The 57671-nt window shown below is 60.7% G+C and carries 50 protein-coding genes and 1 tRNA gene (1 of these 51 running past the window's edge); 37 read left to right on the forward strand and 14 right to left on the reverse strand.

Annotated elements, in window-relative coordinates; translation table 11 throughout:
• Positions 1 to 286 precede the first annotated feature (286 nt).
• The 3 genes from GMST_RS18395 to GMST_RS18405 form a co-directional block, all read right to left on the reverse strand.
• A tRNA-Cys gene (locus tag GMST_RS18395) sits at positions 287 to 361 on the reverse strand.
• Between the two features lie 94 nt (positions 362 to 455).
• Positions 456 to 1022 (reverse strand): CDP-diacylglycerol--glycerol-3-phosphate 3-phosphatidyltransferase, encoded by a 567-nt coding sequence (gene pgsA, locus GMST_RS18400; protein ID WP_371873141.1) that lies wholly within the window; start codon positions 1020 to 1022, stop codon positions 456 to 458.
• A gap of 41 nt (positions 1023 to 1063) precedes the next feature.
• Positions 1064 to 1636, reverse strand: coding sequence for a lytic transglycosylase domain-containing protein (locus GMST_RS18405; protein ID WP_183356279.1), 573 nt, complete (start codon positions 1634 to 1636; stop codon positions 1064 to 1066).
• Positions 1637 to 1857: 221 nt separating this feature from the next.
• Here GMST_RS18405 and nadB point away from each other — a divergent pair, with 221 nt between their 5' ends.
• The 7 genes from nadB to GMST_RS18440 all read left to right on the forward strand — a co-directional run bounded on the left by nadB (position 1858) and on the right by GMST_RS18440 (position 10452).
• Positions 1858 to 3453 (forward strand): L-aspartate oxidase, encoded by a 1596-nt coding sequence (nadB, locus tag GMST_RS18410; RefSeq protein ID WP_183356171.1) that lies wholly within the window; start codon positions 1858 to 1860, stop codon positions 3451 to 3453.
• An 8-nt stretch (positions 3454 to 3461) separates the two neighbouring features.
• Complete coding sequence (locus GMST_RS18415; RefSeq protein WP_183356172.1) at positions 3462 to 3737, forward strand: chorismate mutase; 276 nt, start codon at positions 3462 to 3464, stop codon at positions 3735 to 3737.
• A 14-nt stretch (positions 3738 to 3751) separates the two neighbouring features.
• A complete protein-coding gene (locus GMST_RS18420) occupies positions 3752 to 3961 on the forward strand; it encodes a hypothetical protein (RefSeq protein WP_183356173.1) in 210 nt (69 codons plus the stop codon).
• Complete coding sequence (gene glnD / locus GMST_RS18425) at positions 3962 to 6652, forward strand: [protein-PII] uridylyltransferase (protein ID WP_183356174.1); 2691 nt, start codon at positions 3962 to 3964, stop codon at positions 6650 to 6652.
• Positions 6652 to 7530 (forward strand): site-specific tyrosine recombinase XerD, encoded by an 879-nt coding sequence (gene xerD, locus GMST_RS18430; protein WP_183356175.1) that lies wholly within the window; start codon positions 6652 to 6654, stop codon positions 7528 to 7530. Before glnD ends, xerD begins: the two co-directional genes overlap by 1 nt.
• Before the next feature lie 178 nt (positions 7531 to 7708).
• Positions 7709 to 8908, forward strand: a complete 1200-nt coding sequence (locus GMST_RS18435; RefSeq protein WP_183356176.1) for a cofactor-independent phosphoglycerate mutase — start codon at positions 7709 to 7711, stop codon at positions 8906 to 8908.
• A gap of 239 nt (positions 8909 to 9147) precedes the next feature.
• Positions 9148 to 10452 carry an aminotransferase class I/II-fold pyridoxal phosphate-dependent enzyme gene (locus GMST_RS18440; RefSeq protein WP_183356177.1) on the forward strand — a complete coding sequence of 435 codons (1305 nt, stop codon included), beginning with the start codon at positions 9148 to 9150 and terminating at the stop codon, positions 10450 to 10452.
• Positions 10453 to 10678: 226 nt separating this feature from the next.
• Here the strand turns inward: GMST_RS18440 and lepB are convergent, their stop codons facing one another.
• From lepB to GMST_RS18460, 4 genes are all read right to left on the reverse strand, one after another.
• Positions 10679 to 11344: a signal peptidase I gene (lepB, locus tag GMST_RS18445; RefSeq protein WP_183356178.1), complete on the reverse strand. Its 666-nt coding sequence runs from the start codon at positions 11342 to 11344 to the stop codon at positions 10679 to 10681.
• Between the two features lie 52 nt (positions 11345 to 11396).
• Entirely contained in the window at positions 11397 to 13196 is a 1800-nt protein-coding gene (lepA, locus tag GMST_RS18450) for a translation elongation factor 4 (protein ID WP_183356179.1), read from the reverse strand.
• A gap of 70 nt (positions 13197 to 13266) precedes the next feature.
• A complete protein-coding gene (locus GMST_RS18455; protein WP_183356180.1) occupies positions 13267 to 13470 on the reverse strand; it encodes a hypothetical protein in 204 nt (67 codons plus the stop codon).
• Between the two features lie 279 nt (positions 13471 to 13749).
• A complete protein-coding gene (locus GMST_RS18460; protein ID WP_183356181.1) occupies positions 13750 to 15393 on the reverse strand; it encodes a methyl-accepting chemotaxis protein in 1644 nt (547 codons plus the stop codon).
• A gap of 411 nt (positions 15394 to 15804) precedes the next feature.
• On the opposite strand from GMST_RS18460, the gene GMST_RS18465 reads away from it, so the two are divergent.
• Positions 15805 to 16908, forward strand: coding sequence for a putative NPN-dependent ornithine cyclodeaminase (locus GMST_RS18465; RefSeq protein ID WP_183356182.1), 1104 nt, complete (start codon positions 15805 to 15807; stop codon positions 16906 to 16908).
• 6 nt (positions 16909 to 16914) lie between these two features.
• Complete coding sequence (gene rocF, locus GMST_RS18470; RefSeq protein ID WP_246399844.1) at positions 16915 to 17823, forward strand: arginase; 909 nt, start codon at positions 16915 to 16917, stop codon at positions 17821 to 17823.
• Positions 17824 to 17918: 95 nt separating this feature from the next.
• Here rocF and GMST_RS18475 read toward each other — a convergent pair whose 3' ends face one another.
• The 4 genes from GMST_RS18475 to rsmD form a co-directional block, all read right to left on the reverse strand.
• Positions 17919 to 18416, reverse strand: coding sequence for a chemotaxis protein CheW (locus tag GMST_RS18475; RefSeq protein WP_183356183.1), 498 nt, complete (start codon positions 18414 to 18416; stop codon positions 17919 to 17921).
• Positions 18417 to 18675: 259 nt separating this feature from the next.
• On the reverse strand, positions 18676 to 18870 hold the full coding sequence (locus GMST_RS18480) for a DUF1858 domain-containing protein (protein ID WP_183356184.1): 195 nt from the start codon (positions 18868 to 18870) through the stop codon (positions 18676 to 18678).
• Between the two features lie 102 nt (positions 18871 to 18972).
• Positions 18973 to 19461, reverse strand: coding sequence for a pantetheine-phosphate adenylyltransferase (gene coaD, locus GMST_RS18485; protein WP_183356185.1), 489 nt, complete (start codon positions 19459 to 19461; stop codon positions 18973 to 18975).
• Positions 19452 to 20033 carry a 16S rRNA (guanine(966)-N(2))-methyltransferase RsmD gene (gene rsmD / locus GMST_RS18490; protein WP_183356186.1) on the reverse strand — a complete coding sequence of 194 codons (582 nt, stop codon included), beginning with the start codon at positions 20031 to 20033 and terminating at the stop codon, positions 19452 to 19454. Before rsmD ends, coaD begins: the two co-directional genes overlap by 10 nt.
• Before the next feature lie 291 nt (positions 20034 to 20324).
• Between rsmD and GMST_RS18495 the strand changes: the two genes are divergently transcribed.
• Positions 20325 to 21473 carry a deoxyguanosinetriphosphate triphosphohydrolase gene (locus GMST_RS18495; protein ID WP_183356187.1) on the forward strand — a complete coding sequence of 383 codons (1149 nt, stop codon included), beginning with the start codon at positions 20325 to 20327 and terminating at the stop codon, positions 21471 to 21473.
• A 161-nt stretch (positions 21474 to 21634) separates the two neighbouring features.
• Here the strand turns inward: GMST_RS18495 and yhbY are convergent, their stop codons facing one another.
• Positions 21635 to 21928, reverse strand: coding sequence for a ribosome assembly RNA-binding protein YhbY (gene yhbY / locus GMST_RS18500; protein ID WP_183356188.1), 294 nt, complete (start codon positions 21926 to 21928; stop codon positions 21635 to 21637).
• Positions 21929 to 22508: 580 nt separating this feature from the next.
• On the opposite strand from yhbY, the gene pyrR reads away from it, so the two are divergent.
• From pyrR to GMST_RS18555, 12 genes are all read left to right on the forward strand, one after another.
• The gene (gene pyrR, locus GMST_RS18505) at positions 22509 to 23042 is read left to right on the forward strand and encodes a bifunctional pyr operon transcriptional regulator/uracil phosphoribosyltransferase PyrR (RefSeq protein WP_183356189.1); all 534 of its coding nucleotides are present in this window, start codon (positions 22509 to 22511) and stop codon (positions 23040 to 23042) included.
• 180 nt (positions 23043 to 23222) lie between these two features.
• The gene (locus GMST_RS18510; RefSeq protein ID WP_183356190.1) at positions 23223 to 24158 is read left to right on the forward strand and encodes an aspartate carbamoyltransferase catalytic subunit; all 936 of its coding nucleotides are present in this window, start codon (positions 23223 to 23225) and stop codon (positions 24156 to 24158) included.
• Between the two features lie 139 nt (positions 24159 to 24297).
• Positions 24298 to 25575, forward strand: a complete 1278-nt coding sequence (locus GMST_RS18515; protein WP_183356191.1) for a dihydroorotase — start codon at positions 24298 to 24300, stop codon at positions 25573 to 25575.
• Between the two features lie 61 nt (positions 25576 to 25636).
• Positions 25637 to 26761 carry a glutamine-hydrolyzing carbamoyl-phosphate synthase small subunit gene (gene carA / locus GMST_RS18520; protein ID WP_183356192.1) on the forward strand — a complete coding sequence of 375 codons (1125 nt, stop codon included), beginning with the start codon at positions 25637 to 25639 and terminating at the stop codon, positions 26759 to 26761.
• Positions 26762 to 26983: 222 nt separating this feature from the next.
• A complete protein-coding gene (locus tag GMST_RS18525) occupies positions 26984 to 27901 on the forward strand; it encodes a radical SAM protein (RefSeq protein WP_183356193.1) in 918 nt (305 codons plus the stop codon).
• Positions 27902 to 28086: 185 nt separating this feature from the next.
• Positions 28087 to 31335 (forward strand): carbamoyl-phosphate synthase large subunit, encoded by a 3249-nt coding sequence (gene carB / locus GMST_RS18530; protein WP_183356194.1) that lies wholly within the window; start codon positions 28087 to 28089, stop codon positions 31333 to 31335.
• A 111-nt stretch (positions 31336 to 31446) separates the two neighbouring features.
• Complete coding sequence (gene greA / locus GMST_RS18535; RefSeq protein ID WP_183356195.1) at positions 31447 to 31923, forward strand: transcription elongation factor GreA; 477 nt, start codon at positions 31447 to 31449, stop codon at positions 31921 to 31923.
• A gap of 135 nt (positions 31924 to 32058) precedes the next feature.
• The gene (locus GMST_RS18540; RefSeq protein WP_183356196.1) at positions 32059 to 32256 is read left to right on the forward strand and encodes a DUF1858 domain-containing protein; all 198 of its coding nucleotides are present in this window, start codon (positions 32059 to 32061) and stop codon (positions 32254 to 32256) included.
• Positions 32257 to 32310: 54 nt separating this feature from the next.
• Complete coding sequence (gene recG / locus GMST_RS18545) at positions 32311 to 34707, forward strand: ATP-dependent DNA helicase RecG (protein ID WP_183356197.1); 2397 nt, start codon at positions 32311 to 32313, stop codon at positions 34705 to 34707.
• A gap of 389 nt (positions 34708 to 35096) precedes the next feature.
• Positions 35097 to 35264 carry a hypothetical protein gene (locus GMST_RS22315; protein ID WP_246399847.1) on the forward strand — a complete coding sequence of 56 codons (168 nt, stop codon included), beginning with the start codon at positions 35097 to 35099 and terminating at the stop codon, positions 35262 to 35264.
• The gene (locus GMST_RS18550; RefSeq protein WP_246399848.1) at positions 35234 to 36289 is read left to right on the forward strand and encodes a PQQ-dependent sugar dehydrogenase; all 1056 of its coding nucleotides are present in this window, start codon (positions 35234 to 35236) and stop codon (positions 36287 to 36289) included. The genes GMST_RS22315 and GMST_RS18550 overlap by 31 nt, the downstream gene beginning before the upstream one ends.
• Positions 36290 to 36509: 220 nt before the next feature.
• Positions 36510 to 37676, forward strand: a complete 1167-nt coding sequence (locus GMST_RS18555) for a PQQ-dependent sugar dehydrogenase (RefSeq protein ID WP_183356199.1) — start codon at positions 36510 to 36512, stop codon at positions 37674 to 37676.
• A gap of 83 nt (positions 37677 to 37759) precedes the next feature.
• On the opposite strand, the gene GMST_RS18560 is transcribed toward GMST_RS18555, so the two are convergent.
• Complete coding sequence (locus GMST_RS18560; RefSeq protein ID WP_183356200.1) at positions 37760 to 38824, reverse strand: threonine aldolase family protein; 1065 nt, start codon at positions 38822 to 38824, stop codon at positions 37760 to 37762.
• A 202-nt stretch (positions 38825 to 39026) separates the two neighbouring features.
• Positions 39027 to 39923, reverse strand: coding sequence for a DMT family transporter (locus GMST_RS18565; RefSeq protein WP_183356201.1), 897 nt, complete (start codon positions 39921 to 39923; stop codon positions 39027 to 39029).
• A gap of 195 nt (positions 39924 to 40118) precedes the next feature.
• Between GMST_RS18565 and GMST_RS18570 the strand changes: the two genes are divergently transcribed.
• The 15 genes from GMST_RS18570 to pruA form a co-directional block, all read left to right on the forward strand.
• A complete protein-coding gene (locus GMST_RS18570) occupies positions 40119 to 40859 on the forward strand; it encodes a basic amino acid ABC transporter substrate-binding protein (protein WP_183356202.1) in 741 nt (246 codons plus the stop codon).
• 150 nt (positions 40860 to 41009) lie between these two features.
• On the forward strand, positions 41010 to 41795 hold the full coding sequence (locus GMST_RS18575) for an amino acid ABC transporter permease (protein WP_183356203.1): 786 nt from the start codon (positions 41010 to 41012) through the stop codon (positions 41793 to 41795).
• Positions 41782 to 42525 (forward strand): amino acid ABC transporter ATP-binding protein, encoded by a 744-nt coding sequence (locus tag GMST_RS18580; protein WP_308936503.1) that lies wholly within the window; start codon positions 41782 to 41784, stop codon positions 42523 to 42525. Before GMST_RS18575 ends, GMST_RS18580 begins: the two co-directional genes overlap by 14 nt.
• Positions 42526 to 42667: 142 nt before the next feature.
• Positions 42668 to 44149, forward strand: coding sequence for a porin (locus GMST_RS18585; RefSeq protein WP_183356204.1), 1482 nt, complete (start codon positions 42668 to 42670; stop codon positions 44147 to 44149).
• A 152-nt stretch (positions 44150 to 44301) separates the two neighbouring features.
• Complete coding sequence (locus GMST_RS18590) at positions 44302 to 45495, forward strand: ABC transporter substrate-binding protein (protein WP_183356205.1); 1194 nt, start codon at positions 44302 to 44304, stop codon at positions 45493 to 45495.
• 591 nt (positions 45496 to 46086) lie between these two features.
• Positions 46087 to 46962, forward strand: coding sequence for a branched-chain amino acid ABC transporter permease (locus tag GMST_RS18595; RefSeq protein WP_183356206.1), 876 nt, complete (start codon positions 46087 to 46089; stop codon positions 46960 to 46962).
• Between the two features lie 5 nt (positions 46963 to 46967).
• On the forward strand, positions 46968 to 47891 hold the full coding sequence (locus GMST_RS18600; RefSeq protein WP_183356207.1) for a branched-chain amino acid ABC transporter permease: 924 nt from the start codon (positions 46968 to 46970) through the stop codon (positions 47889 to 47891).
• A 24-nt stretch (positions 47892 to 47915) separates the two neighbouring features.
• Positions 47916 to 48692 carry an ABC transporter ATP-binding protein gene (locus tag GMST_RS18605; RefSeq protein WP_183356208.1) on the forward strand — a complete coding sequence of 259 codons (777 nt, stop codon included), beginning with the start codon at positions 47916 to 47918 and terminating at the stop codon, positions 48690 to 48692.
• Positions 48685 to 49389 (forward strand): ABC transporter ATP-binding protein, encoded by a 705-nt coding sequence (locus GMST_RS18610; RefSeq protein WP_183356209.1) that lies wholly within the window; start codon positions 48685 to 48687, stop codon positions 49387 to 49389. The genes GMST_RS18605 and GMST_RS18610 overlap by 8 nt, the downstream gene beginning before the upstream one ends.
• Position 49390: 1 nt before the next feature.
• Positions 49391 to 50287 (forward strand): DMT family transporter, encoded by an 897-nt coding sequence (locus GMST_RS18615; protein ID WP_183356210.1) that lies wholly within the window; start codon positions 49391 to 49393, stop codon positions 50285 to 50287.
• A 97-nt stretch (positions 50288 to 50384) separates the two neighbouring features.
• Entirely contained in the window at positions 50385 to 50870 is a 486-nt protein-coding gene (locus tag GMST_RS18620) for a YbaK/EbsC family protein (RefSeq protein WP_183356211.1), read from the forward strand.
• Positions 50871 to 51079: 209 nt separating this feature from the next.
• Positions 51080 to 52441, forward strand: coding sequence for a sodium-dependent transporter (locus GMST_RS18625; RefSeq protein ID WP_183356212.1), 1362 nt, complete (start codon positions 51080 to 51082; stop codon positions 52439 to 52441).
• A gap of 8 nt (positions 52442 to 52449) precedes the next feature.
• The gene (gene rarD / locus GMST_RS18630; RefSeq protein WP_183356213.1) at positions 52450 to 53376 is read left to right on the forward strand and encodes an EamA family transporter RarD; all 927 of its coding nucleotides are present in this window, start codon (positions 52450 to 52452) and stop codon (positions 53374 to 53376) included.
• A 177-nt stretch (positions 53377 to 53553) separates the two neighbouring features.
• Positions 53554 to 55005 (forward strand): sigma-54 interaction domain-containing protein, encoded by a 1452-nt coding sequence (locus GMST_RS18635; RefSeq protein WP_183356214.1) that lies wholly within the window; start codon positions 53554 to 53556, stop codon positions 55003 to 55005.
• Positions 55006 to 55261: 256 nt separating this feature from the next.
• Positions 55262 to 57671 carry the 5' portion of an L-glutamate gamma-semialdehyde dehydrogenase gene (gene pruA, locus GMST_RS18640; RefSeq protein WP_183356215.1) on the forward strand. Its footprint extends 599 nt past the window's final position, so the window shows 2410 of its 3009 coding nt (coding positions 1-2410); it begins with the start codon at positions 55262 to 55264; its stop codon lies beyond the right edge, outside the window.

The raw sequence follows: 57671 nt of genomic DNA on the forward strand, positions 1-57671 counted from the left end.
AGTCAGGGGGTGAGTCAGGGGGTGAGTCAGGGGGTGAGTCAGGGGGTGAGTCAGGGGGTGAGTCAGGGGCGAGTCAGGGGGTGAGTCAGGGGCGAGTCAGGGGCGAGTCAGGGGCGAGTCAGGGGCGGGGAAAGGCGCGGGGGAAGGCGCGGGGGAAGGCGCGGGGGAAGGCGCGGGGGAAGGCGCGGGGGAAGGCGCGGGGGAAGCCGGTTCCCGTCACTAAGGGCCAAGGGGGGCGCGATACGAAAAAAGGCTTACAGATCGCTCTGTAAGCCTTAGGTTTCTTTGGAGGCGGCACCCGGATTCGAACCGGGGAATAAAGGATTTGCAGTCCTTTGCCTTACCACTTGGCCATGCCGCCGTTTCCTTCAATGGAGACGCGTTTATAACCTGATTCGCTTTGGCTGTCAACCTCAAATTTTCACTATCTGCGACAAATCCCGCCTGCACTCACGCTACTTCACAATCACTCTCATGAACTTGTAGAGGTAATCGACGCCGGACCAGATAGTTATGATGGTGGCGATCCAGAGGTAGAACATCCCGACGTTGTGCATGTTCACCACTAACAGAGGATGATCGACTGAGAAGAACCAGCGATAGTCGTAGTGCAAGAGCAGACCGATGATAGCGACCAACTGGAAGATGGTCTTGAACTTCCCCAAGTTAGAAGCCGGAATGACGATCCCCTCGGTGGAGGCGATGCCGCGCAAGCCGGTGATGATCATCTCGCGCCCCAGAATGACCAGCACCATCCAGGCCGGCACCCGGTCGAACGGGAGGATCATGATGAGCGCCGCCATGACGATCAGCTTGTCGGCGATGGGGTCGAGGAACTTCCCGAAGACGGTGACGATCCCCATGCGCCGGGCCAGGTAGCCGTCCAGCCAGTCGGTGACCGAGGCGGCTGCAAAGAGGGCCGCCGCCCAGAAACAGGGGGTGCGCTCCGGGGAGAGGAGCAGGATGCACAGAAGGGGTATCGCCGCAATCCTCCCCATGGTGAGGATGTTGGGCAGGTTCATTACTTGCGGTGGTGCCGGTTTCGACATGGAATAGTAGGCCTTTAGCGGTAGTTATTTCGGTAGCTCAGCACCTTGGCTACGTACTGCTGGGTTTCGGGATAGGGGGGGATGCCGCCGTACTTGGCCACCTTGGAAAGCCCGGAGTTGTAAGCGGCCAACGCCAGGGACTCGTTCCCCTTGAAGGTGTCCAGAAGAAAGCGCAGGTAACGCACCCCGCCGCGGATGTTGTCCCCGGGGTCCATGCTGTCAGCCACCTTGAGTCCCTTGGCCGTGCTCGGCATGAGCTGCATGAGACCCTGGGCCCCCTTAGAGGAAACTGCGGTCGGGTTGTAGCCGGACTCGGCGTGGATCACGGCCTTCACAAGAGAACTATCCACCCCGAACTCCCGGGAACAGGCCAGGATGATCGGCTCGAACTGGGCCGGGTAACGGGCGTAACCGGGGAGCTTGAAGGCGGTCCGTAACTTCCTGTCCTTCTTGATGTCCCGCATGAACACTTTGAACCGCTTGTCCGTAGGGGCGTCGGTAAAGTGAAGGGTCCCGTCGGGATCCTCATAACGATAAATATCGGCGTGCGCTAAGCTGGAAAACGTCAGCACCGCCAGTATCAGCATGTGGGTGACGAGGTGTGCTTTCAAGTTGCAAAAACCTTCCTTTGGCATCTGGCAAAAAGCAGTGACGCCCTGAAGACATATAGACGAATTGCCAGATTAATTCAAGGCCTATTGTGCCAGTCGCGCCCGAAATGCCTTGACAAAAATCCGGGGGAGATCAATAATTTGCCAGTTTTCTGAACGCCATAGCCGTTATGTATACGGTTTAGATCGGGGGATGCATGAAGCAGCAAAGCGATTTTCTGGTGATCGGCAGCGGGATTGCCGGGCTCTCTTTCGCCCTGCAGGCTGCCGCCCACGGCAGCGTCGCCGTGGTTACCAAGCGTGAGATAGCCGAATCGGCGACCAACTACGCCCAGGGCGGGATCGCCACGGTCTCCTCGAATGAAGATACCTTCGACGCCCACGTGCAGGACACCCTGGTTGCCGGCGCCGGCATCTGCCACGAGGACGTGGTGCGCATGGTGGTCGAGGAGGGTCCCCAGGTGATCAGGAACCTGATCGAGTGGGGCGTCCAGTTCACCATGAACGAAGGTGGCTACGACTTGACCCGCGAGGGGGGGCACAGCGCCCGGCGCATCCTGCATGCCGAGGACGTCACCGGCCGCGAGATCGAGCGCGCCCTGGTCGCCGCCGTCGCCAAGCACCCCAACATCACCATCTACGAAAACCACATCGCCATCGACCTCATCACCGAGGCGAAGGTCCTCAAACAGCCCCTTAAAGAGAACCGCTGCCTGGGTGCCCACGTGCTGGACATCAAGGCCGAGAAGGTGAAGACCTTCGCGTCGCGCATCACGCTCCTCGCCTCCGGAGGGGCGGGGAAGGTGTATCTCTACACCTGCAACCCCGACGTGGCTACCGGCGACGGCGTCGCCATGGCCTACCGCGCCGGGGCCACCGTGGCCAACATGGAGTTCATGCAGTTCCACCCGACGACCCTCTACCACCCGACCGCTCGCAGCTTTCTGATCTCGGAAGCGGTGCGCGGCGAGGGGGCGATCCTCAAGCGTCGGGACGGCACCGCCTTCATGGAGCGCTACCACCCCTTGAAGGACCTGGCGCCGCGCGACATCGTGGCCCGCGCCATCGACAACGAGATGAAGACCCACGGCGACGACTGCGTCTACCTCGACATCAGGCACCGCGGCGCCGAGTACATCACCCAGCGCTTCCCCAACATCTACCAGACCTGCCTCGAGTTCGGCATCGACATGTCCAAGGACATGATCCCGGTTGTGCCGGCGGCACATTACCTGTGCGGCGGGGTCGCGGTGAACGACGACGCGGAGACCGACGTAAAACACCTCTACGCCATCGGTGAGGTCGCCTTCACCGGCCTGCACGGCGGCAACCGCCTGGCATCCAACTCGCTTTTAGAGGCCGCGGTCTACGCGGGGCGCGCCTTCAAGCACGCAGTCGAGGTGCTGAAAAAAGAGAGCTTCAACACGCCGGAAATTCCCCACTGGGACTGCGGCACCGCGACCAACTCTGACGAGATGGTGGTGGTCTCCCAGAACTGGGACGAGATCAGGCGCTTCATGTGGAACTACGTGGGGATCGTGCGCACCGACAAGCGGCTGGAGCGCGCCATGCACCGCATCGATCTGATCCAGCGCGAAATCGAGGAGTACTACTGGAATTTCATCGTGACGAGCGATCTCATCGAACTGAGGAACATCGCCACGGTGGCCAAGCTCATCGTTTCCTGCGCCCAGCTCAGGAAAGAATCGCGCGGACTCAACTACAACATCGATCATCCGGGCGTCGACGACGTGAACTGGCAACGCGACACCTACTTAAAGAAAGGGTTTTAGAGGTTCTCATGACCATCGACGAGATCAGGGCAGAGATCGACCGGCTGGACTCGGAACTGTTGCGCATCTTCAACGAGCGCGCCTCGCTCGCCCTCAGGATCGGCGAGATCAAGAAGGGGCTCGACCTGCCGGTGTACGACCCGGCCCGCGAGAAGCGCATCTTCCAGCGCATGGCCTCGGAGAACCAGGGCCCTCTGGACGATCAGGCCATCGTGAGGCTCTTCGAGAGGGTCATCGACGAATCGCGCCGCCTGGAGCGCATCATGACCCGCGGCGATCACTAAAGGAGGATACATTCGTGCTGATTGTCATGCGCAAGACGGCCGATATGGCAGCCCAGGAAGAGATCAAGGCCTACCTCATCGACCGGGGATTCGACATCCACCAGTCCACCGGCGCCAACCGGGTCATCATCGGGGTGATCGGCGATACCGAGACTCTGGAAGTAGCCGACATCGAGAAGTTCCCCGGCGTGTTGCAGGTCGTAAGGATCGCAAAGGAAGAATGAATGCGGCTCAACATCAACGGGTACCTGAGCGAGTCCCTCAAAGGTGACGGCAAGAGTTTCGAGGAGAAACGCGGCGCCTACCTGGCCGCCGCGCGGGAGTTCCTCGAGCATTACCGGGAAGAGCTGAAGCGCAGCCACCGCGAAGGCGACGACGGCATCCACGTGGTGCAGGCCATCACCGCGATGACCGATGCCCTGGTGGTGCGCCTCTTCACCGCGCTCTCCGACGACTTCCAGATCACCGGCAAGTCCGGCGAGCTGGCCCTCATCGCCGTGGGGGGGTACGGGCGCGGCGAGCTGAACCCGTACTCGGACCTCGACCTCATGTTCCTCTACAAGGGGAAGGATTCCAAGCGGGTCGAGGAGGTGGCGAACCGCCTGCTCTACTTCCTGTGGGACCTGCGCCTGGACGTGGGCTACTCGGTGCGTACCATCCAGGACTGCGTCGAGATGGCCAACGGGGACGTGACGGTAAAGACCGCACTTCTGGATGCGAGGCTCTTGCACGGCAGCGAGAGCCTTTTTCACGAGCTGAAGAAGGTGATGGTGAGCCAGGTGCTCGCCAAGAGGAGCGACGCCTTCATCGGCGAGAAGATCGAGGAACTCAAGAAGCGGCGCGAGAAGTACGGCTCGAGCGTCTACATCCTGGAACCGAACCTGAAGGAAGGGGAGGGGTGCCTGCGCGACCTGCACACCGCCATGTGGGTCGCCAAGGTGAAGTACAAGGTGGACGAGCCGCGCGAGCTGGTGATCAAGGGGGTGCTCTCCGAAGAGGACATCGCCGTCTACTACTCGTCGCTCAACTACCTGTGGCGCATCAGGAACGAACTGCACTACGCGGCCGGCCGGAAAAACGACCAGCTCACCTTCGACGCCCAGATCTCGCTCGCCCGCTTCTTCGGCTACGAGGACCGCGGCAAGGTGCTCGCCGTCGAGCAGTTCATGCAGGACTTCTACCTGCACGCCAACCGGGTCGAGCATTTCGCCTCGGTCTTGATCACCAAGTGCAGCCAGCGCGACGAGGGGGCCCGCAAGTTCCTGGGCTACTTCACCCGCCGGCCGGTGGGCGAGGGGTTCTACGTCATGAAGGGGGAGCTCGTGGTCCCTGACGAGACCGTGATCCAGAAGGATCCGATCCGGCTCATGCGCATCTTCGAGTTCGCCCAGAAACAGGGGGTGGAGATCTCGGTATCCACCAAGGGGCTGGTCCGCGACAACCTGGACCTGGTGAACGACAAGTTCCGCCGCTCCAAGGAGGCCCACACCTCCTTCTGCAACATCCTGCAGTGCGACAAGAGTGTCTACGAGACTCTGCAGCAGATGCACCACCTGGGCTTTTTGAACCGTTACATCCCCGAGTTCGAACGGATCAACTGCAAGGTCCAGCACGACGCCTACCACATCTACACCGTCGACACCCACACCCTTTTCGCGGTCGAAGAGATCACCAAGCTCTGGCACGGCGAGCACAAGGACGACCTGCCGCTTTTAACCCAGCTTGCCAAGGAGATCGACAAGCGTTGGCTGCTGCTTTTGGCGGTCATGCTGCACGACATCGGCAAGGGGGGCGGGGGCGGCCACGCCGAACTGGGCGCCGAACTTTCCAAGACCATCGCCCGCCGCATGGGGCTCACCAAGGAAGACAGCGAGCGCCTGCAGTTCCTGGTGCGCCAGCACCTGTTGATGGCCCACATCGCCCAGCGCCGCGACCTGCACGACGAGGGGATGATCATCCAGTTCGCCCGCCAGATGGAGAAGAGCGAGAACCTGAAGATGCTCTACCTCTTGACCTATGCCGACATCAAGGCGGTGGGACCGGACGTCTGGACCGAATGGAAGGGGCTTCTCCTGCAGGAACTCTACGAGAAGGCCTTCCAGGTGCTCGAACGCGGCGACTTCAAGCTCGAGGCCTCCGGCGACCGGGTGCGCCGCGTGAAGCGTGCGGTGTACGACCTGCTCAGCAGCGACTTTCCCGCGCAGCCCATCAAGGACGAACTGCAGGCCCTCTCCACGAGGCACCTGCTCTCCTACAGCCCCGAGATCATCGCCGGTCACATGAGGATCTTGCTCGGCCTCTCCAGCGAGCACACCCTGGAACTGAAACTCGGCCACGAGGTGGACAAGGGGTACACCAACTGCACCATCTGCACCTACGATATCCCCGGGCTCTTTTCCATGATCACCGGGGTGATGGCCGCCAACGGCATGAACATCCTGGGTGCCCAGATCCACACCAACAAAAACGGCAAGGTGCTGGACATCCTGCAGGTCAACTCGCCCCAGGGGTTCGTGATCACCGACGAGGGGCGCTGGTCGCGCCTGGAATCCGACCTGCGCCAGGTCTTGAGGGGCGAGGTAAAGGTGGATGCACTGGTGGCCAAGCGGCACCGCCCCAGCATCCTCTCCGAGAAGGCCAAGCCGACCATGCCGGCGCGCGTGGAGATTGACAACGAGGTCTCCGGCGATTACACCGTCATCGACATCTACGCCCACGACAAGGTGGGGCTCCTCTACTCGATCACCAGCACCCTGACCCGGCTCGGTCTCTACATCGGCGTCTCCAAGATCTCCACCAAGGTGGACCAGGTGGCCGACGTCTTCTACGTGAAGGACATCTTCGGGCAGAAGATCAGCGATGCAGAGAAACTCGACGAGATCCGCCGGGATCTTCTGGCCGCCATCGACAGCTAGTGGATCAGTACCTCGACCTCTTTTTGAATTACCTCCTGGTGGAGAAGGGGGCCGCGGCCAACACCGTGGCCGCCTACAGCCGCGACCTCGCCCGCTACCTTTCCTACCTCGGTAACCGTACCCCCGACCAGATCCGCCCCAGCGACGTTGCGGGCTACCTGGCGCACCTGAAGGGCCAGGGGATGGCGCCGCGCTCCCGGGCACGCGCCCTTTCCGCGTTGCGCATGCTGCACCGCTTCCTGGTGGTGGAGGGGTACTGCGAACTCAACCCCAGCTCCATCATCGAGGCCCCGAAAGGGGTGCACAAGCTCCCCGCGGTGCTGAACAGCCGCCAGGTCGAGGCGCTTTTGGCCGCCGCGCGCGGACCCGGAGCCATCGAACAGCGCGACACCGCCATGCTGGAGTTGCTCTACGCCACGGGATTGCGGGTTTCCGAACTGGTGGGGCTGTCGCTTGCCGAGGTGAACCTCTCTGCCGGCTACCTGATGACCATGGGGAAGGGGAACAAGGAGCGGCTGGTCCCGATCGGGGAGAGTGCCTGCCAGGCGGTGAGCCGCTACCTCGAGGAGGCGCGCGAGGAGCTCTTGCGCGGCAAGGGGAGCCGCAACCTCTTCGTGAGCCGCCTGGGCGAGGGGATGACCCGGCAGGCCTTCTGGAACATCATCAAGAAGCGCGCGCTGCAGGCCGGCATCAGCACCGCCATCTCCCCGCACACCCTGCGCCACTCCTTTGCCACCCATCTCCTGGAGAACGGCGCCGACCTCAGGAGCGTGCAGATCATGCTGGGGCACGCCGACCTCTCCTCGACCCAGATCTACACCCACGTGACCCGCGAGCGGCTCAAGCGCCTGCACGGCGAGTTCCATCCCAGGGGGTAGGGAGGGGGGAAACAGGGATCAGGGGCTAGGGGGTGATTATTCACCCGACACTCACCTTTTTCGGTCACCGTTTCTTGTGTTACTGCTCTTATTCATGCTATACCAACCCCGGTGACTAAAATCTCATAAAGCTATCCACGCTTTCCCATAACTTACCCAGGACAAGAGGACCCGATTCATGAAGTACGTTGTGCTGCTGGGCGACGGCATGTCGGACCAGCCGATAAAAACTTTGGACGGGAAGACTCCGCTGCAGGCGGCGAAGACCCCGAATATGGATTTCATGGCGCGCCGCGGTACCCTCGGCCTCGCCCAGACGGTTCCCCAGGGCTACCCGCCGGGATCCGACGTCGCGAACCTCTCGATGTTCGGCTATAACCCGGTCGAGTGCTACACGGGGCGCTCGCCGCTGGAAGCTGCCAGCATGGGCGTTTCGCTGGGCCCCGACGATGTCGCCTTCCGGATCAACCTGGTGAACCTCGATGCCCGTGCCGGCCGGCTCACCATGAACGACTACTCGGCAGGGCACATCTCCACTGCCGACGGCCGCGAGCTGGTTGAGGAGCTGCAGCGTCAGCTGGGTAACGACGAATTCTCCTTCCACCCCGGGGTGAGCTACCGGCACCTTTTGGTCTGGCACGGCGGCAACACCCAGATCAAGGCAACCCCTCCGCACGACATCACCGGTCAGGACGTCATCATGCACTTCCCAAAGGGGGAAGGGGCCGAGAAGCTCATCGAGCTTATGAACAGCTCGCAGCTCATCTTTAACAACCACCCGCAGTACAAGCGGCGCCTCGCGGCCGGCGAAACGCCGGCCAACTCGATCTGGCCCTGGGGGCTGGGGAAGGCGCCCGCCATGGCGAACTACCGGGATAAGTTCGGGCTCTCCGGCGCGGTCATTTCGGCTGTCGACCTCATCAAGGGGATCGGGGTTTATGCCGGTCTGGATATCATCGAAGTCCCCGGCGCTACCGGCTACCTGGACACCAATTTCGCTGGAAAGGCCTCTGCCGCCGTTGAGGCGCTGAAAGAGCGCGACTTCGTATTCGTACACGTGGAGGCGCCCGACGAGGCCTCGCACTCCGGAAAACTCGCCGATAAGCTGAAGGCGATCGAACTCTTCGACGAGCTGATCGTCGGGCCGGTCCTCGAAGGGCTCAAACAGTTCGGCGAGTACCGCGTCCTCTGCGCCCCGGACCACCCGACGCCGCTCGCGCTCATGACCCACACCTCCGATGCCGTCCCGTTCGTGATCTACAGCGGGGAAGAGGCCGAAAAACCGGGTGTCGCGGGCTACGACGAGATCTCCGCGAAGGGGACCGGCGTTCATGTCGCCGAAGGGTTCCGCCTCATGGAGCAACTGCTGGGGCGGTAAGAGCCGCTGTAACTTTGGGTAGTTGTGAAGGGGCGGACCATGTGTTCGCCCCTTGTATTTGGATCCCTTTCTGGGTGACATTTCGGTTCTCTGCAATTTAATTAGCACCGCCCGCCTCTACTCCCACATTCCCGTTGACAAGTTGTCTACGACACGTTTAAATTGCGTTTTCAATTAAAACGTTGTCCAACTAGGTACTAACCTTCGCAATAATCAATCACTTCACCAGGAGGAACTACATGAACCCGTTGGCCGCAGAACTGAACGAGGCTCTTGCCCAGCACAGCCCGCACGTGCTGGAAATGCTGTCCGATCTCGGTAAAAACCTCTTCTTCCCCAAGGGTATCCTGACCCAGTCGGCGGAAGCCAAGGAAAAGGCCCACAAATTCAACGCCACCATCGGTATTGCCACCGAGAACGGCGGCCCGATGTACCTCTCCTGCATCCAGGACAAGCTCTCCGGCTTCGATCCCAAGGACATCTTCCCCTACGCGCCGCCGGCGGGAAAGCCGGAGCTGCGGAGCCTCTGGAGGGAGAAGCAGCTGCGCGAGAACCCGAGCCAGCTCGGGAAGCATTTCAGCAACCCGATCGTCACCAACGCGCTGACCCACGGCCTCTCCATCGTCGCCGACATGTTCATCGACAAGGGTGACCACCTGATCCTGCCGGATATGCTCTGGGGCAACTACAACCTGACCTTCACTACCTGCTGCGGCGCCATCGTGAAGAAGCACCCGACCTTCACCGTGACCGGGGGCTACGACATCGACGCCTTCAAGACGACCCTGCAGAACTCCGCGGAAGAGAAGGGGAAGGTGGTTGTACTCCTTAACTTCCCGAACAACCCGAGCGGCTACACCCCGACTGTTGCCGAGGGCGAGGCGCTGGTTGCCGCCATCAAGGAAGTCGCCGAGGGGGGCTGCAACGTGGTCGCCATCACCGACGACGCCTACTTCGGCCTCTTCTACGAGGACAGCCTGAAGGAGTCCCTGTTCGGCAAACTGGCCAACCTGCACCCGCGCATCCTGGCCATTAAGCTGGACGGCGCTACCAAGGAAGAGTTCGTCTGGGGCTTTCGTACCGGCTTCATCACCTTCGCCGACGGCAACGACTACGAGAACGCGCCGGTGATGAACTCGCTCGAGAAAAAGGCGATGGGGATCATCCGCGCCCGCATCTCCAACTGCCCGCACCCGTCGCAGACCTTCGTCATCGAGGCGCTCCGCTCGCCCGACTTCCTGAAGCAGAAGGAAGAGAAGTTCCAGATCATGAAAGGGCGCGCGCTGAAGACCAAGGAAGTCCTGAACAGCGGTAAGTACGAGAAGGCCTGGGATTACTACCCGTTCAACTCCGGCTACTTCATGTGCCTGAAGCTTAAGGCGGTCGAGGCCGAGAAGCTGCGCCTGCACCTCCTGGACAAGTACGGCGTCGGTGCCATCTCGACTGCGAAGCACGACCTGAGGATTGCCTTCTCCTGCATCGCCGAGAAGGACATCCCGGAACTGTTCGACATCATCTACAAGGCGGTTCAGGACCTGGCGTAAGGTCCGCGCTCCCCCAAAGTAAAAGCCCCTGTCCAGTTCTGGACAGGGGCTTTTTTCATGGCTGATCGTGGCTTTCCGAGGGATAGATCCGTGGGGGGCGAATGATTATTCGCCCCCACGGTTGCATTACTGGTACGGTGGCGAGCCGGTTACCCGGGGCAACAAAAGGCCCATCGGATTTCCCGATGGGCCTTTTGTCAACCTCAACCTTTAACCTCAACCTCTTCTAGTTTATGAGCTTCCCGATGGAGTTGAAGCGGACGCGGAACTTGTCCTTGTCCCAGGACCAGTACTTGATGAAGGCGAGCCCCTTGATGGCGTCCTTGCCTACGAAGCCCCAGAAACGGCTGTCGTAGGAGCGGTCCCGGTTGTCGCCCATCACGAAGTAGGAGTTGGGCGGGACCACCACGGCGTCCTTGTTGTCGCGCGGGTTGGCCTCCTTGGGGATCTCTTCGTTCTCCTTGTGGATCTCGTGCGGGTTCGCGTAGAGCTTGCCGTTCACGTAGACCCGCTTGTGCTTCACCTCGACCGTGTCCCCGGGGACGCCGACCACCCGCTTGATGAAGTCCTTGGAAGGATCCTCAGGGTACTCGAAGACGATCACGTCGCCCTGGCGCGGGTCGCGCAGCTTGACGATGCGGGTGTTGGTGAAGGGGAGCTTCGCCCCGTAGATGAATTTGTTGACCAGGATGTGGTCGCCGATGGCCAGGGTGTCCTCCATGGAGCCGGAGGGGATCTTGAATGCCTGTACGATGAAGGTGCGGATCACCAGCGCGAGCAGGATGGCAATAGCGATCGATTCGGCGTACTCCCGAACGATATGTTTGCCCTGTGCAGCCTTGGGTGCCTTCGCAGTTTCGTTTTCGCTTGCGACGTTCTTCAAATCTTCCATTACCAGTTGTTCCCCTTTGTGAGTTGGAGGGCGTCAGCCATCCGAAAGTGGGCTATCCTTCAACCTTCAGAATCGCCAGGAACGCCTCTTGGGGGAGTTCCACGTTGCCGACGTTCTTCATGCGTTTCTTGCCTTCCTTCTGCTTTTCCAACAGCTTGCGCTTACGGGTGATGTCGCCGCCGTAGCACTTGGCGAGGACGTCTTTTCTCAGTGCCTTCACGGTCTCGCGCGCGATGACCTTGGCGCCCACCGCCGCCTGGATGGCGATCTCGAACATTTGGCGCGGGATGAGCTCCTTCATCTTGGAGACCAGTTCCCGGCCGCGGTAGTAGGCCTTGTCCTTGTGGATGATGAGGGACAGGGCGTCCACCACTTCGCCGTTGATCATGATGTTGAGGCGCACCAGGTCGCTTTGACGGTAGTCGAGCATCTCGTAGTCGAGCGAGGCGTACCCCTTGGTGATCGATTTCAGGCGATCGTAGAAGTCGAGCACCACCTCGTTCAAGGGGAGCTCGTAGACCACCATGACGCGGGTGGGGGTCAGGTACTTGATCTCGCGCTGCACCCCGCGCTTCTCCTCGCAAAGGGCCAGGATCCCGCCCACGAAGTCGTTGGGCACGTGGATGGAGGCGAGGATGAAGGGCTCCTCCAGGTAGGCGATCTCCTGGACCGGCGGGAGCTGGTTCGCGCTTTGGATCTGGGTCATGCTGCTGTCGGGGTGGTGCACGTTGTAGACAACCGTCGGGGCTGTGGTGATGAGTTCAAGGTTGAACTCGCGTTCCAGGCGCTCCTGGATGATCTCCATGTGAAGCAGACCCAAAAAGCCGCAGCGGAAGCCGAAGCCCAGCGCCAGTGAGGTCTCAGGGTCATAGGAGAAGGAGGAGTCGTTCAGTTTCAGCTTGGCAAGCGCGTCGCGCAGCTGCTCGTACTGCGAGGTGTCGATCGGGTAGAGCCCCGAGAACACCATCGGCTTCACTTCCTTGTAGCCGGGGAGGGCGGCATCGCAGGGGTTGTGCAAAAGCGTCACGGTGTCGCCGACCTTGGCGTCGGCCACCTCGCGGATGCCGGCGATGATGAAACCGACCTCGCCCGCGCTGAGCCCCTGGACCTCGCGCATCTCGGGAGAGAAGACGCCGGCCTTCAGGACCTCGTAGCTGCGCCGGTTCGACATGAGCTGGATCTTGTCGCCCTTTTTAACGGTGCCGTCCACGATGCGCACCAGGATGATGACACCCTGGTACTGGTCGTACCACGAGTCGAAGAGGAGCGCCTTCAACGGCTTGTCCGGTTCGCCCTGCGGCGGCGGGATCTTCTTGACGATCTCCTCGAGGATCTCCTTGGTGCCGATCCCTTCTTTGGCGCTGGCGAGCACCGCGTCGTGGGTGTCGAGACCGATGATCTCCTCGATCTCCTGCTTGACGCGCTCGGGCTCGGCGGCGGGAAGGTCGATCTTGTTCAGGACCACGAACACTTCGAGATCGGCGTCGAGGGCCAGGTACACGTTGGCAAGCGTCTGCGCCTCGACACCCTGGGAGGCGTCCACGACCAGGAGCCCCCCCTCGCAGGCGGTGAGGGAGCGGGAGACCTCGTAGGTGAAGTCGACATGGCCCGGAGTGTCGATGAGGTTCAGGACGTAATCCTTGCCGTCATCGGCGCGGTAGTTGAGTCGAACGGTTTGCGCCTTGATGGTGATGCCGCGCTCGCGCTCCAGGTCCATCTTGTCGAGGAACTGGTCCTGCTTGTCCCGGGCGCTCAGCGTGCCGGTGAACTCGAGGAGGCGATCAGCGATGGTGGATTTGCCGTGGTCGATATGGGCGATGATCGAGAAGTTGCGAATGTGCGATAGTACCATATTGTCCTTTATCAAGGGGAGGTTAACTAATGAATGATATAGGAGCAACAGGTGAAAGTAAAGGGATTTCTCAACGCTTGGAGGCTGTTGGTGGGGTTGTATTCGCGCTGTGCGGACCGCGCACGCCGTGCGCCAAGAGGAGGTCTTCCTCCCATGAATTCTGGTTCGGCTCGGTTCTTAACAGCCATTCCTGCAGGGTCGTCTTGAAAGCGCGCAGGAAGAACCGAACCGTGACCAGTACCGCGTAGCCGATGATGAGCGATTCGAGTCTCATAGTACCCTCGCCGGGAAGCCGCTTCTCCCGCGGTTGGTGTGCCCGGAGGCGCTGAAAACCATTGCCCGGAATCCGGGAGGTTGCCGTCAGCTCAGGCCGCAATCTGTAGACCTTTTCGACCCGTTGAGTGATTTCTTGAATCTCGATTCCGGTCGGGGCTCTCGACACGGCAGCGGAGCTGCCCTTTTCCCGGGCGGCCTCGAGGCTGCTCGACAAGTGACCGGCGCCAGAGCATTGAGGGCGTTGCCCCCCGGACCACTCTGGCGCCGGAGGGTTAACTCAGGCGAGCTTGAACTGTCCCACCAGGGCGTGCAGTTCATCGGCCAGCCGGGCGAGTTCACTGGCGGCCCCCGCCGAGGTCTGCGCTCCGCGGGAGGTTTCGTGCACCACCTCGGTGATCTGCTGCAGGTTCTGGGTGATCTCGCCGGTGGTGGCGGTCTGCTCCTCGGCAGATGTGGCGATCTGGCTAACCTGGAGGGTGACCTCGTTGATCTGGTTCAGGATCTCCTTGAGTGAGTCCCCTGATTTGGCGGCCTCGCGGGTGCCGTTTTCCACCTCCCGCACCCCGGCCTCCATGCTATTTACCGCCTGGCGGGTTTCGCTCTGGATCGCGCCGATCATCTGGGAGACCTGGCTCGTGGCGCGCGCGGTGCGCTCTGCCAGGGCGCGCACCTCGTCGGCGACCACGGCAAACCCGCGTCCCTGCTCGCCGGCGCGCGCCGCTTCGATGGCTGCATTGAGGGCCAGGAGGTTGGTCTGGTCGGCAATGTCCTGGATGGTCGCCACGATCTCGCCGATCTGGTCGCTGCGCTCCCCGAGTCCCGCGACGGTACCCGCAGAGGTCCTGACTTGATCCGCGATCCGCTCCATGACCTGGACGGTCTGCTGCACGACCCGCGCGCCTCCTTCGGCGCTGTGGTTGGCGATGTCGCTGCTGTCGGCGGCGTGTTGGCAGTTAATGGCGATCTCCGAGGAGGTGGCGGCCATCTCCTCGCTGGCGGTCGCGACGGTTCCCGCCTGGGCGGCCAGTTCCTCGGCACTTGTGGCGATATGCTGGGCGGTGTTCTGCAATTCGCCCGCAGCCGCAGCTACCTCCACGCTGTTTCTGGCTACCTGTTCCATGATCCCCTGCAGCCGCCCGGCCATTTCGTTCACCTCTCCGGCCAAAAGCCCCATCTCGTCCCGGCTTTTGATGCCGGAACGCGCGGTAAGGTCCCCGTCGGCCACCTGCGCGAGGGTGTCGAATACCATCTTCAAAGGCGTGCTGATCGATTTGGCGATCAGGGTGCCGATGATCACCATGAAAAGCCCCGCTATTGCAGCTAAAACGATGAGAACCACCCGGGATCTCTGGTAGTTGGCCAGGTCCTCCTGGTACGTTTTCGCCGCCTCGTCGACGTTCATCTTGACCAGGTCGGCAATCGCCTGCACCGGCTTCGCGCCGAGCGGCGCCACGGTTTCCGTGGCGAACTTGACGGCCTCCGCACGCTTTTGGGGGATCCCCGCGCTGGCGATCGTCATCTGTTCAAGTTTCGCGGCCTCTTTCCAGTAGTCGGCGATCCCCTGGCTGAAGGCGCCGATGAGTTCCTTTTCCTTGGTGCTGAGATCCTCTTTTTGGAACTTCGCTATCCCCTCTTCGATAGCTTGCCGGCGTTTGGCTGTATCTGCCGCCTTCTCCTTGAGTCGGTCCGGGGCCTCCAACACCATCATGTAGACCAGGTTCAGACGTATCGCGCTCAGGCTGAATTTGAGGTCGTTGAGCAGGGCTACGTGCCGCACTGCGGTACTCATATCCTCTTCGTTTCCAGCCATGTGGTGCATCTTGACAAGGCCTGTGGCCATCATGAGAACCAGGGACAACGTGGCGAGAGCTACCAGTACCATGGTCTTGGTCTGGACCTTGAGGTTCATCCAAATACTCATGCAATTCCTCCGTAAGTGAACTGTTGGTTTCTGTAAGATTATCGGTGATGGCTCGCGCTATCTTTAACGATAGTGGGCGGCCTTTTACCCTACATTCCGGTTGGTGGGATGTAAGAAATGCTGTAGTGGCGCTACCCGCCCTGAGTCTTTCAATGGCGGATCACTAATCAGCACCTGGATGTGCTAGAGTAATCCTCAATGGATCAAGAACTGTTGAGGCGCGCGAGGCAGCCGATCTTGAGTGGGTGGTATTTACGCCAGGAGCTGGCTCTGTCCGTTGGGATTTGCGGTCGGTTGTGTAGGAAAAGCAAGGACAGGGCGCCAGGTTGTAACTTCAATGAGCGGTGCTAGAGTAAGCGATGCGCCGGCATCCGCATGAGGATGACCGGCTCCTAAACAGGAGGACGCGCCGTGGCGACAACACACGAGGTGATACCGGAATACACCCCCCCCGATTTCAACCGGCTCGGGCTGGCCCACGCCCCAGTGGTCCAGACCGCCGCAGCCCCAAAGGACGGGGTCCTGCCCAAAAACTACCACGCCACCTCGAACCACCCAGAGTACGTGCACCTGGGAAACGGCGAGTGGATACTGGCCCGGCAAAGCCGCATGGACTCGGTGATGGTGCTGCGCGGCCGGGAGCTCGAGGTGGTGGAACCGCGCCGGGTGCGGGCCGGTGACCCGGTGGTGCTGGGGCGCACCGAAAACGGCGAAGAGGGGATCTACCTGCACATTTCGGGGTTCGAGCCGCTTTCCGAACACTTCGCCGACAAGTTTTCCTTCAGAAACCGCGGCACCCGCGAGACCCCGTTCTCCCGCAGCTACGACGAACTCTACCAGGTGCTCAGGCACGACCGCGACACCGGCTACATCGTCTGGGTGCTGGGGCCTGCGGTCGCCTTCGACATGGACAGCCGAAGCGCCATGCAGGGGCTCATCGAAAGCGGCTACTGCCACGCCCTGTTGGCGGGAAATGCCCTGGCCACGCACGATCTGGAGGCCGCGCGCTTCAGGACCGGCCTTGGCCAGGACATCTACACCCAGGCCTTCCAGCCTATGGGGCACTACAACCACCTGGACATCATCAACGAGGTGCGCCAGCGCGGCAGCATCCCGGCCGCCATCGAGGAGCTGAACCTGCGCGACGGCATCATGTATGCCTGCGAGAAACGGGGGATCCCGTACGTCCTGGCCGGCTCGATCCGGGACGACGGGCCGCTTCCCGAGGTGATCGGCGATACCTACCAAGCGCAGGACGCCATGCGGGTTCATGCCAAAATGGCGACCACGGTGATCGCGATGGCGACCCAGCTGCACTCCATTGCCTTTGGCAACATGGTTCCCAGCTACCATGTGCTGGACGACGGTACGGTGCGCCCGGTTTTCTTCTACGTGGTCGACATGACGGAGTTCTGCGTTGACAAGCTCGCCAACCGGGGCTCGGCACAGGCGGTTGCCATCCTGACCAACGCGCAGGATTTCATGGTGAACCTCTGGAACAATCTGAGGGGGTGAGGGGACGTGTCTGACGAAATCGGCAGGGGGGAAATGGTGCGGATCATCGGGGTACCGGTCGACCTTGGCCAGACCCAACGCGGCGTCGACCTGGGGCCTGGTGCCCTGCGCTATGCGGGGATCGCCGAGCGCTTAAGCGGATTGGGTTACCAGGTGGAGGACCAGGGGAACCTCGAGGTGCCGGTGCGCGACGTCTTGGGCAGCGAGCGCGAACTGCACTACCTCCCCTCCATCCGGCGGGTCTGCGATGCGGTGTACCAGGCGGGGCGCCGGGCGGTAGAGGACGGCTTCCTGCCGCTTTTCATGGGGGGCGACCACTCCATGGCGCTCGGCTCCATCGGGGGAGTGACCCATCACGAGCCGGCCGGGGTGATCTGGATCGACGCCCACGGCGACTTCAACACGCCGCAGACCTCGCCGTCGGGAAACATCCACGGCATGGTGCTCGCCGCCCTCATGGGGCAGGGGTTTCCGGAACTGGTGCAGTTGGGGCGCATCGGTCCCAAACTCCAGGTGACCGACGTGGTGATGATCGGGATCCGCGAGCTGGATCCCCAGGAGCGCCAGCGCCTCAAGGAGAGCGGGATCGCCACCTACACCATGCGTGAGATCGACGAGCGCGGCATGGGGACCGTGGCCCGCGAGGCGGTGGAGCGGCTTGAGCACCTAAGCCGCCTGCACGTAAGCCTCGACCTGGACGCCCTCGATCCCCTGGAGGTCCCCGGGGTCGGCACCACCTCGCCGGGCGGTCTCACCTACCGCGAGGCGCAGCTGCTCATGGAGATCATCGCCGACTCCCGGCGCCTGGCCTCCCTGGATATCGTGGAGATCAACCCCATCCTGGACCAGCGCAACCAGACCGCGAAGATCGCCGTCGAGTTGGCAGCTTCCCTGTTCGGTAGCCGGATACTCTAGCGAAAAAACGGCCGCCGAGGCTCGCCTCGCCACGACAAGAGGGCGCCGACCACGGTCGGAGCCCTCTTTCTGCGTCCGGAGGGTATCCGTCCCGCTTACACCGCTCCGCTTAGCAGGCGGCGCTCCTCGTCGCTCAGCATCCGTTCCAGATCCAAAAGGACCAGCAGGCGCTCGGCCTGGTTGATTACCCCCGCCATGCACTCCTGTTCGAGTCCCGCCGAGGCGGCCGGAGGGGGCGGCTGGATCTCCTTCTCCGAGATCCTGATCACCTCGGAAACCTCGTCCACGATGAACCCCATCAGTTCACCGACCACCTCCATGACCATGATCCGGGTACGCTTGTCATACTCCGCCTCAGGGAGGTTGAACTTGCGCCTGAGCGCGATGATCGGGATCACCTTGCCGCGCAGGTTGATGACACCCTCCACGTAGTGCGGCGTGTTGGGGACCCGGGTGATGCTGAGCATGCGGATGATCTCGCGCACCAGGAGCACGTTGATGCCGTACTCTTCCTGGTCCAGTGCGAAACTCACCAATTGGATTTCGTCGAAGGTTTCGGTGTCAGTAGTTCGTGTGGCTGGCAGATTGCTCATGGAAGCAGGTTCCTCCTGTGCCGGATGTCGGCGCCACGGGTTTTTTTTAAAGGCGCCTGTAAGATTATCGACGACGGTGGGGTGCTGCTTGAGAGAAAATTGCACTGCGGACGGTAAAACGAGGGGATGGGGAGCGTGATGGTGCGGGGTACCTGAGGCGGAGGTGGCTGCGCAGCGCGGGCTGCACACGAAAAAAGCCCGTCCCGATGCTCCTTGGCGAGACCGGGTACGGGCGTTTTAAAGGGGGGGGAGGCCTGAATCAGGAACTGAGCTTGCTGTTCAGTTCGCCGAGCAGGGTGTCGATGTCGACCTTGTGCACCGAAGCGCCGTGTTCCAACTCTTCGTAATCGGCGATCTGGCAGTCGAAGCAGTCGAGGCCGTAGCGTTCGAAGATGGGGAGCGTTTCCGGGTGCCGCCTGAGGATTTCCGCAATGGTCATGTTCTTGGTGATCACTGGAACCTCCCGATGCTGGGTTGACTGCGTTTGATCGAATATCCAGGGTGCCTGCTGGCCTGCAACAGTAGCAGACGCCGGTGACCCTGGCAAGACACGGGGTCAGGAACGGTTGAACTTCGCGCTGAGCGCAGCCTTCACCAGCGGGGGAACCAGCTTGTCCACCGGTCCGTTCAGCGAGCTCACCTCTTTTACGATCGAGGAAGAGAGGTAGCTGTAGGGAACCGAGGTCATCATGAACAGGGTCTCCACCTGCTTGGTGATGGAGCGGTTCATCTGGGCCAGCTGGAACTCGAACTCGAAGTCGGAGACCGCGCGCAGGCCGCGGATCACCACCGAGGCGCCGCGTTTCTGGACGAAGTCGACCAAAAGCCCGTCGAAGGTCTCCACGTAACAGTTGGGCTTGTCGGCGAGGATCTCGGAAAGAAGCGCAAGCCGCTCGGGGACGCTGAACAGCGAGTTCTTCTCCGAGTTGCGGGCCACCGCCACCACCACGCCGTCGAAGATCTGCAGGGCGCGCTCGATGATGTCCAGGTGTCCAAAGGTGACCGGGTCGAAGGAGCCGGGATAGACTGCGAGTTTCAGGGGCACTGTGCACCTCGATCTGCGATGGTTAGAAAGGAGAGGGCGGTATCACCGTAGATCCTGCGCTCGCTCTCCTGCAGCCTGCCGAAGCTGCGAGGGACATCTTCCTGCGTGGCGAACTCGGCGACTACCGTGGTCCCGGCATCGACCAGGGGCGAGGTCCCGAGCAGTTCGAGTACCCGAACTGCCAGCCCCTCGTGATAGGGAGGGTCAAGAAAGATCAGGTGGAAGGGGGCTTCGCTGCGGGCGAGCCAGTTGAGCGCGGCGTGCGCCTCCTGGTTCAGCACCTTGGCCTGAGCGCCCAGATGGGTGAGTTCCAGGTTTTTCTGGACAAGCTGCACCGAGTCGCGGTGCGAGTCGACGAAGACGGCAAATCCGGCGCCGCGGCTGAGCGCCTCGATTCCCAGGTTGCCGGTGCCGGCAAAGAGGTCCAAAACGCGCATCTCGTCGAACTCGCCCAGGCGGCTCACCAGGATGCTGAAGAGTGCCTCTTTGACGCGGTCCGCGGTCGGGCGTACCCGCATGTTCTTGGGAGCCAGGAGCCTGCGCCCCCGGGCTGAGCCTGCGATCACCCGCATAAAACCTATTCCCTCATCCGGTCGATATTACCGGTTTTTCATGCTTCTCGCGTTGCAGCCTGCTCTATTACCACGATGCACCCATGGCGTCAATGGCAACTTTAAAGTTGACAGTGTATGAGGGGCGTATATAAATAGCGGGAATATTACAAGCTTTGTGACAGCCGCGGGCAGAAATAGCGACTCTTGCCGCTCCCGGTTGTGTCACGGCGGCAGTTTTGTCCAGTAATTGACGATGCTGTAGGGCGCAGTCTTTATGCTGGCGAGTCTATTCTTCAACAGGGGGAGTGGATGAGAGAAGGGCAGATGATGGAGCGGAACGATCTGGCAGGCTATGCGGCCCGCAGTGACAGTTCCCGTGGGCGCAAGTACCAGGAGGAGTTCCGCGACAACCGGCCGGCCTACGAGCGGGACCGGGACCGCATCATCCATTGCGCCGCCTTCCGCCGCCTGGAGTACAAGACCCAGGTCTTCGTAAACCACGAAGGCGACTACTACCGGACCCGGCTCACCCACTCGCTCGAGGTGGCGCAGATAGGGAAAGGGATCGCCCGGCGCCTGGGGCTCAACGAGGAGCTCACCGAGACCCTCGCCCTCGCTCACGATCTTGGCCATACCCCCTTTGGGCACACCGGCGAGGAGGTGCTGAACCGGCTTATGGAGGGGTTCGGTGGCTTCGAGCACAACCTGCAGTCGTTGCGGGTCGTGGACGAGTTGGAGGAGCGCTACCCGAACTTCAACGGGCTGAACCTCTCTTGGGAGGTGCGCGAGGGGATCGCCAAACACTCCACCCCCTACGATCTCCCCACCACCGCCTTCGCCGAATTCCTTCCCGGCACCGTCCCCACCGTCGAGGCGCAGCTCATCAACCTCGCCGACGAGATCGCCTACAACAACCACGACATCGACGACGGGCTCAAGTCAGGCTACGTCAACCTGGCGCAGCTGCGCAGCGTGGAGCTGTGGGAGGAGGTCCACGAGGGGATCCTGTGCAAGTACCCGGGGATAGATCCCGACCGTGCCGTTTGCCAGACCGTGAGCGCACTCATCGGCGTCCTGATAACCGACCTGGTCGCGACGACCGCCGCCAACATCGAAAATCTGAAGATAGGGACCCAGGAGGACCTGCGCCGGGTGAACCTGCCAGTGGTCGCCTTCAGCCCCGAGATGGCCAAGCGTAACGCGCAGCTGAAGCGGTTTTTGTTCCAGAACCTGTACCGGCACTACAAGGTGGAGCGCATGCGGGTGAAGGCCGAGCGCTACCTGGCCGAGCTCTTCGAGGTGTACGTGAAGCACCCGACGCTGCTCCCCTTGAGACACCAGCAGAAGATGGAGCGCGAAGGGCGCGAGCGGGTGATCTGCGACTACATCGCCGGCATGACGGACCGCTTTGCGCTGGACGAGTTTAAGAGGTTGTTCGAGCCGTACGAGAGGGTGTAGGGGTGGGGGCCTGGCGGCAGGTGGCGCTGCGGCGTTCACCGTTGCTGATCGGTTCGGTCAGTCCGATCGATCCGATCGGTGCGCTGGAAAACCATGGCAGCAAAAACGAAAAGCGGGGGCCAATGCCCCCGCTTTTTTGTGTCCTACCGGTGGTGTGCCGCTTACTTCTTGGGCAGCTCCATCCTGGGCTCTTTCGCCGCACGGTACAGCAGCAGCGTTCTGCCCAGCACCTGGGCAAGTTCGGCGCCGGCCGCGTTGCAAAGCTCCTCGGCCACCTCATGGCGGTCGATCAGGCAGCTCTCCAGGATCTTCACCTTGATGAGTTCATGGCTTTCCAGTGCCTCGTTAGTCTCGCGGATCACCGCCTCGCTTACATCACTCTTGCCGACGGTGATAACCGGCTTAAGCCCATGTCCCAGGGCCCGGAGAAATCTCTTCTGTTTTCCCGATAGCATCAATTCTTCCTTTGCGACTTCTGCAGCTTGAGTGCGGTTCATGACAACAGCCGCCTCTGCAAAAACCTTCGTTATGTTTCATAAACCAGCATGAGTGTATAGCATCTTGCCGTGCAGATAGCAAGTGACCGGACTCGGTGGCTCACCGGTGGAGTGCTGACAGCAACCGAAATGACTGCGCCTGCCAGGAGCGTTACGAAAAGGCAACGGGCATCGCCCGGCATTGTGACCCTGTGTTTGCTGTAGGTTGCGCCTTTGTCACCTTCGAAAGTGCGCTTAGTAAAACCTAATCCTCTTCGGCTGTTTGCGGTGCAGTTTCGCCTTGACTCTCACTGGTCGCGGTGGTACTTTTACCAAAATTTTTACCTTACCTTTTAAATTAGCCCCGTGAGGTTAGCAAAGGTGGAGAAAGTTACACTCTCAGTCTATCTGGAAGAGCCTTTCTGCCTGCGCGCGGAGAGGCTCTTTTTATATGCAGAAACCGCCCCGGATGTGGGATGCTAAGGTGTAATAACTTCACAGTTTTCGAACTGATCCAATATGAACAATGAGCGGCGCTGGAGCGCCCAAGGAGATCGTCATGGCAGAAAACACCGTAATTCTGGACGGCACCGGCGTAAAAAGGGCCCTGACCAGGATAGCCCATGAGGTGCTGGAGAAAAATAAAGGGGTAGAGGGTCTGGTGCTGGTCGGCATCAGGACCGGTGGTGTACACCTGGCTCACGAACTGGCAAGCCGGCTCTCCGAGATCGAGGGCGTCGAGGTTCCCGTGGGTGCTGTCGATATCACCATGTACCGCGACGATATCAAGGGGCATGCCGAGCACCTGCCGGTCGGCAAGACCGAGCTCCCTTTCTCGGTGGAAGGTAAAAAGGTGGTCCTGGTGGACGACGTCCTCTTCACCGGGCGCACCATCCGCGCTGCCATGGACGCCATCTTCGACCAGGGTCGTCCCTCCTGCATCCAGCTCGCCGTGCTGGTGGACCGCGGTCACCGCGACCTGCCGATCCGCGCCGACTTCGTAGGCCGCAACGTTCCGACCAGCCGCAGCGAGAACATCATGGTCGTCTTCGACGCGGAGAACAAGCCGACTGAAGTCGTGCTGCAAAAATAAGGCAACAACAAACCATTTAACAGGGATGAATGGGATAAAAGGGATAAACCCAAAGCGGAAAGGCCTTAGGGGAAAGGCAAAACCAAACTTGAAAGTCTTAAGATTTTATCCCCTTCATCCCCTTCATCCCTGTTCGAATTGAATTTATTTTGCTGACACTACGAGTTTCAGGGGGGGATCATGGGTTTCAGGCACAAAGACATCATTGCCCTCAAGGATCTGACCAAAGAGGAGATCGAACTGCTCCTCAATACGGCAGACAGCCTTGACGAAATCAACCGCCGCGACATCAAAAAGGTCCCGACCTTGCGCGGCAGAACGGTCGTCAACCTCTTCTACGAGGCTTCTACCCGTACCCGAACCTCCTTTGAAATCGCCGCTAAACGACTCTCCTGCGACACGGTCAACATCACTGCGTCTACCAGTTCGGTCACCAAGGGCGAAACGCTCTCTGACACTGCCAACAACATCCTGGCCATGAAGCCGGACATCATCGTGATGCGCCACTCAATCTCGGGTGCCCACGAGTACCTGGCCAAGCGGGTCTCCTGCTCGGTGATCAACGCAGGCGACGGCGCGCACGAACACCCCTCCCAGGGGCTTTTGGACATGCTCACCATGCGCCAGAAGTACGGCAGGATCGAGGGGCTGAAGGTCGCCATCGTGGGCGACATCACCCACTCCCGCGTGGCCCGCTCCAACATCTACGGCCTCACCACCATGGGGGCGCAGGTTTTCCTGGCCGGCCCGCCGACCATGATGCCCGTTGGGATCGAGCGGTTGGGGAACGTGACCGTCTGCAAGGACATGCGTGAGGCGGTGGATCGGGCCGACGTGGTCATGATGCTGAGAATCCAGCTGGAGCGCCAGGGAAAAACCCTGCTCCCCAGCATGCGGGAGTACGCCCGCTACTTCGGCCTCAACCCCGAGGTGCTGAAGCTCGCAAAACCAGGCGCCATCGTCATGCACCCCGGACCGATCAACCGCGGCGTCGAGATGTCCTCGTACGTGGCCGACTGCGACCAGTCTTACATCCTGAAGCAGGTCTCCAACGGCGTCGCTATCAGGATGGCCATGCTCTACCACGTCTGCGGCGGCGAGCCGGCGGAAGGGTAACTGCAAGTTCTACGTTCTAGGTTCTACGTTTTACGTTGAACCTACAGCGTATGCCGAATTTGACCTGGTGCTTTTCAACTTAGAACCTAGAACATAGAACCTAGAACGGATTTTTCCGGTTCTTAGCGAGGTACTTGAGATGAATGTGTTGATAAAAGGCGGGCGCGTGGTTGACCCTTCCCAGGGTATTGATGCAATAATGGACGTTCTCATCGCAGACGGCGTGGTGCTGGAGTTGGGCACCGGGCTCTCGGCTCCGGAAGGGACCGAAACGATCGATGCCACCGGGCTCGTCGTGACTCCGGGGCTCATCGACATGCACGTGCATCTGCGCGATCCGGGCCTCGAGTACAAGGAAGACCTTGCTACCGGCAGCCGCGCCGCTGCAGCCGGCGGCTTCACCTCGGTGGCCTGCATGCCCAACACCAAACCGGTCATCGACAACAAGGCGGTCACCTCCTACATCCTGAACAAGGCCCGCAACGAGGCGCTGGTCAACATCTTCCCGGTGGGTGCCATCACCCAGGGGAGCAAGGGCGATACCCTGGCCGAGATGGGTGAGATGAAGGAAGCCGGTTGCGTGGCGGTCTCCGACGACGGCAAGCCGGTCTGCAACAGCGAGCTGATGCGCCGCGCGCTGGAATACGCGAAGGGGATCGGCATCGCCGTGATCTGCCACTCGGAAGACCTCGCGCTGGTCGGCGAAGGGGTGATGAACGAAGGCTTCGTCTCCACCGAGCTCGGCCTCAAGGGGATCCCCTGGGCGGCCGAAGACATCGCGGTGGCTCGCGACGTGTATCTGGCCGAGTTCACCGGTTCCCCGGTGCACATCGCCCACATCTCCACGGAAGGGTCCGCCCGCATCATCCGCAACGCCAAGGCGCGCGGGGTGCAGGTGACCTGCGAGACGGCGCCGCACTACTTCACCCTGACCGACGAGGCGGTGCGCGGCTACAACACCAACGCGAAGATGAACCCGCCCTTGAGAGGGGAGGCCGACCGCGCCGCCATGAAGGCGGCTCTCGCCGACGGGACCATCGATGCCATCGCGACCGACCACGCCCCGCACCACCTGGACGAAAAGGATGTCGAGTTCAACCTGGCCATGAACGGCATCGTCGGCCTGGAGACCTCGCTCCCCTTGTCGCTCAAACTGGTCGAGGAAGGGGTGCTCGATCTTCAGCAGCTGGTTGCAGCCATGTCCTGCAACCCCGCGAAGATCCTCGGGCTAGATCGCGGCACCTTGAAGCCGGGTGCCGTCGGCGACGTGACCGTCATCGACCCCAACAAAGAGTGGACGGTGGTCGCCGAGAAGCTGGAGACCAAGTCGAAGAACTCGCCGTTTATCGGCTGGCAGATGAAGGGTGCCTCGGCCTACACCATCGTGAAAGGCCAGGTGGTACACAAAGGGATTTAGTGTTTGGATGACGGCCGCCTTTTTAGAGGCTGCGCAAGCAATATACGATCGGGAGAACTACATGAAAGCAGTACTGGCTCTGGCAGACGGCCGGATCTTTATGGGAAAGGCCTTCGGTGCAACGGGCGAAACTTCGGGCGAGGTTGTCTTCAACACCGCCATGTCGGGATACCAGGAAGTGCTGACCGACCCCTCGTACAAGGGGCAGATGGTCACCATGACCTACACGCAGATCGGCAACACCGGGATCAACCCGGAGGACATCGAGAGCAACCAGCTCTACCTCTCGGGCTTCATCGTCAGGGAGTACCTCGACTGCTACTCCAACTGGCGCGCCACCATGAGCCTCGACGCCTACCTGAAGGAGCATGGCGTGGTGGGGATCCAGGGGATCGATACCCGCGCTCTCACGCGTCACCTGCGCGACAAGGGGGCCCAAAACGGCATCATCTCCACCATCGACTTCGATCCGGAGAGCCTGGTGAAAAAGGCGCGCGCCATTCCCTCCATGTCCGGCCTGGATCTCGCAACCGGCGTCACCTGCTCCGCTCCTTACCACTGGACCGAGGGACTCTGGGACTTGGAGAACGGCTACCCGCAAGTGGACCGGAGGGACCTCAAGTACAAGGTGGTCGCCTACGACTTCGGGATCAAGCTGAACATCCTGCGCTGCCTGGTCTCGGCCGGCTGCGACGTCACCGTGGTTCCGGCGACCTTCCCGGCCGAAGCGGCGCTCGCCATGAACCCGGACGGCATCTTCCTCTCCAACGGCCCGGGCGACCCGGAACCGATGAAAGAGGTCATCGAGAACATCAAGCACTTCGTGGGCAAGAAGCCAATCTTCGGCATCTGCCTCGGGCACCAGCTTTTGGGCCTCGCCCTGGGCGGCCGGACCATCAAGCTTAAGTTCGGCAACCACGGCTCGAACCTGCCGGTCATGGACATGAAGACCCGCAAAGTTGAGATCACCGCGCAGAACCACGGCTTCTCGGTGGACATCCTGTCGCTCTCCCACGCCTGCCAGCTCGGTCACGAGAACCTGAACGACCAGACCGTGGAAGGGATGCAGCACAAGGAGCTTCCGATCTTCTCGGTGCAGCACCACCCCGAGGCTTCCCCGGGACCCCACGATTCTCACTACCTGTTCGACCGGTTCGTGGAGATGATGGAGAAGTTCAAGAAATAGGTTGAGGTCACGGTTGAGGTTGAGAACTTCATTCTCAACTAAAGCCCTTGCACACAGAAGGAGCCGGAAACCAAAACAGAAATGCACGATAAGAGAAGATCTGGGTCAAACTCGCTTCATGCCTGATCCGATAGGTCTGATTTGGTTTCCTGACTTTACCGTGTGCCAATGTTGTAGTCCCCCGCCCCCCTCCACTTAAGCGAGGGGGAGGCCATAGGAAGCATGCACTACAAAGAACTGTACGAAAGCGGCGAGTTGCTGAAGCGGGTCAAGACCGCCTACGCCCGCCTGAAGTCTTGTGACATCTGCCCGCACGCCTGCGGTGTGAACCGGCTGGCGGGTGAGATCGGCATCTGCGGCGCGGGGCACCAGCCGCGCATCGCCTCGGCAAACATCCACCGCGGCGAGGAACCGCCCATCTCGGGCAGCCGCGGTTCGGGAACCATCTTCCTGTCCGGGTGCACGCTCAAGTGCCGGTTCTGCCAGAATTTCCCGATCAGCCAGCAGCACAACGGCACGACGCTTACGACGCAGCAACTGGCCAAGAAGATGCTCGGGCTGCAAAAACGCGGCGCGCACAACATCAACTTCGTGACGCCGACGCACTTCACCCCGCAGATCCTGGCGGCGCTGTACCTGGCGATTCCTATGGGGTTCAACATCCCCCTGGTCTGGAACACCAGCGGCTATGAACGGGTGGATACCTTGGGGCTGCTGGACGGCGTAGTGGACATCTACCTGCCGGATATGAAGTACACAAGCGACGAGCAGGCGCGCAAGCTCTCGGGAGCGCCGGGCTACACCGATCTGAACCGGCTGGCGGTGGCCGAGATGCTGCGCCAGGTCGGACACCTCGAGTGCGACGAGGACGGCATCGGGGTGCAGGGACTGATCATCAGGCACCTGGTCCTGCCGGAGGGGAGGGCGGGAAGCCCCGAGACGCTCAGCTACATCGCCGAAAACTTCGGGCACGAGACCCACATCGCGCTGATGAGCCAGTACTTCCCGGCGCACCTGGCCACCCAGACTCCGGGGATCGAGCGGCGGGTGACCAACGAGGAGTACAGCGAGGCGGTCGAGGCGCTGGAAGAAGCAGGACTGGAAAACGGCTGGGTACAGGACGAGCCGGAAGAAACCTGAAATTTGGCACGCGGAAGGTGCCGGAAACCCAGGCAAAACTGCCGGGTCAGGCAAAGATTTTGGTTGCCCCCTAAGGATTCTGGGTTATCAGGCTTTTTTGTTGTGGTTTCCGGCCACTTCCGCGTCGCAGATGCATTTTAAAGTTTTTAAAGGCGGTTCACCGCCCTAACGAAGGAGATAGTTGAATGCCTAAACGCACAGACATCCAGAAGATCCTCATCATCGGCGCAGGACCGATCGTCATCGGGCAGGCCTGCGAGTTCGATTACTCGGGTACCCAGGCCTGCAAGGCCCTGAAGGAAGAGGGGTACCAGGTGGTGCTTTTGAACTCGAACCCGGCTACCATCATGACCGACCCGGACTTCGCGGACCGCACCTATATCGAGCCGGTCACCCCGGAAATCCTGGCGGCGATCATCGAGAAGGAGCGCCCGGACGCCGTGCTCCCGACGCTGGGCGGCCAGACCGCGCTGAACACCGCGGTGGCGGTTGCGGAGAACGGCACCCTTGAGAAGTTCGGCGTGGAGCTGATCGGCGCCAAGCTGCCGGCCATCAAGAAGGCCGAGGATCGCACCCTGTTCAAAGAGGCGATGCAGAAGATCGGCCTGGGTATCCCGCGCTCGGGTCTCGCGCACAACTACGCCGAGGCGATGGAAGTGATCAAGCACGTCGGCTTCCCGGCAATCATCCGCCCCTCCTTCACCCTGGGTGGTACCGGCGGCGGCATCGCCTACAACATGGAAGAGTGGGAGCGCATGTCCATGGCCGGCATCGACGCCTCGCCTACCAAAGAGATCCTGGTCGAAGAGTCGCTGATCGGCTGGAAGGAGTACGAACTCGAGGTGATGCGCGACACCGCCGACAACGTGGTGATCATCTGCTCCATCGAGAACTTCGACCCGATGGGGGTGCACACCGGCGACTCCATCACCGTGGCGCCCGCCCAGACGCTGACCGACAAGGAATACCAGATCCTGCGCGACGCATCCTTGAAGATCATCCGCGAGATCGGCGTCGACACCGGCGGCTCCAACATCCAGTTCGGCATCAACCCGAAAAACGGCCGCCTGGTAGTCATCGAGATGAACCCGCGCGTGTCGCGCTCCTCGGCGCTCGCCTCCAAGGCCACCGGCTTCCCGATCGCCAAGATCGCCGCCAAGCTCGCCGTCGGCTACACCCTGGACGAGATCACCAACGACATCACCAAGGAGACCCCGGCCTGCTTCGAGCCGACCATCGACTACGTGGTCACCAAGGTGCCGCGCTTTACCTTCGAGAAGTTCCCGGCAGCCGACGCGACCCTCACCACCCAGATGAAATCGGTGGGCGAGGTCATGTCCATCGGCCGCACCTTCAAGGAATCCTTCCAGAAGGCGCTCCGCTCGCTGGAGATCGGTTCCTGCGGTTTCGAGTCCCGTTTCTTCGGCGTGGGCGGTGACACCCGCCGCGGGCTGAACGAGAAGGAGCGCGCGCTTCTCAACGACAAGCTGAGAACCCCCAACTGCGACCGGGTCTGGTACGTGGGCGACGCCTTCCGCTGCGGCATGACCGTGGACGAAATCTTCGCCATCACCGGGATCGACCAGTGGTTCCTGCACAACATCCGCCAGATCATCGAGAAGGAAGAGGAACTCAAACAGCTCAAGATCGAGGCTGAAAGCAAAGAGAGCCAGAAGGAGATCTTCTGGGACGCTAAGCGCTTTGGCTTCTCGGACAAGTACCTGGGGCTGCTCTGGAACCTCACCGAGATAAAGGTGCGCGAGCTGCGCCAGGGCGCTGGGATCAAACCGGTCTTCAAGCGGGTCGACACCTGCGCCGCCGAGTTCGTGGCCCACACCCCGTACCTCTACTCGACCTACGAGGAGGAGTGCGAAGCGGAGCCGACCAACAAGAAGAAGATCATGATCCTGGGCGGCGGCCCGAACCGGATCGGCCAGGGGATCGAGTTCGACTACTGCTGTGTGCACGGCGTGTTTGCGCTCTCCGAGGACGGCTACGAGACCATCATGGTCAACTGCAACCCCGAGACCGTCTCCACCGACTACGACACCTCGGACCGCCTCTACTTCGAGCCGCTCACCTATGAGGACGTTTTGAACATCGTCGAGGTGGAGAAGCCGACCGGCGTCATCGTTCAGTTCGGCGGCCAGACTCCGCTTAAACTCGCCGTGGCGCTCGAGAAGGCCGGCGTCCCCATCATCGGTACCTCGCCAGACGCCATCGACCGCGCCGAGGACCGCGAGCGCTTCCAGGAGATGCTGCAGAAGCTCGACCTGCGCCAGCCGGCCAACGGCACCGCTCGCTCCTTCGAGGAGGCCGAGGCCGTTGCCGAGCGGATCGGGTTCCCCGTGGTGGTGCGCCCCTCTTACGTCCTGGGCGGTCGCGCCATGGAGATCGTCTACGACATGGAGAACCTGCGCCGCTACATGCACACCGCGGTACAGGCCTCGCCGGAGCACCCGATCCTGATCGACAAGTTCCTCGACGAGGCGATCGAGATCGACGTCGACGCCCTGTGCGACGGCCAGGTCGCGGTCATCGGCGGGATAATGGAGCACATCGAGGAGGCCGGCATCCACTCCGGCGACTCGGCCTGCTCGCTGCCGCCATACTCCATCGACCCGGAGATCACCGACGAGATCCGTCGCCAGACCAAGGTGATGGCGCTGGAGTTGGGCGTCAAGGGGCTCATGAACGTGCAGTTCGCCGTGAAGGGGAAAGATATCTACATCCTCGAGGTGAACCCGCGCGCCTCCCGCACCTCGCCGTTCGTCTCCAAGGCGACCGGCCGGCCGCTGGCCAAGATCGCCGCCCGGGTCATGGCCGGCAAGACCCTGGCCGAACTCGGCGTCACCGCAGAGATCATTCCGGAGCACATCTCCGTCAAGGAGTCGGTCTTCCCGTTTGCCAAGTTCCCCGGCGTGGACACCATCCTCGGACCCGAGATGAAGTCCACCGGCGAGGTCATGGGGATCGGCGCTACCTTCGCCCAGGCCTTCGCCAAGGCCCAGGCAGGTGCCGGCGTCCGGCTGCCGGTGTCGGGGAAAGTCTTCATCAGCGTTAAGGATGCTGACAAAAAACATATTGTCAGCGCCGCAAAAAGACTGTATGCTCAGGGCTTCGAATTGGTCGCAACTCGTGGTACCGCAACGTATCTTCAGGAAAAGGGGATACCGGTCCAGGTAGTTAACAAGGTTGCAGAAGGGCGCCCGCACATCGTGGATGCCATCAAGAACAACGAGATCTGCATGGTAATCAATACCACCCTCGGCGCACAGGCCGTGGCAGATTCGTTCTCGATCCGCAGAAATACCTTGATCAATAACATTGCCTACTACACCACTGCAGCCGGTGCCCGCGCTGCAGTCGATGGTATTGTGGCAATGACTCAGTCGAAGTTGGAAGTGAAGCCGATTCAGGAATACTTGAATTAGGAGCTTCGATCGAAAACGTCACCCCGCAGTTTTTTACTTATAATTCAATGCATAATCATGGGGGGGCCAGTACCACGGCCCCCCCACTAAGTTCAAGAAGGAGTAAGTCAGATGTCGCAATCCGTTCCATTGACAAAGGAGAGCTACGAGGCCCTCCAGGAAGACCTGAGGCGGCTTATCAAGGAAGAGCGGCCCAAGGTCATTCAGGATATCGCAGAAGCGAGGGCGCATGGCGATCTGTCAGAGAACGCTGAATACGATGCCGCCAAGAATCGCCAAGGTTTTATCGAAGGGCGCATCCTTGAACTGAGCGACAAACTGGCGCGGGCCTACGTGGTAGACCTGTCCAACCTGAAACCGGACAAGGTGGTTTTCGGTGCCACGGTTACCGTGTACGACACGTCGACCGACGAAGAGATCACCTACAAGATCGTCGGCGAGGACGAGGCCGACATCAAGCTGGGGAAGATCTCCTGCACCTCTCCGGTGGGCAAGGCGCTGATCGGTCACAAACTGGACGACACCGTCAAGGTGAGTGTCCCCTCCGGTCTCAAAGAGTACGAGATCCTCGAGATCCGCTACGAGTAGTCTCCGACGTAAATCAGCCACGGAGACACGGAGCGCACGGAGAACTTCCCTAAGGTTTAGGCCAGAAATCTCCGGTCTTTTCCTCCGTGTCTGCGTGGCAAAATTGCCAGTTTCACCACCAACAGGAGGTTTTAGATGAGCCAGATTACCAAAGATATGACGTTTGCTTCGGTTATGAGGATGCACCCGGATGTCGTTAAGGTGCTCGCCAAGTACAACCTCGGCTGCATCGGCTGCATGGGCGCCCAGAACGAGTCCCTGGAGCAGGGCTGTAACGCTCACGGCATCAAGGTCGAAGAGATCGTCAACGACCTGAACGCACTCTTCAAATAAGTTCCCCTATGGCCGGGTCCGGTTCCTCAACCGACCCGGCCGTTTCTTTCCTCCATGCCGACCATCAAGCTTTCCCCAGACGGGACCATCTCTCTCCCGGCCGAGCTTAGGGAGTCTCTGGCGCTTAAGCCCGGGGACGAACTGAGCCTCGAGGTGGTGGACGGCACCCTGCGCATTACACCGAAAAGCCCGCAACGAGTCACCAAACCAGCTGACAAGAAGAAGCGAGCTGCCGAAAAGGCGGCTGGCCCCAAGGCTGCGCCTAAGCCCGACGACCCCTCGGCAAAGGTGACAGGCACCTCCGGAACCAGTCCCCTCCCGGCTGCCTCGCTGCGCCGCCCCGAACTGCAGACCACCATGCGCTTCATCAAGGGTGTGGGCCCGAAACTCGCCGAGACTTTTGGCAAGAAAGGGATCAACACCGTCGAGGACGCGCTCTACGTGCTCCCCAATTGCTATGAGGACCGCCGCCAGCTTAAGGAGATCGCTCGGTTGCGTCCCAGCGGCACGGAGGCATTTTTCGCGACGGTCGTGTCGGCGGGGCCACAGGTCAGCAAGGGAGGGCGCAACTACTTCGAGGTCGTGGTGCGCGATGCGACAGGCTCCTTGGTGCTCAAGTGGTTCCACTACCACCCCGCCTTTATGAAGAAGAACTGGATGCCCGGGCGCAGCGGCATCTTCATCGGGGAGTTGGCGCAGTTCGGCCTGCAGCGTGAGATGCATCACCCCGAGGTGGAGTGGGCTGCGGAAGGGGAAGATCTCGCCCAGGTGATGGCGCGCGATCCCGAGAATTTCGGGCGAATCCTGCCTGTCTACCCGCTTACCGAGGGGGTGAGCCAGAAGGTGATGCGTCGCATCATGCGCGACGTGGTGCAGCACTACAGCCGCTACCTCACCGCCACCCTGCCTGAAGACGTCCTGAAGCGCCATCATCTGCTCTCGCTCCCCGTCGCACTGCGCGAGGCGCACGCACCCGACCCGGACAACTCGGTAGAGGATCTGAACGCCGGGCGCGGCGAGGCGCACCGTTCGCTTGCCTTTGACGAGTTCTTCTTCCTGCAGCTCGGGCTTGCCCTGAAAAAGCGCGGCGTCGCCGTCGAGGACGGCATCAGTTTCAACGTCACGCACCGCTACACAAAGGAACTGCTCAAGCTGCTCCCTTTCAGCCTCACCAACGCCCAAAGGCGGGTGCTCTCCGAAATCAAGGAGGATATGATGGCGCCGCACCCGATGCATCGTCTGGTGCAGGGAGACGTGGGGTGCGGAAAGACGCTGGTGGCGCTCATGGCGGCGCTCGTCTGTGTCGAGAACGACTACCAGGTGGCGATCATGGCTCCGACCGAGCTGCTGGCGGAGCAGCACTACCTTAATATCCACGGCTACTGCGAGAAGCTGGGGATCACCGTGGCTCTGCTGACCGCCAGTGTGAAGGGGAAAGGCGACACGCTGGAGAAGATCTACTCCGGCACAACCCAGATCGTAGTAGGCACCCATGCCGTGATCCAGGAGAAGGTGGAATTCAAGCGGCTGGGGCTCGGCATCATCGACGAACAGCACCGCTTCGGCGTGGTGCAGCGCTCGCTCTTGAAGCGTAAGGGGGTGAACCCGGACATCCTGGTGATGACCGCGACCCCGATTCCCCGCACCCTGTCCATGACCGTCTTTGGCGATCTCTCGCTGTCGGTGATCGACGAGCTCCCCCCGGGGCGCACCCCCATCGAGACCCGCGTAGTGCGCGAGAAGCGCCGCAGCGAGGTGTACGCCACCATCCGCGAGGAGATAGGGAAGGGGAGACAGGCCTACGTCATCTACCCACTGGTCGAAGAGACCGAGAAGAGCGACCTGAAGGCTGCGGTGCAGATGGCCGAGCACCTGGCCCAGGAGATCTTCCCCGAGTTCAAGGTTGCGGTGCTGCATGGCCGGATGAGTTCCGCGGAGAAAGAAGCCGTCATGTTGGCCTTCAAGGCGCATGAAACGGACATCCTGGTGTCAACGACGGTTATCGAGGTCGGTATCGACGTCCCCAACGCCACCGTCATGGTCATCGAGCACGCCGAGCGCTTTGGGCTTTCGCAGCTGCACCAGTTGCGCGGAAGGGTAGGGCGGGGGAGCGCCCGCTCGCGCTGCATCCTGGTTGCTGGCGACAGGCTTTCCGAGGACGGCTCGCGGCGGCTCGACGTCATGGTGCAGAGCAACGACGGTTTCGTCATCGCCGAAGCGGACCTCAGTATCCGCGGCCCCGGTGATTTCCTCGGTACCCGGCAGGCCGGCCTTCCCGACCTTAAAGTGGCCGACGTGTTGCGCGATGGGGGAGCCCTGGAGCTCGCGCGGCGCGAGGCTTTTGCCGTTGTCGAGCGCGATCCGCACCTCTCCAGCCCCGAAAGCCAGAGGCTGCGCTCCGAACTGATCGTGCGTTGGGGCGGCCGGCTCGAGTTGGCCGGCATCGCTTGATGTATTCATTGTTCTATTTTCCGCTGCACGTTGTTCCCCGCCATTCCTTCTACGGTATTCAGTACCTTCCCTTCTTGCAATGAGCTCATGAGGTACTTAGCTCAATCTTTTTATGTGCCCTTTCTCTTTCAGTGATTCTTAACCAGTGCTGTAAGTCACGCGTTGACAAACCAGTTGCAGTGGGAAGAAACTGTTACGTAGTTGGATTTCTCTTCATAGTGATCGCGACAAGAAATACGGTTCCATTACATGAGGTGAGACTATGGAACAAGAAAGGGGAGATACCAGATGTATCGTAACTAGATCGATCGCACTTCTGTTTCTTTGTCTGACACTGGCCGCCTGCGGTGGCGGAGGTGGCGGTGGCGGCGGTTCAACCCTCTTGAGTAATGGCGGCTCCGGGGGCACCGGCACTGGCGGTTCCGGCGGCGGAACAGGTGGAACTGGTGGAACTGGTGGAACTGGTGGAACTGGTGGAACTGGTGGAACTGGTGGAACTGGTGGAACTGGTGGAACTCCAACGGGGTTGCCAGCCAGCGTTTCGCTGGTCCAGATAGCTTCGGGGCTGAACCGGCCGCTGACCATCACTAACGCGGGGGATAACAGCGGCCGCCTCTTCGTGGTAGAACAGGGAGGGACCATCAGGCTCATCCGTAACGGGGCGCTTGCCGCTACGCCGTTTCTGGACATTTCCAGCCTGGTGAACCAAGCGGGCGGCGAGCAAGGGGTCCTGGGCCTCGCCTTTCCTCCGGGATTCCCAACCCGCAACAGTTTCTACGTGAACTACACCGATCGTACCGGCGTCGGCAACACGGTGATTGCCCGCTTTGGGCTGAGTTCCGATCCCGACCGCGCCGATCCTGCGACGCGCACCCAGGTGCTCACCTTCGCCCAACCCTTCCCGAACCACAACGGCGGCCAACTGGCCTTCGGCCCTGACGGGCTGCTGTACATAGGCAGTGGCGACGGTGGCGGCAGCGGCGACCCACTGGGCAATGGGCAGAACCGCTCTGTGCTGCTCGGCAAGATCCTGCGTATCGATGTGCTCTCCGGTAGCGTTCCCTCCAGCATCCCCTCCAGCAATCCCTTCGGGAACGAGATCTGGGGCTATGGGCTCCGCAATCCCTGGCGCTTCTCCTTCGACCGCAGCACGGGCGATCTCTACCTCCCGGATGTCGGGGAAATTACCGTAGAGGAGCTGAATTTTCAGCCTGCTGGGGCCGGCAGCGGCGCAAACTATGGCTGGAACATCATGGAAGGTGACCGCTGCTTTGCCGATCCTTCCTGCAGCAGCGCCGGCCTGACCTTGCCGGTGGCGGAGTATCTGCATGGCAGTGGCGACTGCGCGATAACCGGCGGGTACGTGTATCGTGGCAGCAGCACGGCTTTGCAGGGGACCTACCTCTATGGCGATTTCTGCAGTGGGCGCATCTGGGGTGCGCAGCATACCGGCGCTAGCTGGCAATCTGCGTTACTCACCGACACCACGTTCGGCATCTCCACGTTCGGTGAAGACGAAGCCGGAGAGATCTATCTCGCAGACTACAACGGGGGAGGGATCTATCACGTCGTCACCCCCTGAAATGGCGGTACATCCGCGCAACTCACAAGGGCCAGGCGGCTGTAGATGCCTGGCCTTTTGTGTCTGAGGACCGGCCGTTTGACAATCTCTGGTCCTGGGGCACACTCAATGCTGGGGTTATGGTTGGAATGTGCCAATAGTGCGGCGTTTGCCACAACTCCCGTGTGTTATGGACGATAAGATGATCCGATGCTTTAACTTACGTTGCGAGGTAACACCCATGAAACCTGCACTATCAGTCAAACGTGTGGCTGTTGGGATCCTTTTGCTGGTCTCGTTACTGAGCGCGTGCGAGTCGCCCAACGTCGGCTCCAGTGCTGCAGCAAAAGGCACCGAGACGCTGACTCTTACCAAGGTCGCCAGCGGCTTCAAACACCCAACGACCATTACCAATGCAGCCGATGGCAGCGGCCGTCTCTTCATCGTCGAACAGGGAGGCAGGATCAGGATCCTGCACGACGGCCAGGTGTTGCCCAAGCCTTTTCTGGACATATCCCACCTGGTTACCCGCGACGGCGGCGAGCAGGGGCTCCTGGGCCTGGCATTTCCTCCCGATTACGCACACCGCAAGCAGATTTACGTCGACTACACCAACAAGGAAGGGATCGGCAACACGGTAATCGCCCGGATAAGTTTGGCCAGCGGAGATGCCAATCGTGCCGACCCCCGCAGCCTCACCCGGCTGTTGACCATCAAACAGCCGTACGCCAACCATAACGGCGGGGAGATCGTCTTCGGGCCGGACAAGATGCTCTACATCGGTATGGGGGACGGAGGCAGCGCGGGCGATCCGAAGCGCAACGGGCAAAATGCCAGGTCGCTCCTCGGTAAACTGCTGCGCATCGATGTCCTGGGGGCTACCGAACCGTATGCGGTCCCCGCGGGGAATCCCTTCGGTAACGAGGTCTGGGCCTACGGTCTGCGCAACCCCTGGCGGTTCTCCTTCGACCGCGGCACCGGGGATCTCTACATCGCCGACGTGGGGCAGGACCTGGTAGAGGAGATCGACTACCAGCCGGATGGCAAGGGGGCCGGAGCCAACTACGGATGGAGCATCATGGAGGGGAGCCGCTGTTTCAGGCAGCCGGGTTGTAAGGAGGAGGGACTCACGATGCCGGTGGCCGAGTACCGTCACGGAGAAGGCGACTGCTCGGTAACCGGAGGGTATGTCTACCGCGGCAAGCACAGGGCCTTACAGGGGATCTATTTCTACGGGGATTTCTGCAGCGGGCGCATCTGGGGCCTCAAGCGGGAAGAGGGGAACTGGAAGACCTGGCTCGTCAAAGAGAGTGGGCTGGCTATCTCGACCTTCGGTGAAGACGAATCGGGAGAGTTGTACGTCGCCGACTATGGCAAAGGGGATATTTACCGAGTTGGGGCACCATGAAGAGTATCAGGTGGAGATGCGATAAGAAAAGGCACCCTTTCAGGTGCCTTTTCTTTTTGGCGAGACCCGATGAACCTCGACTCTCACAGTTGCATGGCGATCCGGATGTCCTGCACGAGCGCCGCCACTTCATCCACCTTGGTGTCCCAGGAGCACATGAACCGGCCGCCGCCAGCGCCGATGAAGGTGTAGAAGTGCCACCCCTTGGCGCGCAGCGCCGCGAGCGCCTGCTCCGGCATCTCGATGAACACGGAGTTCGCCTGGCTGGGGAACATGATGCGCACGCCGGGAATCTTCTTCACCTCGGTTTCCAGCAGCCGGGCGCAGTTGTTGGCTTGGGTCGCGTTGCGAAGCCAGGCGCCGCTTTGCAGCATGTTGATCCACGGTGCGGTCAAAAACCTCATCTTGGAAGCCAGTTGGCCTGCTTGTTTACAGCGATAGTCGAACTCGTAGGCAAGCTCCTTGTTGAAGAAAACCACCGCCTCGCCTACCGCAAAGCCGTTTTTGGTGCCGCCGAAGGTGAGGACATCGACACCCGCCTGCCAGGTGATCTCCTTCGGCTCGACCCCCAAAGAGGCAACCGCGTTACCAAAGCGCGCCCCATCCATGTGAACGTGAAGCGCGTGTTTGCGCGCCATCTCGCCTACCGCCTGCAACTCGGCGACGCTGTACACGGTCCCCAGCTCCGTTGCCTGGGTGACGCTCAAAACGCGGGGCTTGGGGTAGTGGATGTCACTGCGCTTGGTGATGGTGTGCTCGACGGCATCGAGATCGATCTTGCCATTTTCCCCCGGCACCAGGAGCATCTTGGTGCCGTTGGAGAAGAACTCCGGCGCGCCGCATTCGTCGGTTTCCACGTGTGCCATTTCGTGGCAGACGATCGAGTGATAGGACTTGCACATGGAGGCAAGCGCCAGCGAGTTGGCGGCTGTGCCGTTAAAGACGAAGTAGATCTCGCAGTCGGTTTCGAAGAGCTCGCGGATCTGCTCGCAAGCCTTCTCGGTCCAGGCATCGTCGCCATAAGAACAGGCCAGACCGCGGTTGGCCTCTTCCATCGCCTGCCAGGCCTCGACGCAGATCCCCGCGTAGTTGTCACTGGCGAAGTGGTACTTCAGCGGTTGCCCCGCAGCATTTACTCTCTCTTTCACGCATCCCTCCTGTCAAAGCCGTGGTCCACATTTATTAGCATGGATATTTTCAGCTCACAATCTTTTGTTTGCCGGTGGTTGACAGGTCGAGGTCGAGACCTGCGCTGTTTGAGTCTCAACAGGGTACTGGCAGTGCAGGACCAGGCGGCGATGGGAGATGACACCAGGGACGAAATGGAGCGGGTAGGGGGCGTCCGGCAGGTTACGCGTCGGGAACCGCGGCAAGTTCGGGGACGCTCGGCGTTTCGTCCGGCAGCAGCTCGGATACGATCATTCCGACCAGGATCAGGACCGCGCCCAGGTAGCCGTAGGAACCAAGGCGCTCTCCGGCGGCGAAGTAGGCGTAGGCCGCGCCGAAGACCGGCTCCGTGCAGAAGATAAGAGCGGTGTGGGAGGGGCTTATGTAGCGCTGCATGGAGGTCTGCACCAGAAACGCGAAGACGGTTGCGATGACCACGCAGATGACCAGGGTCCAGAACAGCTCCGGGTACCAGACGAAGGCCTTAGGAGCGTTGCGGCCTGCGCAGGCGAGGCTCCAAAGCCCCACGGTGGCGAGCTGTACCGTCGTTAACAGGTAGATGTCGCTGCCAGCTTTGCGGGCGAACCTTCCGGTGAAGATGACGTGGAGGGCGACACAGGCGCCGCAGATGGCGCCCAAGAGGTCGCCCGAGTTGAAGCTGAGCCCCCCGTTGCCGCAGAGCAGAAAAAGACCGGCCAAGGCAAAAAAGACGCCCCACTTGATGCTGCGCCCGATCGGTGCGCGGAAGAACAGGGCGTCGAAAACCGGGACAAAGACCACGTTGAGACCGGTGAGAAAGGCGGTATTGGAAGCGGAAGTGTATTTGAGACCGACGGTTTGAAACCCGTAGGCGCCGAAGAGCAGGGTTCCGAGGACAGTTCCATTGATTAACGCCGACACGTTAAATATATTTAGTCTTAGGAAGAACCAAGGAAGCATTAGGGCGGTTGCTAGTAAAAAGCGCTGGGAAAGGAAGATAAAAACGTCGACGCGATTGATTGCGTCTTTTACAATGGTAAAGCCGACACCCCAAAAGAATGTCGTGATCAACAAAAACAACGCAGCCCGAAATTTTTTCATCTGCCACAACCTATATTTGACGTTACAAGACCTTGAATTCACACAACTGTGACCTTACGATTAACACATTCTAAATTTAGTTGCAAGAACAATTCTGATTAGTTAGTTGACAACTGCAGGAAACTTCTTTAATAGTATCCCGCAAAATGTAAACAGGTGTGTTCTGCCTAATCTAAAAACGTGCAAGGGGGAAGCATGAAATCGTTCCGTATTATGGCAGCAGTTCTGGCGCTGACCGGCATTTTCGCAACTGGGGCCCTGGCCGCCCCCAAAGAGGTGACCGTGGCAACCGATGCCACCTGGCCGCCGATGGAGATGGTTGACACCAATAAGCACATCGTCGGTTTCGACATCGACTTCATGAACGCAGTCGCCAAGGAAGCTGGTTTTAAGGTGAGCTTCAAGAATACCGCGTGGGACGGCATCTTCGCCGGCGTTGAAGCCGGTCAGTACGACGCCATCATCTCCTCCGTGACCATCACCGAAGAGCGCAAGGCCAAGTACGACTTCTCCAAGCCCTACATCAACGCAGGCCAGGTCCTGATTGTTCCCAAGGCAGAGAAGGGGACCAAGGTCTCCGACCTGAAAGGGAAGAAAATCGGCGCCCAGATCGGCACCACCGGCGCCCTGGAAGTGAAGAAAGTAGCCGGCGTGGAACTGAAGACCTATGACGAAGTCGGTCTGGCCTTCGAAGACATGGCTGCTGGCCGCGTGTCCGGCGTGGTCTGCGACGAGCCGACCGCCATCATCTACGCTCTGCAGAAAAAAGAGTACAACCAGAAATTCAAGATCGTCGGCAAGCCGTTCACCAAGGAAGCTTACGGCATCGTGGTGAAAAAAGGGAACAAGGACCTGGTCGCCCTGATCAACAAAGGGATCGACGCCGTGAAAAAGAAGAAAATCGACGAGCAGCTCAGGAAGAAATGGCTCAAGTAGCCGCTGACTCCTGACCGACCGTGTGACGTTCAGGCTGTGCGGTCCAGGTCATACTGGGCCGCACAGCTGTTACACATGCGGAGTTCAGCACAAGATTCTCGAGAGACTGTTTTTTAGCGACGCAACCTGTGGGGATGGCAAAAAAAACTGATGACTAACGAAGCAAAGAAGCAGATTATCGATGTGGGAGACGGCGCTGCCATCCCGCGCAAAAGTGACTTGGGCCTCTTTACCGCCTGGCGCATCGCCTTTTTCGGTGCCATAGGCGTCCTTGGCTATCTCGCCTACACAAAACCCGACCCCTACCTCAACATTCTCAAGTTCGTTCCCGACGGCATCTTGGTGACCTTCCAGGTGACCCTCGGGGCGATCGGTCTGGCGATCGTCTTGGGCCTTATCACCGGCCTGGGGAGGATCTCCAAGAACCGGTTCTTCAACGGTGTCGCCTCGCTCTACGTCGAGATCATCCGCGGCATCCCGCTCCTGGTTCAGATCTTCTACATTTACTACGCGCTCGGCCGCGTGGTGAAAGTCCCCGCGGTCCTTTCCGCCATTATCGCCATGGCCGTTTGCTATGGTGCTTACATGGGCGAGGTGGTGCGCGCGGGGATTGAATCGATCGCCAAGGGGCAGAACGAGGCTGCGCTCTCGCTCGGTATGAACGGGCGCCAGACCATGCTGCACGTCATTTTGCCGCAGGCCGTCAAGGTGATCCTGCCGCCGGTGGGTAACGAGTTCATCGCCCTTTTGAAGGACTCCTCGCTGGTGTCGATCATCGCCGTCGCCGACCTCTTACGCCGCGGCCGCGAATTCGCCTCTGAATCTTTCACCTATTTCGAGACCTACACGGTCATTGCGCTGGTGTACCTGATCATCACGTTGTTCTTCTCGAAGATCATCGGCGTACTGGAGGAGCGTGTCAGTGTCAACAAATAGAAGAAAAATGGTAGAGGCGACCGAGATCGTCAAGATCTACGGCTCCTTCAAGGCGCTGGATAGGGTCTCCTTCGACGTCTTCGATGGCGAGAAGGTCGTCATCATCGGTCCTTCCGGATCGGGAAAGTCGACGCTTTTGCGCTCCATCAACCGGCTCGAGGTCATTGACCGCGGCCGGATCCTGGTGGACGGCATCGACATCAACGCCGCGAAGACCGACATCACCAAGATCCGCGAGGAGGTGGGAATGGTGTTCCAGTCCTTCAACCTCTTTCCGCACAAAACCGTGCTGGAGAACCTGACCCTGGCCCAGATCGTGGTGCGCAAGCGCTCCCGCCAGGACGCCGAGGAGCGCGCCATGGCGCTTTTGGAGCGGGTGGGGTTGGCCGAGAAGGCCAAGGCCTATCCCGGGAAGCTCTCCGGTGGGCAGCAGCAGCGCGTGGCGATCGCCCGCTCGCTCGCCATGGATCCCAAGATGCTCCTCTTCGATGAGCCGACCTCGGCACTCGACCCGGAGATGATCGGCGAGGTGCTCGACGTCATGAAGAGCGTGGCGCGCGAAGGGATGACCATGGCGGTGGTTACCCACGAGATGGGCTTCGCCCGCGAGGTTGCCGACCGGGTCATCTTCATGGATGCCGGCCGCATCGTCGAGGAGGGGACCCCGGAGCACTTCTTCACGGCGCCCACCCACGACCGGGCCAAGTTGTTCCTCAGTCAGATCCTGTAGTTTGCAGGCGCACAACGGCGTGTGCTTCTTTTTGCGGTTTACTTCCTTAAAGAAAGGTGGTGGTTGTTCCCTTCAGTTGGACCCGCAGTATGTTGGCAAAGCAGGCTTGCAATTTACTACAACACTGAACGAGGAGGAATGAATGAAACGTAACAAGAAGCTTCTTGTGGCAGCCGCCGCTGGTGCGCTGACCGTCGCAGCCGCAGTACCCGCCTTCGCCCTGGAGAACGAATTCCACGGCTCCTTCACCGCTTTCTACGATCTGTCTAACTTCAGCGCAGTCGGCAACGACGGTTTCGAGCAGTTCAACGCAGCGGGCAACGGTCCCGGCACCGGCAACGCCACCGGCCTGCGCAGAATCGAGAATGGTGTCGACGTGGGTAAAGCCAAGACCGAGAATTACTTCGTGCAGCGTGCACGTCTTGGCTACACCGCCAAGGCAAGCGACAGCGCCAAGTTGGTCACCGCTTTCGAGCTGGACTACTCCTTCTGGGGTAACTCCAACTTCACCATCGGCCGCAACACCGGCGGCGGGATCGGCGCTGACAGCGTGAACCTCGAGACCAAGTCCGTTTACCTTGATCTGAAATCCTCCATGGTGAACGCCAAGATCGGTATGCAGCCGTACAACGATTCCTTCAAGGGGATCCTGTTCGACGACGACATGGCCGGGGTGCTGCTCTCGCATGACTACACCAATGCCAGTGTTTCCGCCGGTTACTTCCGTTTCCTCGGCGACGCCCTTGGGAAAAACACCTGGGATATGATCTCCCTCGACGGCAAGTACGACATCTCCAAGAACTTCAAGGTCGGCGCTGCCTACTACTACATCAAGGACAACCGTTCCAACGGCTCCACCTCCACCACCGTGGCGAGCAACCCGCCGTCCGCCTTTGTTGACGGGGCCGGCAACCCGATCTACCCGGCTGGCACCACCTTCACCACCACAACGACCGCAAACGCACCCAACGACGTTAAGATCCACACCCTGGGCCTCAACGCTGAAGGCGTGATCGGTCCGGTTACCCTGAACGGTTTTGCAATGGCTCAGTTCGGCGACATCAGCGACGTCGTGAACGGCAACCAGAGCGTCACCCGCGCCGCCCACGGCTACGCCCTGAACCTGGGTGCCAAGGCTCCGGTCTTCGGCGGCACCCTGCGCTCCGAGTTCCTCTACGTAGCAGGTGGCAAGAACGCCTGGTACGTTCCGGCTAACCAAAACTCCGGCACCAGTGGCGGCGCCTTCTACGACGGCGAAATGATCATGCTGCTGCGTGACAAAAACGCCAAGACCATCGACCAGGCGCTCATCTTCGACGTGAACAACTACAACCAGGGCGTTATCCTCGGCACCATCGGGTACGACCACGCTTGCACCGACAAGATCACCAGCTCCATCAACGCCGGTTTCGCCGCTATCGCCAAAGATGTCGGCGTGGCTACCGCTCCGCGTCACAACAGCAACTACATCGGCACCGAGCTGAACCTCGAGTCCAACTACAAGCTCAACGCCAACACCACCCTCGGTATTCGCGGCGGCTATGTGTTCCTGGGCGACTACTTCCGTGGCCTGAACGCAGACAACCCGTACGACATGAAAATCATCGCCAGCTACGCATTCTAGTTGACGAAACCCGCCTCTCCAGCAACACCCGGAGAGGCGGGTTTTTTGTAAACAGTACCTTCTTTAACACTTGACAGTAAGGGTTTTATGTAGTTAGTTTAACGCCTGTTGACAATTCATGTGATCAAATCAATCAAGAGGAGGTAGTCTGCATGAGCTTTAAGAAGATGAGCGCATTGCTTCTGGTGGCGATGCTCGCAGTTGGCGCGTTCGGCTGCAAGAAGAAGGAAGAGGCTTCGAAAGAGGCTGCTGCTCCGGCCGCTGCGGCTGGTAACACCGTGAAAATCGGCTTCCTGGGCGCACTCACCGGCGACGTCGCGATGTTCGGCAAGCCGACCCTGGAAGGGATGAAGATGGCTGCCGACGAGATCAACGCAGCCGGCGGCGTGCTCGGCAAGAAGATCGAGATCGTCGAAGCTGACGACCGCGGCGACAAGCAGGAAGGCGCTTCGGTTACCCAGAAGTTCGTGTCCCGCGACAAGGTCGTGGCCATCGTCGGCGACCCGACCACCGGCATCACCAAGGTTGCCGCTCCGGTTGCCCAGAAGGCAGGCGTGGTACTGCTCTCCGCTGGCGCCACCGGCCCGGGCGTTGTCGAGATCGGCGACTACATCTTCCGCGACACCCTGCTCGACTCGATCGCCATCCCGGCCTGCATCGAGTTCTTCGCGAAAGACATGAAGTTCAAGAAGGTTGCCATCGTTACCTCCGACAACAACGACTACTCGGTCGGTCTCTCCCAGACCTTCCGCGATGCGGCCAAGAAGGTGCCCGAGATCAACATCGTTGCTGACGAGAAAGTCAAAGACGGCGACAAGGACTTCTCCGCACAGATCACCAACATCAAGGCCAAGAAGCCGGACGTCATTCTGTTCTCCGGTTACTACACCGAAGGCGCCCTGATCATGAAAGAAGCCCGCAAGCAGGGGCTCAAATGCCCGATGTTCGGCGGCGACGGCCTCTTCTCGCCGAAGTTCATCGAACTGGGTGGCCAGGCTGTGGAAGGCTCCATGTCCGCTCTGGGCTTCTCCACCGAGCAGGCTTCCCCGGAGACCGCCAAGTTCATCGAAAGCTTCAAAGCCAAGCACAACGGCGAGCTGCCGGGCCTCTTCGACGCCCAGGGCTACGACGCTGTGATGCTGCTGGCCGACTCCATGAAGCGCGCCAACAGCGTTGATCCGAAGGCTTTCAAAGACGCGCTGGCCAAGACCAAGGGCTTCGCGGGCGTTTCCGGCACCATCAGCATGCAGGCTAACCGCGAACCGATCAAGTCGCCGCTGAGCCTTCTCTACGTGAAGGACGGCAAGTTCGTCCTGAAGGCAAAAGTACCCGTCAAGATGGACTAGTTCCGCTTGACTCTGCAGCAACCGAACGGCCCCGCAATCGCGGGGCCGTTTTTTTTGTTTTAAAACGGCAAGAGGGGAGGGGAACAACCGGTGTTTGGCCAAAGAGGAACCCGCTGCTCTCTCAACGCCTGGAACCTGGAATCGCCCTGGACAAGGTACAGATGTAAAGTTTTTTATCTACCGCCGCAGCATGCCGACTTGCTTAGAAACGTCTTAGGTGGTTTGGCAAAAATTTCAAGCCAATCAAAAGTTTAACTTTACTAAACTGTATCTCGTAGTGTAAAGTGACGCGGCTGTAGAGGTTATACCAATGTCACCAACTGTACCTGTTGACGTTGCCTGCGCCCGGTCCTGTACGTTGATTCCCTGTTTTATTTCTGGACGTACCCCGCAGGGTGTGCTGTATACGCTAAATCACCAAAAGCTTGCATGCTTAGCGTGTTTTATGGTATACAGCTTCGACGCATCTCTGTTTTATTGTTACTTCTCCGCATTGCAATGAACACTTTTATGGAATGAACTTACTGAACTCCTCTTCATCCCTTTAAGTCTTCTAGATTTGTAAAATCCTATAGTCCGAAGGAAGTCGACATGTTCCTGCAACAGCTTATCAATGGAATAGCCCTCGGCAGCGTGTATTCACTGATCGCACTGGGCTACACCATGGTCTATGGCATCATCACGCTGATCAACTTTGCCCATGGCGAGATCTTCATGGTCGGGGCCTTCGTCGGTCTGCTGCTGATCTCGGTGGCCAAGGTAAATATCTTCTTCGCAATCATCGGCGCCATGGTCTTCTGTATGGTGCTGGGTGTGGTCGTGGAGTTGGTCGCCTACCGGGCCCTGCGCAAGTCCTCCCGTCTTTCGGCGCTGATTTCTGCCATCGGCGTCTCGATCTTCCTCTCTTCCTTGGCCCTGATGGTCTTCGGAGCTGACGCCAAAGGCTTCCCGGACAACGCTTTCCCGGTAACCCAGTTGCACATCGGTAACGCCGATGTCTCCACCTTGCAGTTGGTCATCATCGCGGTCTCCGCGCTGCTCATGATGGGTCTTGAATTCATCGTCCAGAAGACCAAGATCGGCAAGGCGATGCGCGCCACCTCCGAGGACTACAACACCTCCGCCCTCATGGGGATCAACGTGAACCGCGTCATCTCCTTCACCTTCGCCCTCGGTTCCGCATTGGCTGCTGCCGGCGGGGTGCTGGTCGGCGTCCTTTTCAACGCGGTCTCCTTCAACATGGGTCTCATGGCAGGCCTCAAGGCCTTCGCTGCTGCTGTCTTGGGCGGCATCGGCTCCATCCCCGGCGCCATGCTGGGCGGCCTTCTGCTCGGCGTCTCCGAAGTCTTTGGCGTGGCGATCGGCTACTCTTCCTACCGTGACGCCATCGCGTTCTCCATCCTGGTGCTCGTGCTCCTCTTGAAGCCTACCGGCCTCTTGGGACAAAAAATAACGAAGAAGGTGTAGATTCAATGGGTGCTACTTTACAGAGCTTTCTCGCCGGATTTGACCCCTATCTGCTGCAGATCCTGGTGAACATCGGGATCGCGATCGTCCTGGCATTGGGACTCAACGTGATCGTCGGCCTCACCGGCCAGCTTTCCTTGGGGCACGCGGCCTTCATGAGCATCGGCGCCTTCGCCAGTGCGCTGATCACCAACAAGCTCGGGCTCGCCTTCGGGGCGAACCTGATCCTTACCGGTGTGATCACCGCGGTGGTAGCCGCCATGATCGGCTTCCCGATCCTGCGGCTGACCGGCGATTACCTGGCCATCTGCACCCTCGGTTTCGCCGAGATCGTCAAGGTCTTCTTCCTGAACTTTGAGCCGGCCAACAAGGCGCTCGGTCTCACGGTTCAGAACGCGAAGACCGAGATCCCCATTCCGATCTGGGTCTTCATCGTCGCCGTCCTCTCCGTGGTGCTGGTCTCCTTTGTGCAGACCTCGCGCTTCGGTCGCGCGCTGAAGGCGATCCGCGAGGACGAGATCGCGGCCGAGGCTATGGGGATCAACCTGACCCGGTACAAGATCCAGGCCTTTGCGCTGGGCTCCTTCATGGCAGGCGTCGGCGGCGGGCTCTACGCCCACTTCCTGAGCTACATCAACCCGTCCGACTTCGGCTTCCTGAAGTCGGTCGATATCCTCAGCATGGTGGTGCTGGGCGGCCTGGGGAGCGTCCCGGGGACCGTCTTCGGCTCCGCGGTGTTGGCGAGCGCCCCTGAGTTCCTGCGTTTCATGTCCCAGTACCGCATGCTGGTGTACGGCGCCCTCCTGGTCTTCTTGATGGTGTTCCGCCCCAACGGCCTCATGGGCGGCGTGAACGTCATGGACCTTTTGCTGCGCGCCATCGGCAAGAAGCCGGCCGGTGTTGCCTTTAAAGAGAAACCTACTACTTAATACTTCACGATAGCGAGAGCCAGCATGTCTATTCTTAAACTCGAAGACGTTACCATCCGCTTTGGCGGCCTGGTGGCAGTCGATAAAGTGAACCTGTCGGTAGACAAGGGGACCATCGTCGCGCTGATCGGCCCCAACGGTGCAGGCAAGAGCACCATGTTCAACCTGATCACCGGAATCTACAAGCCGACCGAAGGGAAGATCTCCTTCAACGGCGAGACCATCTCCGGCAAGGCCCCGAACCTGATCGCCGCCGGCGGCATCGGCCGCACCTTCCAGAACATCAGGCTGTTCAGCCAGTTGACCGTTCTGGAGAACGTGCTGATCGGTGCGCATACCCGCGGCAGCCAGGACCTGACCGGCGCCTGCCTGAAGTTCATGCCCTGGGTGCGCCGCGAGGAAGGGAGACTGCACGACCTGGCCATCAAGTGCCTGAAGCAGGTCGACCTGACCTATAAGGCGTACGAGCTTGCCGGCAACCTCCCGTACGGCGAGCAGCGCCGCCTCGAGATCGCCCGCGCGCTCGCCATTGAGCCGCAGATCATCCTTCTGGACGAACCGGCCGCCGGCATGAACCCGCAGGAGAAACAGGTGCTCGCGGAGATGGTGCAGGCGATCAGCAAGACCGGCGTCACGGTCTTCCTGGTGGAGCACGACATGAAATTCGTCATGGGTATCTCGGACCGGATCAACGTGCTGGACTACGGCGTGAAGATCGCGGAAGGGACCCCGGAGGAGATCCGGGCCAATCCGAAGGTCATCGAGGCGTACCTCGGTAAAGGAGCTGCCGCTGATGCTTAAGGTCGATAATATCTACGTGAACTACGGTGCCATCAAGGCGCTGCAGAATGTCTCCTTCGAGATCAACACCGGCGAAATTGTGGCGCTCATCGGGGCCAACGGCGCCGGCAAGACCACCATCCTCAACACCATCTCCAACATCGTCCCCTCGGTATCCGGCAAGATCACCTACGAGGGGAAGGACATCACCAAGACCGCGCCGCACGACATCGTGAAGGTAGGTATCTCGCAGGTTCCGGAAGGGCGCCGCGTCTTCGCCAAGATGAGCGTTCTCGAGAACCTGGAGATGGGCGCCTACACCCGCAGCGACAAGGCTGAAATCGCTGCCGACATCGAAAAGATCTTCCAGCGCTTCCCGCGTCTTAACGAGCGCAAGAAGCAGCCGGCCAAGACCCTTTCCGGCGGCGAGCAGCAGATGCTGGCCATGGGGCGCGCGCTGATGAGCCGCCCGAAGCTGCTGCTTTTGGACGAACCGTCCATGGGCCTCGCGCCGATGCTGGTGGAGCAGATCTTCCAGATCATCCAGGAGATCAACAAAAGTGGCACCACCATCCTCTTGGTCGAGCAGAACGCCAACATGGCGCTCTCCATCGCGCACCGCGCCTACGTCCTTGAGACCGGCGAAGTCGTCATGCAGGGAGACGCCAAGGAGCTGGCGCGCAGCCCCGAGGTAAGAAAGGCGTACCTGGGAGAGTAGTGTGCCCGCAGTTGCGACAAGCAAACCCTGGATAAACCCCTACCTGGCCATCCTGGTAGGGGTTTATGCCGTTTCTTTCTCCTCCATCTTCGTGCGGCTCGCCACGGCCCCTCCGCTCATCATTGCGGCCTACCGGCTGATCTTCACCTTCTGCATCCTTGCGCCCTTTACTCTGTACGGCGGTGCCGTCGCCCTCAAGAAGATGACCGGGCGTCAGGTTGCGTTGGCGGCGGGGAGCGGCATCTTCCTCGCCCTGCACTTCGTCACCTGGTTCACCTCCCTTAAATACACCTCCATCGCCAGTTCCGTGGTGCTTGTCACCACCCAGCCGCTCTTCGTGGTAATCGGCTCCTTTTTGTTCTTTAAGGAGCGCGTGCCGCGTGTGGCCATGTGGGGAGGCTTTCTCGCCATGCTTGGGAGCCTGGTCATCGGCGCCACCGACTTCCAGGTCGGCGAGCGCGCCTTTCTGGGGGACCTGTTGGCGCTCTTCTCGGCGGTCATGGTGGCGGGGTACATGCTGCTCGGGCGCCGGTTGCGCGGCGACGTGGAGATCTCCGGCTACACCTTCGTGACCTACGGAGCCAGTGCGGTCGTGCTTGCGGGGAGTGCTCTGGCGGGTGGTTTTTCCTTTTATCCGTATCCCGGGCAGGACTGGCTGATCTTCGCGGCCCTTGCCCTGGTCTGCACCGTTTTCGGGCACACCGTCTTCAACTGGGTGCTGCGCTACGTCCAGGCATCGGTGGTGTCGGTGAGCATCCTCGGTGAGCCGTTGGGGGCGATTCTCTGGGCCGCGGTGTTTCTGGGCGAGAACCCGACGCTGCGCCAAGTCGGCGGCGGCGCGCTCATCTTCGCCGGGCTGTACCTCTTCACCCGTGCGACGGCGCGCAGCGGCGCTTGAGCCAGGCTCACTCGTCCTCACCCTTTTCCCGGTGGGGGAGGGGAATCCGTTGTGTGGTTTTGTTGTGAGGTCGAGAAATCAGTCACTTGGAGGATGCATGACTACTACTCTTAGCCCCAGCGCGCAGAAGGTGCAAAAGGCCCTCGCCGGGTTCGGGCTCGACCTGCAGGTAAAGGAACTTACCGACAGCACCCGCACCGCGCAGGATGCGGCCCAAGCCGTCGGGTGTGATGTCGGGCAGATCGTGAAGTCCCTGGTGTTCCGTGGCAAAAGCAGCGGCGAGGCTGTCTTCGTGGTCGCCAGCGGTGCCAATCGGGTGGACGAGAAGGCGCTGGCCGTGCTGGTCGGTGAGAAGATCGAGAAGGCCGATGCCGATTTCGCCCGCGAGAAGACCGGCTTTGCTATCGGTGGTGTCCCGCCGGTCGGGCACCCCGCGCCGCTGCATACCTTCATCGACGAAGATCTCCTGCAGTATGACGAGGTCTGGGCTGCGGCCGGTACTCCCAACGCCCTGTTTTCGCTGACGCCTGAGCAGCTCTGCCAGATCACCGCCGGCCAGGTGGTTACCATCAGGAAGGGCTAGCAGGCTCAGCTCCTCTCGTTCCCGTGCCCCGGCGTGGGAGCGCATCTGGGGACGCTCCCGATGTTCCCGGTCTTCGATGCTCGTTGCGCCCTGTTGCGGATGCGGCAGCGTTCTGCTTTGTGAGTGCTGTTTGATAAGAATAGACTTTTGTTTGCGTTTTCACTCTCCTGCCCGGAGATAATCTGCCCTAGAAAAGGACGTACCTGTACATGGAAACCACCAAGGTAAAACGTGACAGCTTCACCACCGGTCTTGGCGTCATCGCCGCCACCCTCGGCTCTGCAGTAGGCTTGGGCAACATCTGGAAGTTCCCCGCCTTGACCGGGTTGAACGGCGGGGCGGCCTTCATCATCATCTACCTCCTGTCGACCCTCATGGCCGGACTGCCGATCATGATCTCCGAACTCCTCCTGGGGCGGCGCTCCAAGTCGGATGCTCTCACCACCTTCCGGGTGCTCTATCCGAAGCGGGAGTCTTGGGCGCTCATCGGCGCCGCGGGTGTCGTCTCCGCCTTCCTGATCCTCGCGTTCTACACCGAGGTCGCCGGCTGGGTCGTGGCTTACGTCTTCAAGGCGCTCTCCGGGAACATCCTCTCCAGTGACCCCAAGGTGACCGGCGCGGCCTTCGAGAGGCTGATCACCGACCCGTACCAGTCGATCCTGTGGCAGTGCGTCGTGCTGGTCTACGTCGGCATCATCATCATCCTGGGCGTTTCCAAGGGTATCGAAAGCACCACCAAGAAGCTGATGCCGGTGCTCTTCCTTATCCTGGTCCTCATCGGCATCAGGAACCTGACCCTTCCGGGGGCGGCTGCCGGCCTGAACTTCCTGTTCCACCCGGACTTCTCGAAGGTCACCGGCGCCGTGGTGCTCACCGCCATGGGCCTTGCCTTCTTCAAGCTCTCCGTCGGCATGGGCACCATGATCACCTACGGCAGCTATTTCAGGGACGACCAGAACATCCCGATGACCGCCGTGCGCGTCATGCTGGCCGACCTTACCGTCTCGATCCTGGCCGGCATCGCCATCTTCCCGGCCGTGTTCACCTACGGCTTCAAGCCGGAGGCCGGCCCGTCGCTCTTGTTCATCACCATCCCGGCGGTCTTCTCCCAGATGCCGTTTGGCCGCGTGTTCGTCGTCGCCTTCTTCGTATTGGGCGCCATCGCCGCGACCGGGGCCATGCTCTCCATCATGGAGGTGCCGGTTGCCTACCTGCACCAGCGCTTCGGCGTGTCGCGCGTCAAGGCCACGGTGCTCACCGTGGTGCTCCTGGCGCTGATCGGCTCCACCGCTGCACTCTCCAACAGCGTTCTCGCCAACTTCAAGGTCTTCGGGATGACCATGTTCGACCTCTACGACTTCCTGACCTCGAACCTGCTCATGCCGCTGGGTGGCCTGTTCATCTGCATCTTCGTAGGCTGGGTCTGGGGCAAGGAGAAGGTCGCCGCCGTTTTGTCCAACGATGGGGCCTTGCATAATTCCGCGGTTATCTCTATATTCCTGTTCATTGTGCGTTACGTGGCGCCGGTGACCATCCTGGTCATCCTGCTGCGGGGATTAAAGATAATCTAGGAGTAGCTGTGGCAGAGGCTGTCGGGAGTGGTGAGAGTGGGGTAGGGGGGGAGTCGGCACAGCGTCAGGGGGTCTTTTTCGGGTTGGCCGCCTACCTGTGCTGGGGGGTTTTCCCGGTCTACTTCAAGTCGGTACACGTCGTAACACCGCTCGAGATGGTTTCGCACCGCATCTGCTGGTCGTTAGCTTTTCTGATGATCCTGGTCCTGGGAAAAGGGGCCTGGCGCGACATGCTGCAGCTGTTCGCCAGGCCCAAATCCCTCGCCGTCCTCTGCCTCTCCACGCTGCTCATCGCCGCCAACTGGCTGGTGTTCATCTACGCCATCAACGCGGGGGAGGTGCTGCAGTCCAGCCTCGGCTACTTCATAAATCCCCTGGTGAGCGTGCTGCTCGGCTTCGTCTTCTTAAAGGAGCGCCTGGTGCGGGTGCAGTGGGTGAGCATCCTGCTGGCGGCCCTTGGGGTGGTCTACCTGGCCGTCTCCTTCGGCGTCATGCCCTGGATCTCGCTCCTCCTGGCGGCTACCTTCGGCCTTTACGGGCTGATCCGCAAATCGCTCAAGGTCGATCCGCTGGTGGGGCTCACCGTCGAGACCCTGCTTCTGGCACCGATTGCCTTCTCCTATCTCCTCTGGATGCAGCGACACGGCAGCGCCGCCTTTCTCTCGGGGTCTTCCCGGCTCGATTTCCTCATCTCGCTCTCCGGCATCGTAACCGCCGTCCCGCTTTTGCTCTTCATCGGGGCCACCAAGAGGCTGCGCCTCGCCACCGTCGGCTTTCTGCAGTACATCACGCCGACCCTGCATTTCCTCCTCGCCGTCCTCATCTACGGGGAGACCTTCACCCATGCCCACCTGGTGAGCTTCGGCTTCATCTGGTGCGGCCTCGCCCTCTACTCCTTCAACGCCTATAAAAGCGTCAGAGAAAAGACCGTTTAAGTCGAGCCGTTCTGTGGCTGAGGAGTCGTTTCCTCGCTTCGTTCTGAGTTCTTTGCCGTTGCCGCTCAACGACGTGACCGCTCGGTGCTTTTCCTCTGTCGTTCCACTATCCTCTCTTGCATATCCCATGCATTTGTGCATAATGGGGCGTCCGGCAAAATCTTCGAGGTTTAGTGCATGTCCGATACCCTGAACAACGATTCCAGCTCCCTTACCGTCGAGGAGCTCGCCCGCCAGATGCGGGCCTTCCAGGAACAGACCCGCGAGCTCGACGCCATCATCGACTCCTCCTCGGACGGGCTCTGGATCTGCGACGCCGAGGCGCGGGTGATCCGCATCAACCCGGCCTCGGAGCGCATCAACAACATCCGTGCCGGCGAGGTCGTCGGCAAGAACATGCGGGAACTTTTGGAGCAGGGGTTCATCGACCGGTCGGCAGCCCTCGAGGCGCTCACCTCGCGCTCCGTGGTGAGCCAGCTGCAAAACCGGGAAGGGCGCAAGTTGATCTCTACGGGCACCCCGGTCTTCGACGAGGGCGGCCAGGTGATCCGCGTGGTGGTGAGCGAACGGGACATCACTGAGATCGACAACCTGCAGCGCGAACTTGAAGAGCAGGAGGCGATCCGGGACCAGTTCCGCAGCCACATGCTGGAGATGCGCCAGGCGGACCTGGAATCGCGGCGCGTCATCGCGCGCAGCCCGGCCATGCTGAAGGCGCTGCGCCAGGCGCTCAAGGTGAGCGCGGTCAACTCGACGGTGCTGATCCTCGGCGAATCCGGGGTAGGGAAGGGGCTCATCGCCGACCTGATCCAGAAGAACTCGAGCCGCGCCGAGAAACCGCTCATCGAGATCAACTGCGGCGCCATCCCCGAATCCCTCATCGAATCCGAGCTGTTCGGCTATGAGAAGGGGGCCTTTACCGGCGCGCAGTCCGGCGGCAAACCGGGTTACCTGGAGCTTGCCGACGGCGGCATCCTCTTCCTCGACGAGATCGCGGAGCTCCCACCCGCGGCCCAGGTGAAGCTCCTGCGCTTCCTGGAAAACGGCCGGGTGATCCGCCTGGGCGGGACCAAGGCGCGCCACCTGGACGTGAGGATCCTCGCCGCCACGCATCGCAACCTCGAGGAGATGGTAAAGCAGGGGAGCTTCCGGCTCGATCTCTACTACCGCCTCAACGTGATCCCGATCCACGTTCCGGCCTTGCGCGACCGCAAGGACTGCATCCTGCCGCTGATCCGGCACTACATGGACCTCTTCGGCGAGCGGGACTCGATCCGCAAGCGGCTGACCCGCGCTGCCCAGGATGCGCTTTTGGCCTACGACTACCCCGGCAACGTGCGCCAGCTCATGAACATCTGCGAGCGCCTGGTGGTCATGACCGAGGGGAACCTGATCGACCTCAAGGATTTACCCGCCGAGATCGCCGCAGGCGGCAGCGCCACCCCCGGCCCGAGTGCGGTCTGGCCCGAGGAGATGACCCTCCAGGAAACCCTGGACAGCGTCGAGCGCTCCGTGCTGCAGAAGGCGCTGGCGAAGTACGGGAACCAGGTGAAGATGGCCGAAGCGCTCGGCGTGAACCAATCGACGATCGCCCGGAAATTGAAGCGGCACGGGCTGGGAACTACCTAAAGCCCGTGCTCAATATGCAGTAGTGCATAACGAAGCTCCGCTCATTCCGGGACTCCCTCCGGCTCCGCCTCGCTTTTTCCCGCCACAACGTGCCATCCCTCCGGCTAACTAGCTGAAAAGTCATATACGGATTTCTAGCGTCCGCCATTTCGCCGTTCCGGCAGTCTCATCTCCCGCCTCGTGGCACGCCTTGTGCTAATATATTCCCTGGTTATCAATTTAGTGCACCTCGTGGCAAACCATAGACAAGGAGCTTTTGATGAACAGTGAATTGAACAGCAAGGTTGTTGGACGCGGCAAGGAGTTCTTCTCCACCATCTCCGGCGAGAAGCCGTCCCTCTTCAACAAGGGAGCCTGGATGGGCAAGGTGATGGACTGGAGTATGAAGAACGAAACTTTCAAGATCCAGATGTTCCGGTTCGTCGACGTTTTCCCGTCGCTCACCACCGGCAAGCTCCTCACCGACCACATCCGCGAATACTTCGGCGAAGAAAAGGACATGCCGCCGGTCCTCTCCACCGGAGCCAAGGTGGCCGGCATGCTCGGCTCCTTCGGCGGTGCAGTGCTCAACAAAGTCCTCACCACCAACATCCAGGAGATGGCCCGCCAGTTCGTGGTCGGCGAGAACACCAAGGAAGCCATCAAGAACATGGAGAAGCTTCGTAAGGACGGCTTCGCCTTCGTCGTCGACGTCCTTGGTGAGGCAACGCTTTCCGAACACGAGGCCGACGTCTACATGAACACCTACCTGGAGCTGCTCGACTCGCTGAAGAGCCAGTACCAGGACTGGAAGCCGCTTGGGAACTATGGCAACGCCAACCTCGACTGGGGCCACGCTCCCAAGGTCAACGTCGCCATCAAGCCGACCGCGCTGTTCTGCCTTGCCAACCCGCAGGACTTCGAAGGTTCCGTCGAGGCGATCCTGAAAAGGGTGCGCATCATCGCCAAGAAGGTCATCGAGCTGGATGGCTTCCTGTGCATCGACATGGAGTCCTACCGCCACAAGGACATCATCCTCGAGGTGTACAAAAGGCTGAAGCTCGAGTACCCGGACTACGACCAACTGGGGATCGTGCTGCAGGCCTACCTGGTGGATACCGACCAGGACCTGCCGGCCCTGCTCAAGTGGGCCCGCGACAACAAGGTGAAGATCTCCATCCGCCTGGTGAAGGGCGCCTACTGGGACTACGAGACCGTCAAGGCCAAGCAGAACGACTGGAAAATCCCGGTCTGGACCATCAAGGCCGAGTCCGACGCCGCCTACGAGCGCCAGGCCCGCATGATCCTGGAGAACGCCGACATCTGCCACTTCGCCTGCGCCTCGCACAACATCCGCACCATCTCCGCCGTCATGGAAATGGCCCGCGAGCTGAAGGTGTCCGACGATCGCTACGAGTTCCAGGTGCTCTACGGCATGGCCGAGCCGGTGCGTAAGGGGATCCTGAAGGTCGCCGGCCGCATCCGCCTCTACTGCCCGTACGGCGACATGGTCCCGGGGATGGGCTACCTGGTGCGCCGCCTTCTGGAGAACACCGCGAACGAGTCCTTCCTGCGCCAGAGCTTCGCCGAGGACGCCCAGATCGAGCGCCTGCTGGAAGATCCGATCGTCACCGTGGAGCGCGAGAAAGCAGCCCGCGCCGCCAAGCAGAAGCCGGAAGAGAAGGGGCCGGGCGGCCTGAAGCCGTTCTTCAACGAGGCGATGGTCGACTTCACCCGCGCCGACCATCGCGCCGAGTTCCCGAAACAGATCGCCGCAGTGCGCCAGCAGCTGGGCAAGAACTACCCGCTCTTTATCGGCGGCAAGGAAGTGAAGAGCGCCGACACGCTCCCCAGCGTGAACCCGGCGAAACCCTCCGAGGTGGTCGGCGTGATCTGCCAGGCCGGCACCAAGGAAGTCGGCGAGGCGATCGCCGCTGCGAAGAGCGCCTTCCCGGCGTGGCGCGACACCGCACCGGCGGACCGAGCCCAGTACCTGATCAAGGCCGCAGCCATCGCGCGCCGCCGCGTCTTCGAACTCTCGGCATGGCAGGTGCTGGAGATCGGCAAGCAGTGGGACCAGGCCTACGCCGACGTCACCGAGGCGATCGACTTCCTCGAGTACTACGCACGCGAGATGATCAAGCTCGGCAAGCCGAAGCGCGTCGGCAACGCTCCGGGCGAGCTGAACCACTACTTCTACGAGCCCAAAGGGGTCGCCGCGGTCATCGCCCCCTGGAACTTCCCGCTCGCCATCGGCATGGGTATGGCGTCCGCCGCCATCGTGGCCGGTAACTGCGTGGTCTTCAAGCCTTCCGGCATCACCTCGGTGATCGGCTGGCACATGGTCGAGATCTTCCGCGAAGCCGGGCTCCCCGCCGGCGTCTTCAACTACACCCCGGGCCGCGGTTCGGTCATGGGCGACTACCTGGTGGACAGCCCGGACGTCTCCCTGATCGCCTTCACCGGCTCGATGGAGATCGGCCTCAGGATCATCGACCGCGCCGCCAAGGTCTACCCGGGCCAGGAGAACGTGAAGAAGATCGTCTGCGAGATGGGCGGCAAAAACGCCATCATCATCGACGACGACGCCGACCTGGACGAGGCGGTTCCCCACGTGCTCTACTCCGCCTTCGGCTTCCAGGGGCAGAAGTGCTCCGCCTGCTCACGTGTCATCGTGCTGGACGCAG

Source organism: Geomonas silvestris, assembly GCF_014193515.1.
In the GTDB taxonomy this organism is placed as follows: Bacteria; Desulfobacterota; Desulfuromonadia; order Geobacterales; family Geobacteraceae; genus Geomonas; species Geomonas silvestris.

Bases quoted from the DNA above. Each gene is read 5' to 3' on its own strand.
- pgsA (WP_371873141.1), bottom strand. From the start codon at position 1,022: ATGAACCTGCCCAACATCCTCACCATGGGGAGGATTGCGGCGATACCC.
- GMST_RS18405 (WP_183356279.1), bottom strand. From the start codon at position 1,636: ATGCTGATACTGGCGGTGCTGACGTTTTCCAGCTTAGCGCACGCCGAT.
- nadB (WP_183356171.1), top strand. From the start codon at position 1,858: ATGAAGCAGCAAAGCGATTTTCTGGTGATCGGCAGCGGGATTGCCGGG.
- GMST_RS18415 (WP_183356172.1), top strand. From the start codon at position 3,462: ATGACCATCGACGAGATCAGGGCAGAGATCGACCGGCTGGACTCGGAA.
- glnD (WP_183356174.1), top strand. From the start codon at position 3,962: ATGCGGCTCAACATCAACGGGTACCTGAGCGAGTCCCTCAAAGGTGAC.
- GMST_RS18435 (WP_183356176.1), top strand. From the start codon at position 7,709: ATGAAGTACGTTGTGCTGCTGGGCGACGGCATGTCGGACCAGCCGATA.
- GMST_RS18440 (WP_183356177.1), top strand. From the start codon at position 9,148: ATGAACCCGTTGGCCGCAGAACTGAACGAGGCTCTTGCCCAGCACAGC.
- lepB (WP_183356178.1), bottom strand. From the start codon at position 11,344: ATGGAAGATTTGAAGAACGTCGCAAGCGAAAACGAAACTGCGAAGGCA.
- lepA (WP_183356179.1), bottom strand. From the start codon at position 13,196: ATGGTACTATCGCACATTCGCAACTTCTCGATCATCGCCCATATCGAC.
- GMST_RS18455 (WP_183356180.1), bottom strand. From the start codon at position 13,470: ATGAGACTCGAATCGCTCATCATCGGCTACGCGGTACTGGTCACGGTT.
- GMST_RS18460 (WP_183356181.1), bottom strand. From the start codon at position 15,393: ATGAGTATTTGGATGAACCTCAAGGTCCAGACCAAGACCATGGTACTG.
- GMST_RS18475 (WP_183356183.1), bottom strand. From the start codon at position 18,416: ATGAGCAATCTGCCAGCCACACGAACTACTGACACCGAAACCTTCGAC.
- rsmD (WP_183356186.1), bottom strand. From the start codon at position 20,033: ATGCGGGTGATCGCAGGCTCAGCCCGGGGGCGCAGGCTCCTGGCTCCC.
- GMST_RS18495 (WP_183356187.1), top strand. From the start codon at position 20,325: ATGAGAGAAGGGCAGATGATGGAGCGGAACGATCTGGCAGGCTATGCG.
- yhbY (WP_183356188.1), bottom strand. From the start codon at position 21,928: ATGCTATCGGGAAAACAGAAGAGATTTCTCCGGGCCCTGGGACATGGG.
- pyrR (WP_183356189.1), top strand. From the start codon at position 22,509: ATGGCAGAAAACACCGTAATTCTGGACGGCACCGGCGTAAAAAGGGCC.
- GMST_RS18510 (WP_183356190.1), top strand. From the start codon at position 23,223: ATGGGTTTCAGGCACAAAGACATCATTGCCCTCAAGGATCTGACCAAA.
- GMST_RS18515 (WP_183356191.1), top strand. From the start codon at position 24,298: ATGAATGTGTTGATAAAAGGCGGGCGCGTGGTTGACCCTTCCCAGGGT.
- carA (WP_183356192.1), top strand. From the start codon at position 25,637: ATGAAAGCAGTACTGGCTCTGGCAGACGGCCGGATCTTTATGGGAAAG.
- GMST_RS18525 (WP_183356193.1), top strand. From the start codon at position 26,984: ATGCACTACAAAGAACTGTACGAAAGCGGCGAGTTGCTGAAGCGGGTC.
- carB (WP_183356194.1), top strand. From the start codon at position 28,087: ATGCCTAAACGCACAGACATCCAGAAGATCCTCATCATCGGCGCAGGA.
- greA (WP_183356195.1), top strand. From the start codon at position 31,447: ATGTCGCAATCCGTTCCATTGACAAAGGAGAGCTACGAGGCCCTCCAG.
- GMST_RS18540 (WP_183356196.1), top strand. From the start codon at position 32,059: ATGAGCCAGATTACCAAAGATATGACGTTTGCTTCGGTTATGAGGATG.
- recG (WP_183356197.1), top strand. From the start codon at position 32,311: ATGCCGACCATCAAGCTTTCCCCAGACGGGACCATCTCTCTCCCGGCC.
- GMST_RS22315 (WP_246399847.1), top strand. From the start codon at position 35,097: ATGGCGGCTCCGGGGGCACCGGCACTGGCGGTTCCGGCGGCGGAACAG.
- GMST_RS18555 (WP_183356199.1), top strand. From the start codon at position 36,510: ATGAAACCTGCACTATCAGTCAAACGTGTGGCTGTTGGGATCCTTTTG.
- GMST_RS18565 (WP_183356201.1), bottom strand. From the start codon at position 39,923: ATGAAAAAATTTCGGGCTGCGTTGTTTTTGTTGATCACGACATTCTTT.
- GMST_RS18570 (WP_183356202.1), top strand. From the start codon at position 40,119: ATGAAATCGTTCCGTATTATGGCAGCAGTTCTGGCGCTGACCGGCATT.
- GMST_RS18575 (WP_183356203.1), top strand. From the start codon at position 41,010: ATGACTAACGAAGCAAAGAAGCAGATTATCGATGTGGGAGACGGCGCT.
- GMST_RS18585 (WP_183356204.1), top strand. From the start codon at position 42,668: ATGAAACGTAACAAGAAGCTTCTTGTGGCAGCCGCCGCTGGTGCGCTG.
- GMST_RS18590 (WP_183356205.1), top strand. From the start codon at position 44,302: ATGAGCTTTAAGAAGATGAGCGCATTGCTTCTGGTGGCGATGCTCGCA.
- GMST_RS18595 (WP_183356206.1), top strand. From the start codon at position 46,087: ATGTTCCTGCAACAGCTTATCAATGGAATAGCCCTCGGCAGCGTGTAT.
- GMST_RS18600 (WP_183356207.1), top strand. From the start codon at position 46,968: ATGGGTGCTACTTTACAGAGCTTTCTCGCCGGATTTGACCCCTATCTG.
- GMST_RS18605 (WP_183356208.1), top strand. From the start codon at position 47,916: ATGTCTATTCTTAAACTCGAAGACGTTACCATCCGCTTTGGCGGCCTG.
- GMST_RS18610 (WP_183356209.1), top strand. From the start codon at position 48,685: ATGCTTAAGGTCGATAATATCTACGTGAACTACGGTGCCATCAAGGCG.
- GMST_RS18620 (WP_183356211.1), top strand. From the start codon at position 50,385: ATGACTACTACTCTTAGCCCCAGCGCGCAGAAGGTGCAAAAGGCCCTC.
- GMST_RS18625 (WP_183356212.1), top strand. From the start codon at position 51,080: ATGGAAACCACCAAGGTAAAACGTGACAGCTTCACCACCGGTCTTGGC.
- GMST_RS18635 (WP_183356214.1), top strand. From the start codon at position 53,554: ATGTCCGATACCCTGAACAACGATTCCAGCTCCCTTACCGTCGAGGAG.